Raw genomic sequence first — 57671 nt, 5'->3', positions numbered from 1 at the left:
CAGGAAGATATTCATTAATAATAGGCGAAAAAGTTAAAAATCCAACTGCACAAGGTAATACAAACCATAACGATACAAATGTTGTTCGACAAGCTTTATCCGTAATCGCTTTTTCACGTTCATCTTCTAGTGGAAATAATAATGGATACATCCAAAAAGATAAATTCTTATATTTTTTCTTTTGAATTCTATAAAAAATTGTAACTATAATAGCTCCAATAAATAATAAAATAAATGGTACTCCATTAACCGCTACTTCAAACGGGAATTTCTCGTTTTTAAATATATCTGCTAACTCTGTAATAACACTATAAAATTCAACAAATGTCCAGCATGCTAGTGCAGTATAGAGTACATTTATAATATAAGAAAAACCAATTCTATTCATCCTCTTCCCCCTCCTTATTTAAAACAAACACGTCTTCCATCTTTAACTGGAATACATCACAAATCGTCAATGCTAGTAACAATGAAGGAACGTAATCCCCTTTTTCAATTGCTGCAATTGTTTGTCTCGTTACTCCAACCTTTTCTGCTAATACGCTTTGCGTAAAGTTAAAACGAGCTCTTAATTCTTTTACTCTGTTTAAAATGGTCAAATTTACCACCTCTCACCATTATTGTATGCTATCCTTAACAAAATGTAAACTCAACTTAACATTATTATTATAAAAAAATCCAACTCTACGTATTGTAAAGTTGGATTACGTGTTAGTTTAAAATTGTAACTTTAACTGTTCTTCTGCCCCAACTACTTGATGAACCTTTATCTGGCATTAAAACATCAATTCTATGCCCCTTAATAGCTCCACCAGTATCGGCTGCAATTGCTACTCCATAACCTTCAACATTTACAGTCTTACCTAATGGAATAACATTTGGATCTACAGCAATTAATTTCATTCCTGGGTTTGCAGTTAAGTTATAGTGTCCCCATGCAGAAAATACTTGTTGACCTGGTGCATAACCATTTTCCGCTGGATCAGCTGTATAAGCTGTAGCTTCTACATAAATTTCTTTCCCACCAGCAGTTGGCTTAGAAGGTGGTTCAGGTTGTGCAGGTTTGGTAGGTTCTACCTTCGAATTATTATTAGCAACTGGTTCAGCTGGTTTATTAGCTTTTTCTTGTTTTTGCTTTTCAGCAATTTCTGCTTGTGCTTTCGCTAAAGCTTCTTGCTCTGCTTTTGCAGCCGCTTCTGCTTTTACACGCTCTTCCGCTGCGATTCTTGCTGCTTCTTGCTCACGAGCAATCGTTTCTTGTACTGTCTTCATATTTGATTCAATTTTAGCTTTTTCTTCCGCTGCTAAATTAAGTTGACTTGCAACTTCATTATATTTAGCTTGAACTGTTTGTAAGTTATCTTGACGTTTTTTCAAGTTATCTTGCAGTTCAGCTTGCGCTTTTGCTAATTTTTGTTTGTCTACTACTAAAGATGCTTCTTTTTCGTCAATTGTTTTCTTGTCCTCTTCAATTTGACGAAGATCTTGTTCTTGTAGACGTAAAATTTCTTTATCAGCTTCTAGAATAGTAGAAACTGCATTCATACGTTGTAAGAAGTCTGCAAAGTTTTTTGACTCTACTACAACTTCTACTACTAAACTTGTATTTGAACTGTTTTGAACAGAAACCATACGTTTTCTCATAATATCTTTACGAGCAAGGACTTTATCCTCCAAAACGACAATTTCTTGCTTTTTTTGCTCAATCTGCTTATGTGTTTCATCGATTTTACGTTGAATAGCAGCTTGATCCTCTTTATTTTTTGCAATTGTATTATTTAAATTATGTAGTTCGTTTTCGATACCTTTAATTTCTTTACTAACAGCTTGCTTCTCTTGCTCTTTCTTTTGCATTTCTGCATCGTTTTGTTGCAATTGCTGTTGCATGTTGTTAAGTTTCTCGTCGTTTGACTCTGCTTTAACAGCGACTGTACTAGAAAGACCGATAATTCCTGCTAATACTAGACAGCTGATTCGCTTAAAATAGTTCATAATCCGACTCCCTTCTTATACAGTTATACATGATTTATTTTACAGTTTGTTTACAAAACGATTAAATACAGTTTATTTTTCGTGACGAAAAAAAGAGAATTATGAATAAAATGTAATAGATTCTTAAATATTTAACAATTCCTATATTTAAAAAATACAAAAGATGCTAAAATCCAAATATAGAGAAAATATAACTTTCGAAGGCGGTTGAAATAAATACATGTTTACTCAAAAAAAATCACTCCAACATACAATTGCTCAATTAGAAGAGCGTATACAAGAATTAGAAGCAGAATTAAAACAAAAAGATATTGAAAAGCAAGAGACTATTTCTACTATCCACAATCGTGTACAAAGCGTTGTACAAGAGCATCAACTTGTAAATAACCAACACAATACACTTCAAAATTTAGTTCAACAGTTAAGTTCATGTTTCGAAAATGTTTCAACACGTACGATACATTCCAATGAGTTAAATAATGAAATGTTACAAAAGGAACAAAGCTTAATTCAGTCTATTGCAGAAATTATTGACTGCTCTAATGAAGGAAAAGAATCCGTTCACCGCTTACTTATTGTAATTAATAAATTAGGTGAACAATCTCAACGCACGTCTAATAGTATGAATCATCTAAGCGAACGCTCAAAGGAAATCGAGCAAATTGTAGAAGTCATTCAAAACATTGCAGCACAAACAAATTTACTTGCTTTAAATGCGAGTATTGAAGCCGCACGTGCTGGAGAACACGGTAAAGGATTCGCTGTCGTTGCCAATGAAGTAAGAAAACTAGCAGAAAGTACAGCAGAAAGTACAAAAAACATCGGCAACTTAACCAAAAAAATTCAAGAAGAAATTGAAAAAGCATACGATAACACAAAAGATAATTTACATTTAGTCGATGAAGGTGTAGAAATGAGCGCCGATACAAACGCTAGAATTGAAAATATTTTAGTTATGATTCAAACGTTACAAAATGGTGCTACAAATGTTATTAAGGCTATTGAAAACCAAAAATCTTGTAATGATGACATATTACGAGAATTCGCTAACACACAACAAATGTTCCAAAAATTAAATACTACTATTATGAATCATATTCATGATGCTGAAAAAGTCGATGTTCAATTGTCTAAAAGTCTTCAAGGAACAGTAAATTCTTAATTAAAAATAAAAATCCCTTATACTGCTATAAGGGATTTTTATTTTATTTCGAATATTTATTTCTTTTCAATATTCATCCATATCTTTGTTATAATGGAAAAGTTGTTTCTTTCAACTAATAAACAAGGAGGTTATTATGGAACAATTTTACTACGTTTTAAAATATTTAATTCTCGGTCTGTTCCAAGGACTAACAGAACCAATTCCGATTTCTTCAAGTGGTCATCTCGTTTTAGCACAACATTTGCTAGGACTAAAAATAGAAGGATTTAGCTTCGAACTACTTGTTAATTCAGCTTCATTATTAGCTGTATTACTTATTTATAGAAATGATTTAATTCGTCTAACGAAGAATGGTCTCTCTTATATATTTACAAGAGCAGAAGACGCAAAATCAGATTTCTTCTTTATTATTTATCTTGTTATTGCAACCATTCCAGCAGGTGTTATTGGTGTTTTATTTAAAGATTACATCGATCAGTACTTAAAAGGTGTGAAGATGGTTGGGATTTCCCTTCTTATTACTGCTGTCGGCCTTTGGATTATTAGAAATTTACGCGGTCGTAAAAATGATGGCGACCTTTCTATGAAAGATGCAATCATCGTCGGATTAGCACAAGCTTGCGCACTGATTCCCGGAATAAGCCGATCTGGTGCCACAATCGTAGCAGCAATGTTACTTGGTATGAAGCAAGAAACAGCTCTTCGCTTTTCATTCTTACTATACATTCCTGTTAGCTTAGGTGGCTTATTGTTAAGCATTACAGACATTGCAAATGATCCAAATCTAGACACATTATTCGTGCCATATGTTGTTGCATTCATCGCAACATTTATCATGACGTATATTTCACTAAAATGGTTTATGAACATTATGGCAAAAGGAAATTTAAAATATTTCTCTTTCTATTGTATTATCGTAGGTGTACTTACTCTTATTTTCTTATAAAATGAAACTTACAAATTGAAAGCGAGTCATTCTATTACACTAGATGACTCGCTTTTTTATACCTGTATTAAGTTAAAATCTATCATTTAATTTGAATTTTCTGAATAGTATGATATAATTTAAGTTCACTATTATAGTAAAGCTATCTTTCCTACTATTATCGTAAAAGAGGTGTTTATATGTTTATTGTTACTAAACTCATTCATATTAAGTACGGATATGAAAGTGAGCTTCTTTATGGGCTTAAACAATATTATCCTTCTCCCGGAACGAACGGTTGTATTAACATAGAGTTTTCACATGTTCATCGTACAAATAATAAGGCAGAATATATGATTCGTATGTTATGGAAAACACAACAAGATTACCATACATGGCTTTCTCAAAGAGAAAGAAATGTAACTTTGAAGCGCAAAATACAAAGCTATATCCTTTCTTCCAAATCAAATGCTAGCTATGTACATTAACCCTTCTCTTTTTATTCCTTACGAGGGGAAAAATGATAAAGTGGAACTTTAATCAGCTCTCATCAATCGGGCTGTTCACAAATAACGAGATAAGGCCCCTCTTACTTTTCATACTGTAAGAGGGCTTCTCTTATGCATACACTTTCTTCTCTTGACAATACAAACGAATAACATGTTTATTTTGTTGAAATACATCATGCGTCAGACGAATAATAATAAAGTTTCTTTTTGTTTGATCATCATGAACAAAAATCTGTTCTCCCTCCTGAAAACGCCATGCACTTTCAAAAGTCGTAATATGATCCCCACTTACAGAAAAAAGTTCATATCGCATCTCTTGTACCCTCTCTCAACTTATATAATCATAATATCCTCATATTAAATTTATTATAACTTAATTCCTATAAAATTAGTAATTATTTCTATTTCGAAAGATTTTAACTTTGTATTTAAATATTTTTAGCGCTATAATGATAAACGAATTTTCATTGAAAGGAGTTTTACTTTGACTGCATATTTATTTCCAGTAAAAACAGCATTTATTTTATTTCCCTTTTTAGCAATGTTTCTTTTAATCCCTTTTTTAATATTTAATTATCGAAAATACGGTTATTTAAATAAATGGCGCTCATTTATTTTATACTCATTATTACTTTACTTATTAAATGCCTATTTTCTTGTTATTTTGCCGTTACCACAAACGTTTGATACTTGTAGCCTACAACCAGCTAATACACAACACATGCAACTCTCACCATTTTATTTCATACAAGAGATTAGTAGTCATACATCGGCAGTTTTAACGAAACCAGCTACTTATTTCTACTTATTAAAAGAGTCTGCGTTTTTACAAGTTGCATTTAATGTTCTATTAACTGTTCCATTCGGTATTTACTTACGTTATTATTTCCGACGTAGTTTCTTACAAACAATTTGCATTTCCTTTTTCCTTTCACTATTTTTCGAGCTAACACAAGTGACTGGATTATACGGTATATACAATTGTGCATACCGATTATTTGATATCGATGATTTGTTTTTAAATACATTAGGTGGCGTAATTGGTTTTATCATTGCACCAATATTTACGTACTTCCTTCCGAAGACAAACGAGTTAGATAGTCATATTGATTTGGAAACGAAACCAGTCGGATTCATTCGTCGCCTTATCGCGATGCAAATTGATTGGATTTTCTTATCTATCGTCGTACCTGTCGTTAAAAACAAAGGAAATTCTTTCTTCGTTTCTAATATGCAATCTTACACGAATATGTATGAACTCATTTTCATTACGTGTTCAATCCTTATTTATTTTATTCTTATTCCATACTTTACAAATGGAAAAACAATTGGGAAAGCATTGCTCCGCATTCATCTGAAAGGAAAATCAGATCGTATTACATTAAAAGAACTATTTATTCGCTACGGTATATTTTATTTTGCGTTAGGCGGAATCAATTATATTCTTTCTAGTAGCTCTATGTTAAATCATACAGAACCTTTAGTATTACTCGTTACATTGTTATTCCTATTTATCATTAACGGCCTATTCATTATTCATGTTTTACTGCATGTATTTAGCCGTGATAAACTACTATTTTATGAACATATTAGTCATACAAGAAATGCAATTACACTAAAAAAAGCTGACAAATAATTATTTGTCAGCTTTTTTATATACATAATGTGAAACTTTAATCAGTGGGGGTCTTACTGCCCGGCAAATAGCGGGATAAATAACTTTTCTGCATAAGGATTAAAAAACATTCCAAGTTCATCTAGAGACTTCCTCGCCTGTAAAAACGAATGAAACTCTGGATATATATCTTGTAATTGCTCATACGATAATGTATGCATTTTCCCCCAATGCGGACGCCCTTCATACTTCAGAAAAATTTTTTCCACTTCGCCAAAGTAAGCAGCATATTTCATACCTTTATACATATGAACAGCGATATACGCTGAATCTCTTCCATAGGCTGGACTAAGCCATATATCATCACCTTTCACATAGCGGCATTCGATCGGGAAGTGCACCTTATACTTTTTCTTTTCAATAAGATTTGAGATTTCTTCTACCACAGTCCTCATATACTTTGAAGGAATGCTATACTCCATTTCATAAAATGGTACCGTACGTGATGTAGCAAATACTTCATAACTCGGGCCAATTATTTTTGTGTTTGGTACAGCCTTAGCTGATAATCGACTCACTCCTTTACTTATAGAAGGAAACCATTTACACCCTTTAGATAGCAAAGAGAACATCCTATTTTCAAGTAACTCCACCTTTAGTTTATGCCATTTCAAATCACTGCCTATATTCGTTGTTTCGTTCGTAAGTTTTACTTGTACTTCATCAGAATAAGGAAAAACGAAAAATTCAAAGTGACGATGCTTCTTATACTCTTCTATTTTGTTCATTACAGTAGATAATGACTGTTTTTCACTTTCATAAACGAGTGAATACGCTGGAATAACCTTCAATTTTATCTTTACAATGATACCTAACATTCCAAGTGACAACTGAAAGGCTCTCCAATATTCTACGTTCTCAGCTTCCGAACAAACTATACTCTCACCATTAGATAAAACGGCCGTAATCTCTATAACTTGTGTTGATAAACTCCCAAAGGTAATACCCGTTCCATGAGTCCCCGTACTAATCGCTCCCGCAATAGATTGCGAATCAATATCCCCTAAATTTTCTTGCGCATAACCTTTTTCCTCAAGTAACTTCCCTAAATCATATAACTTTGTTCCTGCCCACACTTCAGCGACCATCTTCTCTTCATCAATATTCACAATGCCCTTCAATTCATCTAAAGAAACTAAAACTTCTTCTGTTTGCACAAGGGGTGTAAACGAGTGTCCTGAACCAACAACACGAATTTTCTGCCCCTTTTTTCGTGCAAGCCCCACTACTTCTACTACATCTTGTATACTTTCTGGATACATCGTATAATGCGGCGTTCCTTCTACATTCCCTGTCCAATTCCTCCACTTTTGTCCCTTTATAGAAAGCATTGGCCATCCCCCCGATATGTTGAATACTCCCCAATAATCTCTCCTTGTTTAACACGATACAAAAAAGGAAAGCGCTCACATAATTCACCAGCCTTACTATGACGAAACAAAATGGACCCTCCTATGTCCACTCGTTCCTCGCCGTTATAGAAAATTGGCGTTTGTACCTCGCCAGCACCTTCTAAAGCTAATAGTTTTGCACCCTTTGGTCTCCAAACTTCAGGCTCTTTATCTTTTCCAACTGCTCCTGAAGCAATATATCCACCACCTAGGCAAGTGTAAATAAACGGGACTGGTTTACGCACAACTGGTAAGGCAAATCCGACCGCTGGATGAAATTTCACCTCTTTATAATAATCAAACAGCTTCGGAGAATAAAAAGCAGAACCTATTGTAATCTCTGAAACTGAATTATCTTTCTCAGTTGTTTTTATGCTTCCTGTTCCGCCTCCATTTACAAACCTTAGCTCAATACCAAGTTTTTGTATTGCTTTTACAATATATTCTCTTCTTTCTTTAACTTCTAGCACTGATTTCTGCTTTAAATACGAAATCACTTTACTTTTCAGCCATTGATTCGGTATATGGTCTCCCACCCCAGCAATTTGAGCTTCATAACCCATCACACCATCTAACATTAAATATGATGACCTTCTCACCTTTTCTACTACTTTCAACGCATCCTGCACATTTTTTACTGGGGATCTTTGTACACCAAAATGAAATTGAAAGAAACGACTACTCATATCAATATCCAAACAAACACGAAAACATCCTTTAGATTTCTCAGCAATTTTTTCTAAATACACAATATGCTCTTCACAATCCACCATACAAGTTATAATGAAACCTTTCTTTGTTAGCAAACTAATTTCACACAAAGCTCTTTCATCATAAGCAGGATATCCGAGCAATAAATCATTAAATCCTTGTTCTATTAAAAATAAAACCTCTCTAGGTGAAAAGCACATAATACCTTGAAATCGATCATTTGCAGCTAAAATCTTTTGCATAATTGGAACAGAACGTAACGATTTACTTGCTATACGAATCTTCTTATTTCCACTTAACTCTATAATCGATTGAATATTTCTATCTAAAGCCACTTCATCCAAAAATGCACACGGTAATGGAACTTCTTTAAAAATTCCTCGATCCACATTTTTCTCTCCTCTTTTCAATATGTCTTATACATATTGGAAAGAAAGTATGATTTTCCTGTTTGCAAATAAAAAAAGTTTCTTCTTTACGAAGAAACTTTTTGAAACTACTTCATAGAAATAGTCGCCTCTACTGGATAATGATCAGAGTAATCATTATACGTATATTTTTGGAACCACGATGTAACAGTCCATTGTGGAGATTTCGGCTGTAACACCTTATTCTCTATATACGATGGGTTCGCATGGTCTTTGCTTGCAATAATATAATCTAAATATTCGGCAGGACTATCAGGGAAATTATATTTTGCAATACTGTTTGTCGTTGCATCCCAAGTCGCTGTATGTCCAGTATAAGATGGTACAGAAGCGTTCAATGTTTTAAACATAGATGCATACTCTGAATCATTATTGTTCTCTGCATTTATCTTATTTACGTTCATATCACCACCAATTAACACATACTCATTATTTGGTATATTTTTATTTTTAATAAAATCTTGAATTTCTTTTAATTGGTTCGTACGTACAGATGCTGGTGAAGTTTTTCCGCACATACTATCTTCAGCCTGCAAATGCGTCCCAATCACGTGAACGAAACGATCATTTTTCTTAATTTTCGTGTATACAAATCCTTTATTCGATAAATTATCTGGCCCGCATCCTTTTGCAAATACATATTGAATCTTTTCAGCGATTGGCCATTTGCTCACAATCGCAACGCCACCATCTTCAGGAGTTGAAGATGAATAGTTTCCTAACGTTTTATCCCATTCACTTCCACTACTACGACCTAATACTGCTGTTTGATTTGGATATTCTTTCTTCAAATTTCCTAATAAACGATCTGAAGCACTATTATCAAACACTTCATTTAATATAACAACATCTTGATTCTTTATATATTCTGCCGCCCCGATTAAATCAGCACGCTCAGTTTGTCCCCAGTTCGGATATAAGTTTGTTGATAGCATATATACATTATGCGTCATCACTTTTAATGTATCATTTTGATTTGTAGATGCTTCTGCTTGAGCTGAAGTTCCGCTATATAAAGCTCCTAAACCAACCCCTAAGCTAAGTACACCTTTTAGCAATTTACCTTTCACGTTTCATACCTCCATGTATTGTATAGTAATAAAAAGGCCAAATACTCTATTCTGAGATTTGACCTTTTTCAAATACTTAACGATTTCCGTACGTATCAAACCAAAGCTGAATGTATCCAGCAGTAACACGTTGTGCATCCATTAAACGCTTACCTGTCATTGGTGTAACTTCAGCGCGCCATTTATCTGCATATTCTTGTGATACAGCTGCTCTTACGAACCAATCTTTCGTATTATCATTTACAATGCCAGCGTAATCTTGTTTCGCAACTACTGCCGCTCCATGAATCCAATCTTCTGGATTTGTACCTTTCCAGTTCCAATACCCATTTCCATCCGTTACTTTATAATTATCTTTTATCGTATCTACAAAGTTTTCATATTTAGAATGGAATCCTTGTGGATACGAAAGGTTCGTAAAGTTTGCCGCATGCATCGGTTGGTTTACATCCCCTAAATAATGAAGAGATAATCCTAAATAGAAGAATGCTTGTTTCATATCTTTATTTTTGTAAGACTCACCAGCTAATTTAAAATATTTAGCTCCAGTTTCCTTTGCCTGCTTTGCATACGGAATATAAGTTTTCCCATTGTCAGGGTCATAGAAATGTGAAGCAAATGTGCTATTATCATAATAAGGATTTTCATAGTCAGCAGCATAAATACCGTTCTCTAACTCAGTACGCCATTCATTTAATAGTGCAACTCGATCTTGTTTTACAAGTGTTGTATTACGAGACATAATATCAATTGCACGGTTTACAATCCATAAATGAGAATTCACGCCTTCTTTATGTTTATCTTCAGCAGACCAGCGCGGAATAACTCCAAATCTCTGTCCCCCATCATTTTCATGAGCAAATGCAACACTTTGTAATGGAGCAACTAATGTAATAGCTGCCGCTAAAGCAAGTACTTTCTTTTTCATATAAAATCCTCCATTTTATAATTGAATTATTGTAAACATTTTGTTAGGATCCTATGATGTCGTCCGGTTAACCTATGACTAGAATATCCCACCTTTCACGAAATTTCTATCACTAAATTAAAATATGCAAATGTTCATATCATTATAACTTTATACACAGTGAATATAATGAATGAATACACTTTCATTTTAATAAACTATTATTAAGGCTTGTCTAAACTAATGTAAAAAAAGAGTAAAGCATACACATGGCTTTACTCTTTTTTTCTATTCGATAATATACTTGGCAATTGTACATTAACTGCCAACTTATGTATAAATCCAAACACTAATCCGATCCCTATAAATATGTATAATATCGTAAATATCTTTCCGAAGTCAGTTTTGGGACTAAATTGTCCATCACCGACAGTAGTCAGCGTCATAACGCTAAAATATAAAGCATCCAGAGGACGTAACCCCTCCACTGTACTATAAAAGATTGTACCAGATATTAATGTCAAAATTGTTAATACGAATAACACTTGAAATTCTTTATCTTTCCATGCTCGCAAACAAGCTTTTAGCATCCGTTTCAATGTCAACATAAATGAAAGCATTAGACTTCCCCTTCCAAACAAAATACCTTTAGTTACAGGAAAGTCTATCACCTTTCTGTACAGAAAAAAAGTAGCCCTCTTCTATTTCTAGAAAAGGGCTACTCTTTTCGATTCTATCTTATTTAGGTGAAACAAGAATTTTCACTTGTGTTTTATCTTTTACAAGTGCTTCAAATCCTTCTTCAACAACTTGATCCACTGTAATTTTTTTCGTAATTAATTTCTCTGCTTGAATTTGACCAGAGCTAATCAATTTAATAACAGCTGGGAAGATGTGACGGTATCCTAAAATACCAATAACTTCTTTTTCTTTTAATACTAAGTTATTTGGAGTAATTGTTGCGTCTTTTTCCCATACACTAACAATTACAGTTTGTCCTTCGAAGCTTGTACTTTCAATCGCTTGGCGTAGTACAACTTCAACACCTGTTACTTCAAAGCTAACATTTACACCTAAACCATTTGTTAAGTTACGAATTTCAGCTAACACATCTTGAGTTGCTGGATTTAATACATAATCCGCACCTGCTAATTTCGCTAACTCTTGACGTTCTTTAGAAAGTTCAACTGCAATAACAGGAGTTGCTCCTGCTGCTTTAGCTGCTTGGATAACAAGAAGTCCAATTGGACCGCAACCAAATACCGCTACAGCTTCCCCTTCTTTTAATTTACTTTGACGTACTGCATGAACTGCTACTGCTGCTGGTTCTACAAGCGCACCTTGTTCATACGTCATTTCATCTGGAATGTGATGAACCATATCTTCTGGTACTACTGTATATTCAGAGAAACCGCCGCCTTCTCCGCCAAGACCGTGGAAAACAAGTTGTTCACAAACATTGTAATGTCCATGTTTACAAGCTTCACATTTACCACAAGAATAAATTGGCTCTACAACAACGCGGTCTCCCACTTTATGAGATGTAACTCCTTCACCAATCTCTATTACCTCACCACTAAACTCATGACCTAAAATAACAGGTGCTTTCACATGTGTTAATGGATGTTCTTCTGTTGGAATAAAAATAGGCCCTGCTAAATATTCATGCAAGTCTGTCCCACAAATACCACACCATTTAACTTTGATTTTCACTGTTCCTGGTTTTACTGTTGGTTCTGGTACTTCTTCTACTCGTACATCACGTTGATTATGCCAAAGTAGTGCTTTCATTTTATACATCCCTCTCTATGTATATACTTAACCTGGTGAAGTTTACAATTCTATTATAATACTTCTATCCATATATTTCAAAAAAACAATCACATTCCCACTAATTTTTTACAAATAACGTTCAATATTTTGTCACTTTGTACTTTTTTCCACATCTGTTAATTCAATTTCATTGCAGGTGAAATTAGCATTGTGCCATAATAGCATAGGAGAGGTGAATATCGCTTGAAATATTTTATTTACTTTATCGTTATCGTGGCATTTTTAGATACATTTTCACAATTACCTATTATGAGTACTTTCGCTCAAAGCCTTGGAGGAACTCCTCTTATTATCGGGCTAGTTGTCGGTATGTACTCATTCGCTAATATGATCGGTAATATTATTGCTGGAGCCGCTGTCGATAAATTTGGTGCAAAAAAAATCCTTTATATAAGCATGGGAATTACGAGTTTCATAGTCTTGTTATACACCGTTGTTCAAAGTGGTGAACAACTATTAGTTGTGCGCTTTATGCATGGATTTAGTGATGGCTTTTTAATTCCTGCTGCCTTTACATTTTTATCAAAACAAACAAATGCAAAAAGACAAGGAAAAGCAATGGCTCTATCTGGTGCTGCTGTTGGAACAGCCGCAATCGTAGGACCTGCTTTCAGCGGTATTATGAAAGCAACAGCTGGCGTAGAGTGGGTCTTCATTACTATTTCTATTTTAATGGCTCTTGGTACGATCGTATCTCTATTCTTCTTACCAAATAACGTATCAAGAAAAGATACATCAAGAACGCAAATGATGAACAAAGAAGATATGGTTGAACTTTTAAAATCAGAACCGTTATTACAAGCATATATTGGTGCTTTCACATTAATGTTTTCACAAGGGATTGTCACTTATATGTTACCAGTAAAAGTTGAGGCATTAGCGCTTAAAGCATCTACAACAGGCATGATGTTAAGTGTATTCGGTATTACTGCTATCCTCTTCTTCTTGCTTCCAACAAATCGTATTTACGATCGATTTAATCGTTCGAAACTAATGCTAATCGGAATTGCAGTTATGGCATTCGCATTATCTTTACTCGGATTATTTGCTACAAAAGGTATGCTCTTTATCGTAATGATGATTTATGGAATTGGATTCGCAATCCTCTTTCCGTCTATTAACGCTTTACTCGTTGAAAATACTACAGACGATAATCGCGGAAAGGCATTCGGATTATTTTATGCCTTCTTCTCATTAGGAGTTGTTGCTGGCTCCTTTACAGTCGGCGCAATCGGAGCATCGCCTAGCATCAGCTTCATTATCGGGACAGCATTTTTATTAACATTTGCTGGGATGATTTATGTAAGAAGCAAAGTAAAAAAGACAATGATGGGATAATCCATCGTTGTCTTTTTTAAAATGCATATTTATATAATCCATAATATAATGGAAGCGTTGGAATAATGCCAATTAATTTAAATATAAAAGGTAATGGCTCATCTCGCTCTTCATATAAACGAAAAACAAAAACTGCAGTTAAAGTCCAAATGACGCTAAACAAGAAGATACATTTCCAAACAATCGAGGTTAATATTTGTATATCAAATACAAAACCAAAGAGCCCTATCCACGTAATAATAGAAACTACAAAGTCAAACTTTTGAATTGGCGTTTGAAACATACCCCTTACTAACGAAATAATAGCTAACATTGCTACAATAACTAAATATATTTTCCAAAGCATAATAATAATCTCCTATTCAATTCAACTTTTAACTTTCAATAAGCCGTATTTAATAAACAATATAGCATTATATTTTTCATAGAAATAATACAATGGATAACAAAATAAAAAGAAAATAAGTACAGTTGGTACATTGTCTACAATAGAAAAATATTTTACTAGTAATTCCTTAATACTCTCTCCAATAATAATAAACAATGGAATTATACAAATCATCGCTAATATTAAACATGGCGTTACCCTGATTTCTTTCAACTTCACCTTACAATGTGGACACCTTAATGAAAAAGGATGCGGGAGATCAATAATATGCTGTACAGTAATATCCCCTTCACACTGTGGACATTCAATAACTTCTTTCATTTATCGCTTACTCCTTTCTATCTATAAAAAGAGCCCTATTGAATAGAACTCTTTTTTGCCCAATATATTACTTTTATGTATAACCAAATAACACTGTAAATAAATTGAGCCGTAAAGGCAATAATACATCGCTTCTTTTAAAAAGAAAGTTTATAAATACCGACGATACTTCGACAATTTCCTCGGAAATATTTCCTTTCCCCACATAATTTGATACACTACACATGAATAAACACTTGTATTACATAAACTAAAATAATAACTTACTGTACAAATTAAAAAGCACATTCTTCATATGAAGAATGTGCTTTTATGTTATTAACGTTTAATCCAAACAGCGCCTGCCGATTTATCTTCTGCCTGTCCAACAACTTGGAATTTAAGTCCAAGGTTTGGAACTTTTCTTCCTGCGTCTGCAATTTGCTTGTTACTATATACTTTTGAATCATCAAAAGTTGTAACACCTTGTAATCCAGAATAGTTAAACTGACCACGTGTTAATGAATTTACACTCCATGCTGGTGTTTTATCAAATGAAAATGCAGCATCTGCAATTTGCATGCCCGTATTACCGTATGCTGCTTTTCCGTTTAAATTACCAACTAGCGCTTCTGGATGAGAATCTACAACACCAAGGAATCCTTCACCTGGATGCACCCCAACCCAGTTATCTTTAAAACTATCATCTGCATACCAAACGACAAGACCTGTATTATACACTGGACCTTTTCCTGCTTTTAAACCATTATCTGATCCCGCATAGTTTCTCCACTCTAAGTAGTAATAATGAGCTTTCTTCTCTGTCCCATCAGAAACAACAAAACCATTTAAATTCATTTTAGACTGTCCTTCTGCATCATCAGAAAATACAACTTGTCCATCAACAGTTACATTTACATTGTCCATCGCAAAACCTTTATATGTTACAGCCGGATCTGTAATATAGTCTAATTGTAGTTTCACTTTTTTGCCTTTAAATTGACTTAAATCATATGATTTATCAATCCATTTCCCATCTGTTGTATCTTTATCTCCTTGGACTACTTTTTCTCCAAGTCTATCAATTAACGTCTTCGTTCCATCTTCTGTTACTGCATGTACTTCGACGAAATCGCACTCTGCTTCTAACTCATAATTTGCTTTATAATCGAATTTTGCATTTGTTCCTTTTGTTAAATCAAAGAATGGTGTCTCTAACGTTGTATGCATATCATCGCCTCTTGTACTATAATATGCATGCTTTCCAAACTCCGGTTTAATCGTTTCAACACTTTTACCTGGTAAGTTAACACGTACAACGCCTGGACGATTTGATTTCGTAACACTTTGATCAATATAGGTAGGAACTCCCACACCACTCTTAATTTTATCGTAATCTACTTCTAATATTTTTGCCCAGTTGCCACCCATATTCTTTTGTAAGAAGTCTTTATTTTGTGGTGAAAAACTTGTCGGCTCCGTTCCTGCGATTTTTCCTGTCCAACTACCTCCACTCATTAATGACCAAGCTTCGACAGGTGAACCATTTCCAGTATATTTCGTGTCATATTCATCTGGTAATCCAAGATCATGTCCAAATTCATGTGCAAACACACCTACAGCTCCATCTTCTGGTTCAATTGTGTAATCATGTGCTGCTACTTTACCACCAAAGTAATCTACCTTTGATTTTGTACCTTCAATCGCTACTGGATCTACTGCTAATTTTGAACGATGTGACCAGATCGCATCATCACCTAATTTACCACCACCTGCTTCTTGACCAACACCAGCATGGATTACCATTAAATGATCAATTACACCGTCAGGTTCGTTTTGATTCCCATCCCCGTTTGTATCATATCTATCAAACTGATCAAACTGAGATAAATCTAGTCCTTTCTCAGCAGCTGCATGCAAAGCTTCTTTCACTAAATCACGTGCACCTTTCGGACCTTTATTATCGTGACCACTGCTACCATCAGCTCCATAATCAGATGCTTTTCCTGGAACTGTTAGCCACTCCGTTACATATCCGTCTGTCGTATAACTACCACCAGACTGCTCTTCATAGTATTGTTTAAACGTTTTTACTTTTGAACCATCAAATAATGTATAAGGCTCCTTACCGAACAACATCTTTTGATAATGTTCTCTACTAAAGTCTTTCGAATACATATAACCTGGTGTTTGATCAATATTATTATGTTTATAATCACTAAATTCAACGAGTAGCACTAATACTTTATCCGATCGAACAGATCCTTTATATGGAGCTTGCTTTGCTTTTGAAGTTGGAACTTGCCCATTTAATTGCTTTTTATTTGGTTCTGGCTTTTGCTCAAGATTAATATTTTTTTCAGTCTTTTTTACATTTTCCTTTTCTTCCATCTTTTTCTCTTTTACTTTTTTTGTGAAATCAGACGTTTCTTGTGAGTGAGCATCTGGAAGAATTTCTTTGTTCGCCTGATCTCCTTGTTTCTTTTCAATATATTGCTCGACAGCCTTTTTCGTCTCTTCTTTAGAAGATGCTGGATTAATTGTTCCTCTTTCTTTCAAAGCTTCCGCTAAACGATCTTCTTGAATTAAATTGTAATCAATTGGCGTTGTAGACACATTCTCTTTCTCTTTTGCTGGCGTTTCTGCATATGCTAACGGCGCACTCATTACAGATGTGCATCCGATAATTGCTGCAATTGCTAATGATGACAACACTTTAAATGGGGCTTTTCTTCTCATTCCATTTCTCTCCTTTTATAAAACTTAAAATTCAGATAAATTGGTGCGTTTTTGTCGAAATCTCTGTTTACTACCCTCCCTATATAAAAAGACATAATTCTATAAACATTAAACTTTCTGTTATAGAATCATGCCCTCCAGTTTTCTGGTCAGACCCTCTATCTGTTTATCCCTTGGTTCAACTAATAATCAGTGTGCTGATGAACAAAGCCCCCACTGATTAAAGTTTCACTTTATATCGAAATATGAAAAATAAAGAGTTATGTGATATATATTAAATATCTTATATAACAAATTTAAAAGACAATATGCAAAATTGCATGAAAATTCTTTTAAATAAAAAAGAATCCTAGTCAATTAAACTAGGATTCTTGATTTTCTATTATTTCTCTTGTGTTTTTTCCCAATCAGCTAAGAATTTCTCAATTCCTTGATCTGTTAATGGGTGCTTCACTAATGAAGCAATTACGTTTGCTGGGATTGTTGCAATATGTGCACCGTTTAATGCTGCATCAGTTACGTGAACGCTGTGACGTACAGATGCTGCAATGATTTCTGTTTCGATGCCATGAATTGCAAAGATTTCTGCGATTTGACGAATTAAATCCATACCGTTATGACCGATATCATCTAAACGACCTAAGAATGGTGAAACATATGTTGCACCAGCGCGAGCTGCAAGTAATGCTTGAACTGCTGAGAATACTAATGTAACGTTTGTACGAATTCCTAAATCTGAGAATGCTTTTACTGCTTTTAAACCTTCTGTTGTCATTGGAACTTTTACAACAACGTTTGGAGCAATCTTCGCTAATTCTTTTCCTTCTTCAATCATTTTATCAGCTTCTAAGCTAATTACTTCTGCACTTACAGGTCCTTCTATAAAGCTGCAAATTTCACGAATACGCTCATGGAAATCTACGCCTTCTTTTGCTACAAGTGATGGGTTTGTCGTTACTCCAGCTACTACGCCTAATGCATTTGCCTCTTTAATTTCGTTAATATTTGCTGTATCAATAAAGAATTTCATTTGTTATTCTTCCTTCCTAATTTTCATTTTATATTTATTTATTTTTCTTAATAAGCTCTAATTCAATCGGAATAGATTTGTCCACTTTTTTACCTTGTGTTATCTCTTTTGCTGTTTGCATCGCCTTCTCTCCGATTAATTCCGGTTTTTGAGCGACTGTTGCAGCCATACGCCCATCGTTAACCGCTTTCACAGCATCTTCTGTTGCATCAAATCCAACAACTACCACATCTGTTTTTCCAGCAGACTTCAATGCTTCAAGTGCACCTAATGCCATCTCGTCGTTATGCGCAAACACGGCTTTAATATCACCATTTGCTTGCAAAATGTTTTCCATAACAGATAATCCTTTCGCTCTATCAAAATCAGCCGCTTGTTTGGCAACTACTTTTAAAGACTTATCGGCTACGTTATGGAATCCTTTCCCACGTTCACGAGCAGCAGACGATCCAGGGATTCCTTCTAACTCAGCAACGTTTGCTCCTTCGCCGACTAATTCACGAATGTAATCACTAGCCATTTGACCACCTTCGATATTGTTAGAAGCAATGTGAGAAACAACCTTACCTGAATTCGCAACGCGGTCTACTGTAATAACAGGAACATTTGCTGCATTTGCCGCACTTACCGCTGAAGCAACAGCATCTGAATCGGTCGGATTAATAACAACTACATCGACACCCTTTTGAATTAAATCTTCAACATCGTTCGTTTGCTTCGCTGCATCATTTTGCGCATCAACAGCAATCAATTCGATACCGCTATCTTTTGCTTTCTTTTCTGCACCCTTTTTCAAAGTTACAAAGAAGGGATTATTTAAAGTTGAAACAGAGAATCCAACTTTAATAGTTTTATTTCGACCTTTATCGCTAGAATCCTTTGCCCATTCTGGTGGTTCCATTGAACAACCAGCAGTAATGACCATAATACATGCAACGAGTATAAGTAACCATTTCTTCATGAACTGTCCCTCCATTACGCTTCTTTTCGGCGATCAATTAATACAGCTAGTAAGATTACAAGTCCTTTTACAACTTGTTGGAAGAAAGAAGATACACCTAATAAATTTAAACCGTTATTTAGTACACCGATAATTAGTACACCGATGAATGTACCAACAATCCATCCTCTTCCCCCAGAAAGACTTGTTCCACCTAATACAACTGCTGCAATTGCATCTAATTCGTAAGAAGTACCTGCAGTCGGCTGTGCAGAATCTAGTCGTGATGTTAAGACAATACCTGCAAGCGCTGCCAAAATTCCGGAAAGACCGTAAATCATTACTTTAATTCTCGTAACATTAATACCCGATAGTGCTGCTGCTTCTTCATTTCCACCAATTGCAAATGTACGACGGCCAAATGTCGTTTTCTTCAAAATGAAGTACAGTACTGCGAAAGCGATCATCATTGTAACAGCCGGTACCGGAATACCAAGAAAATAACCGCGGCCAAACATTTGGAACATTAAATGATCACCAAGACCAGTGATCGGACGTCCGTCCATATAAACAAGCGTCAACCCACGAAAAATAGTCATTGTTGCTAAAGTTGCAATAAATGGAGCTACTTTTCCTTTCGCAATGATGATACCGTTTACAATTCCCATTACAAGACCTGCTAATAGTCCAACTGCCATTGCAAGGAACGGATCCATGCCACTTGCCATCATTCCAGCAACAAGTGCACTTGATAATGCTAAAATAGAACCTACCGATAAGTCAATACCCCCTGTTAAAATTACAAAGGTCATTCCGAATGCAATAAGCGCATTAATCGATACTTGACGCAGTATATTAAATAAATTTGGAATTTCAATGAACGCTGGATTTAAAGCTGTAATTACGACGATAATTAATACTAAACCGATTAAAGAACCGAGTTGTTGTAATACATTCCCCTTCTTAGCCATCCTTACTCTCCCCCTGTAGCTAGTGCCATAATAGACTCTTGTGATGCCTCATCTTTCCCTAAAATGCCGCCGACTTTTCCTTCATGAATAACAAGAACTCGATCACTCATCCCTAAAACTTCCGGAAGCTCAGATGATACCATAATAACGGCATCGCCTTGCTCAGTAAGCTTATTCATGATAGAGTAAATTTCTTTTTTCGCTCCAACATCGACACCTCTTGTTGGCTCATCTAAAATGAGTAATTGCGGATGAATGCCTAGCCATTTTGCGATTACAATCTTTTGCTGATTTCCACCAGAAAGAGATTTCACTGCCTGCTCTCCGCTAGATGCTTTCACATTAAGAAGCTTCATCATATCCTCTGTAAACTGTTGTTCTAGCTCGTTGCTTAGAACACTTCCCTTTGAAAGACTTTCTAAATTCGGTAAAGCTAAATTTTCTCGAATTGAAAAATCTAACACTAATCCTTCAGACTTTCTATCTTCTGTAATGAAAGCAATTCTTTGTCTAATTGCATCTATCGGACTATCAATCTTTACTTCTTGTCCATTTATAAAAATTTGTCCAGAATCTAAAGGTTCATAACCAAATATCGCTTTCATAATATCAGTGCGACCAGCCCCCATCAAACCAGCTACACCAAGGATTTCACCTTTCCTCACTTGAAACGAAACATTTTCAAATTTCCCTTTCTTCGTTCCGTTACGCATTTCAAAAATGACATCACCAATTTGACTATTTCGCTCTGGGTAACGTTCACCAATGCTGCGCCCCACCATCATACTCACTACTTCATCAAATGATGTTTCTGGAATTAATCTCTTTCCGACGTATTCTCCATCACGCAAAATCGTAATGGCATCACATATTGAAAAAATCTCTTCCATACGATGCGAAATGTACACGAATGAAACACCTTCTTTACGTAACTTATTGATTACTGTAAAGAGCGTTTCGATTTCACGATCCGTCAGTGCCGCAGTAGGTTCATCCATAATAATAACGCTCGCGTTTGTCATTAACGCTTTCGCAATTTCGATAATTTGCTGTTGTCCAACCGATAGTTCCTCTGCTAACATAGCACCTCTTACATGCAATCCTAGCTCTGCTAGTTGCTGCTGCGCAATCGCGTTCATTTGTCGAGTGCGTAAAATACCTGTTTTCCCATACATTAACTCTTTACCAAGAAACATATTTTCAGCTACTGTTAAATTCGGCAATATGTTTAGTTCTTGATGTATAAATGCGATGCCGTACTCTTCAGCTTCTTTCGCATTTTTAAAGGTGCGCTCTTGCCCATCAATCGTGATTGTCCCACCATCTTTTTTGTATACACCTGTTAAAATCTTCATGAGCGTTGATTTACCCGCTCCATTTTCCCCCATCAATGCATGGACTTCTCCTGTTTCAATCATAAACTGTGCATTCTTCAAAACAGGATTGCCATTGAACGCCTTTGAAATGTTTTTCATTTCAATATGCATTCCCATCACTTCCCTTTATTAAAAAATCACGCCTGCATGTAAAATTACATTTGCATAAGGCGTAGCCTCGCCTGTACGAATAATCGCCTTCGCTTTCTTTGTATGCTCTTTAAATTGTTCATGAGATACATACTCAAATGCTGGCTCTATTAATTTTTGCTCAATCTCTTTATTTACTTCCGCATTATTTATAATGACTTCTTCTGCTAACGTCACTTTTTCGATTGCCATATCATCAGCTACAACTTGTAACACCTCTAAAAAACTCGGTTTTCCAATCTCAACAGCTAAATCAATTCGTTTTACTCCATCCGGAATCGGTAACCCGCAATCAGCAATTACAACCGTATCTGTATGCCCAAGTGAAGCAAGGACTGCCGCGATTTCACTGTTTAATACACCATGCTTTTTCATCCAACAATCACCTGCACTTCACGTACTCGATCTCTCGTTGGCATACCGCCCTGTGCTCCAAGTTTCGTTACAGAAAGACCACCGGCAATATTCGCGAAACGAATTGCTTTTTGAAGTGTCTCTCCTTCAGAAAGTGCAACTGCTAACGCACCATTAAATGTATCACCAGCTCCAGTTGTATCCACTACATCAACAGCAATGCTAGGAACATGTACAATCTCCGTGCCATTATGGAAACGAACACCGTTAGAACCTTCTGTCATCAATAATTTATTTGGATACTTCGCCAATAAATCTTCAATTGTTGATGTAAAATCATCTAATACAATGCGGCACTCATGTTCATTTGGCGTAATATAAGTTGCTTTTTCTAAAATTTCTTCTGATAAAACTTGTGCTGGCGCTGGATTCAACATAACAGGAATATTATGTTCCTCACAAATAGCCAATACATATTTTACTGTTTCAAGTGGAATTTCTAGTTGAAGAACAACCATATCCGCTTTTACAAGAAGGTCTTTGGAGCGATCTACAACTGACTTATTTACAAGAGCATTTGCCCCTTTTACGACAACAATACTGTTATCTTCTTCTGCTAAAACGATATGAGCAATTCCTGTCGTTCTATCTGTAACCGGTACCACATAATCGATAAAAATGCGTTCGTTCTCTAAATTTTTTCTAACTACTGTTCCATAATCATCATTTCCTACCGCTCCAACTATTGCTACATTTGCTCCTAACCTAGCTGCAGCAACTGCTTGGTTTGCCCCTTTCCCTCCTGGGATTGTATGAAACGCTTCACCAATTACTGTTTCTCCTGCTTTCGGCCGTTTTTTTGAAACAGCCACTAAGTCCATTGAAATGCTTCCTACTACTGCAATATTTGGCATCTGTTTCATCTCCTTACTTCGTTGTATTTCGTTCTATAATTTCAATCGGCAAACGATAGTGTTTCTCTTCTAATGTATTTCCTTCCATTTGCTCTAACAACAACTCTGTTGCAATTTTCCCCATTTCATATATCGGTTGTGCAACTGTTGTAATAGATGGATACATCATTTCTGTTAAAGAAATTCCATCAAATCCGATAATTTGTAAATCATCTGGAATGGCAATCCCCTTTTGAAGTGCAGCCTTTACAATACCAATCGCAATTAAATCATTCCCAGCAACAATACCATCAATATGCGGGTATTCTTCTAATAATTCCATCGCTACACGCTCACTATTTGCTGGCTCAAACGTACTCTCCGCAATCATATACGAAAGGTTATTTTGCGTAATAACGTCTACAAAACCTTCAAAACGTTCATTTGCAGTACTCACATCACGTGGACCGCGAATATGTGCAATATGTTTACATCCTTTATCTAGTAACAACTTTGTCGCAGCCTGACTTCCTGCATAGTTATCTGCATATACAGTAGGAATACGCTCATTAAACATACGGTCAATCGCAACAACCGGGACAGATAAATTCATGTAATTAACACTATTTTGTGGATTTGTTGCTACAATAAATCCATCTACATTATTTTGTCTAAGTACATCAATGTATTGTTTCTCTTTTTCTAAACTTTCATCAGAGTTACAAAGGACAACTGTGTAACCTTGTTTATGTGCTACATCTTCTACGGCACGTGCAACTTCTGGAAAGAACGGATTCACGATATTTGGAACAACTAAGCCAATTAAACGAGACTTTTTATTATACAGTGAACGCGCTACTGTACTAGGCTTATAATCTAACATCTCAATTGCACGCTCTACCTTTTTTAATGTATCTTCGTGAACATATCCATTTTTATTTAAAACTCTGGAAACGGTCGCAACAGATACTCCCGCTAATTTCGCAACGTCTTTAATCGTACTCATTCTCTTTTCTCCTCATTTCATGTAACCGTTTACAGAAAATAATATAACGTATTTCTAAAAATACGTCAATCATTTCTCACTAAAAAGCTTTTAAGGTTATACTCAAAAAAGCACCGCCATAAGGCGATGCTTCTTCATTACGAGTATGATACAGTTTTTTCTTTTTCTTCTACAGCAGGCTCTTCAGCATCTTTTTTACGATCTGATAGTTTAATTTTTTGTAAGAAAATCGTAAAGATGGCACCTACTACGATAAATACTAATCCTGTTAAGAATACAGTATGAAGCGAGTCTACTAAAGAGTTTTTCAAAATAGGTACAATGCTGTTAGCAAACGCTTCTGGCATTTGTTTTAATGCCTCTGGGCTAAATAGCATCGAATATAAACCTTGTGGATCTGTGTGAATCATATCTTTAAATTTCGTTACCATTTGTCCCGCTTCTTTCGGGAATGTATCTAATACAGGTACTAATTTATTTGTTAACGTTGTACCTGAAGTGTTATTCATAATTGATCCTAAAATTGTAATACCAAATGTTCCACCAATTTGACGGAAGAACTGACTTGATGACGTTACGACACCAAGGTCTTTTTTCGGGAAGCTTTCTTGTAACGCTAATGTTAATGTCGGCATTACAAGACCCATTCCTAAACCGATAACCATCATATAAGAAGTAGCTGTAAGCTTCGTTGTGTGCATATCCATCGTTGTTAATAACCAGAAACCACCGGCCATAATAAGCATACCTGCGATAATTTGTGGTTTTACACCAACTTTTAATACAAGTTGCCCACCGATAATACTCATTACAATCATTGTAATCATCATTGGAGTCATAATTGTTCCTGATTCAGCAGCACTTACTCCTACAATACCTTGCATGAAGAATGGTACGAACATAATCGCGCCGAACATTCCAATACTCATAAAGAATCCAATCGCATTCAGTATTGTAAATGTGCGATTTTTAAAGAAATGCATTGGTAAAATCGGCTCTTCAGCTTTCGTTTCAACAATAACAAAGCTAACGATACCAATTACAGCTAGTGCGAATAAACCGATAATTTGCCAAGAATCCCATGCATAATCTTTTCCGCCAAACGTTAGCGCAAGTAATAAACTTACAACACCTAGAATCATCGTAAAGATTCCAGCGATATCAATTTTAATTGGTCCTGTTTGTTTATGTGATTTTAATCCCATTGCAATAAAGATTGTTGCTAAAATACCAACCGGTAAGTTAATGTAGAATACCCATCTCCAGTTCACTGCATCTACAATCCAACCACCAACTTGTGGTCCAATTACAGAAGCAAGACCGTATAACGCACCAAAAATACCTTGCCATTTCGCACGTTCTTTTCCCGTGAACATATCTCCAATAATAATCATAGCCATTGGCATCATAATACCGCCACCAAGACCTTGAATACCACGGAAAATAATTAATTCTGTCATACCATTCGCCATACCACATAACGCCGAACCAATCATGAAAATAACTAGCCCTGTTATATATACGTTACGACGACCAAGTAAATCCGCTAATTTACCTGCAATTGGTACAACTGTCGTTGATGTTAACATATAAGCTGTCGTTAACCATGTCATTAAACTTAATCCGCCTAGGTCACCGACGATACGTGGCATTGCTGTACCAACAATTGTTCCATCTAATGCAGCAAATAGCATCGCGATTACTAAACCGATTAACAACAACTTTCTATTTTGATTTTCTTGTTGCTCCATGTAATCTCCTCAATTCCTCTTAGTTATTCTCTTTTTTCTCTTGTGTCCCGCAAATAATGGTTTCTAACTTCTCAAAGAGACGTAATAAATCTTCTCTTTCTTGCAACTCTAAATGTGAAAAGTATTTTGCAATATGCTCGTTGCGAGCTGTCATTGCCTCTTCTACTCTAGCTTTCCCCTTTTTCGTTAACTCGATGATGACAACACGACGGTCATCTTTGTCGTGATAGCGTTCTACAAGTTCTTGATCGATTAGACGATCAATCATCACTGTAATCGCGCTAGGCTTCACATACATCTTTTTTGCTAATGTTGTCGCTCTTGAAGCCCCATAATGATCTAAAATCTTTAAAATATAAAACTGCGGTGGTGTAAGTCCTGTTGCTTGCATTTGTTCTAATAACTCCGTCTGCATTTTCTTTCCAATCGAAAAGGCAAGAGCTTGAATTTTATCGATATGCGTCATATCATTTGGCATGTTATCCACCTCTTATTTAAACAATAAAATATTTAACGTATTTAAATATTAATCCCACGAACAAAATCCGTCAATACTTTTATTCATAAAAACGTTTACATTTTTGTCACAAAGTTGTATAATTTTCGACGAAGTTAATATTGACAGTCACGGAGAAACGGAGTACACGGCTATGAATCATAAAAAAGGAAACTTTTTTATATTTCATGGCCTTTTTATATTCTCTGTCTTAAAACGCTTCGAATTAATTAGGGGAGGATTTTCATTTTATGTTTTTCACACAATTATTTAAACCTGCGCCCCACGCGGAACGCTTACCAGCTGATCGCGTTGATAGCGAATACCGTAAATTACGTTTACAAGTATTCTTAGGTATCTTCATCGGTTATGCAGGTTACTACTTTGTTCGAAAAAACTTTTCACTAGCAATGCCATACTTAATCGAACAAGGCTTTAGTAAAGGGGAACTTGGGGTTATCCTTTCAGCAGTATCTATCGCTTACGGATTAAGTAAATTCTTGATGGGTATCGTATCCGATCGTTGTAATCCTCGCTACTTTTTAGCAGCTGGGCTATTTTTATCAGGTATCATTAATATTATTTTCGGCTCATTTTCTTTCATTACAACGAGCATTATACTTATGTTTGTACTTCAGTTTTTAAATGGATGGGTACAAGGTATGGGATGGCCTCCTTGTGGTCGTACGATGGTTCACTGGTTCTCTATTAGCGAACGTGGTACAAAAATGTCTATTTGGAACGTCGCTCATAATGTCGGCGGCGCGCTTATGCCTTCTCTTGTAACATTAGGCTTATACTTCTTCGCAGATGACTGGAAAAGTATTTTTTACTTCCCAGGTATTCTTTCAATTTTAGTTGGTATTTATGTATTAATTACGATGAAAGATACGCCTCAATCTTGTGGACTACCTTCTATTGAAGAGCATACTGGAGAATATCCACCAGATGAGAAAATAAAAGATCGCGAACGCGAACTTTCGGCAAAAGAAATTTTATTTAAATACGTACTAAACAATAAGTTTTTATGGTACATCGCTATTGCGAACGTTTTCGTATATTTCGTACGTTACGGCGTTGTAGACTGGGCTCCTACTTATTTAGTAGAAGAAAAAAGCTTTACTCATAGTAGCTCACGTACTGCTTACGCTCTATATGAATGGGCTGGTATTCCAGGTACACTTCTTTGCGGATGGATGAGTGATAAACTATTTAAAGGACGTCGTGCACCTGCTGGTATTTTATTTATGGTTGGTGTATTTATCGCAGTTCTTGTTTACTGGTTAAACCCTCCTGGTAATCCAATGGTTGATAGTATCGCACTTGTCGCAATTGGATTTTTAATTTACGGACCGGTTATGCTAATTGGTCTACACGCTCTAGATTTAGCACCAAAGAAAGCTGCTGGAACTGCAGCAGGCTTAACTGGATTCTTCGGTTACTTAGGCGGAGCTGCTTTCGCTAGTGCCGCTATGGGCTTTATCGTAGATGCATTCGGATGGGATGGCGGATTTATCTTATTACTTGCATCTTGCATACTTGCAATGTTCTTCCTTGCCCTTACTTTAAATACAGGATCAACAAAACAAAAGCAAGCTTAAGTACAAATATTATACTTATCAAAAAAAGAGAGACCATTCTTTCCAGAATGCCTCTCTTTTTTCTACATATAAATCTTTTTTCTTACAAAAGATTTATTTTCCTCTCATATATATGTTAGCGCTTCCAAACAACTTCAACACCTAATACAACTGCATTCAAATTTTATATAAAAAGATTTTTGAATATTTTTTCAACTTACCCTTGTCAAACATTGTCAATTTATATTAAAATAACAACAACATACAAAATATTTAGTTTTTTCAGAAAAGATGGAGGGATAGCCATGAAGAATCCACTTCTTCGTATTGAAAACTTGCAAACTTCCTTTCGTATACAAGATCAGTATCATGCAGCAGTTGATGATGTATCCTTAACTGTTCATGAAAATGAAATTGTTGCTATCGTTGGTGAGTCAGGATGCGGAAAAAGTGCACTTGCCCTTTCCATTATGCGATTGCATAATGAAGCAAATACAAAATTACAAGGGCAGCTTTACTATAGAGATAAGGACTTACTGACTATGTCAGCCTCAGAGATGAATAAAGTGCGCGGATCAAATATGGGAATGATTTTCCAAGAACCCCTTACAGCACTCAACCCTCTTATGACGGTCGGCAAACAAATCGAAGAAAATTTAAATTACCACACAAACCTTTCAAAAACAGAAAAAAAAGAACGCACCATAGAACTACTCCATCAAGTTGGTATTCCAAAACCAGAACTTACATATAAACAATACCCACACGAATTATCTGGCGGAATGAGACAAAGAATTGTTATCGCAATTGCAATTGCTTGTAAGCCAGGGCTCATTATTGCAGATGAGCCAACAACTGCACTTGACGTAACCATTCAAGCGCAAATTTTAGATTTATTACGTTCCATTCAAGAACAAACGAAAATGGGCATCATCTTAATTACACACGATTTAAGCGTCGTGGCCGAAACCGCTGATCGTATCGTCGTTATGTATGCAGGACAAGTTGTAGAAACAGGAACAGTCGAAGAGATTTTTAATAACCCTCTTCATCCATATACTCGTTCCTTATTAAATTCAATCCCGTCTGCATCTGCTGAAAAAGAAAAATTACATGTTATTCAAGGCGTTGTACCGACATTAGCTAAGTTACCTCGCACAGGTTGTCGATTCCAAGCACGGATTCCATGGATTAGACCTGATCAACATGAAGAAAATCCCGTTTTACATGAAGTAAAACAAGACCATTGGGTACGTTGCACTTGCTACAAACATTTCAATTTCCAACATAAGAAAGGAGATGACGTAACTCATGGCACTGCTTAAAGTAGAAGATTTAAAAGTACACTTTCCAATTAAAGGTGGTGTTTTCGGCCGTACATTAGATTACGTTCGTGCTGTTGATGGCGTAAGCTTCGAACTACAACCTGGCGAAACATACGGAATCGTTGGGGAATCTGGGAGCGGCAAATCAACAACTGGAAAAGCAATTATGCACTTAACAAAAGCGACAGGCGGTAGCATCCATTTTAATAATAGAGATTTAACAAAATTAAGTCGCTCAGAACTAAGAGAACAACGAAAAGATATTCAGATGATTTTTCAAGATCCTTATTCATCCTTAAACCCGAAGAAACGTGTTATGGATATTATCGCTGAACCACTTCGAAATTTTGAGAAACTCTCACCTGATGAAGAGCGTAGAGCTGTTCAAGATTATCTTGATAAAGTTGGATTAAATCCTGAGTCTATGTATAAATACCCACATGAATTTTCCGGTGGACAAAGACAGCGGATTGGTATTGCACGCGCACTTACACTAAAACCGAAGCTTATTATCGCAGATGAACCTGTATCCGCGCTTGACGTGTCGGTACAAGCTCAAGTTTTAAACTTCTTGCAAGATTTACAATCTGAACTCGGACTAACATACCTATTTATTAGTCATGATTTAGGTGTAGTTCGCCATATGTGTGACCGTATCGGTGTTATGTATCGCGGACGCATTGTGGAAGAAGCAACTAGTGCTGAAATTTATAATAATCCACAGCACATCTATACGAAGCGCCTAATATCAGCTATTCCTGATATTCGTCCAGAAAACCGCGAGCAACAACGTAAATTGCGTCGTGAGGTAAGCGTTGAGTATGAGAAATCATACGAAAGTTATTTCAATGAAAATGGTCGTGCTTACGATTTAAAACCAATCTCGCCAACACACCGGGTGGCATTACCTTAAGGGAGTGATAAAATATGTGGAAATTTATATTACGCCGGGTTTTAGTTATGATACCGCAATTATTCATATTAAGCGTACTCGTCTTTACACTGGCTAAGGCAATGCCAGGTGATGCATTAAGTGGCGCTGAACTAGCAAACCCAAAAGCCGATCCAAAAGTGCTCGAAGAACAACGTGAAAAACTAGGTTTAAACGATCCTATTCCCACTCAATATGTAAGGTGGATTTCAAATGCTGTACAAGGGGATTTCGGTATTTCTTACGCACATAAAATAAAAGTAACAGATATTATCGGGGAACGTCTTGGCAATACCATACTGTTAGCTCTTCTTATTCTTATTCTTACTTACTTAATTGCTATTCCACTTGGAGTTATAAGTGGACGTTGGAATGATACGTGGGCTGATCGACTCATTACGCTCTATAACTTTTTAGGATTCGGTACACCACTATTTATTTTCGGGTTAGTAATGTTATTCTTATTCGGCTTTTTATATCCAATTTTCCCTACGAGTGGTAGCGTTGATCCACAAGTTGCAACAGGATCATTTGATTACTATTTAAGTAAATTCAATCATATGATTTTACCAGCTTTATCTGGGGCATTAATTGGGACTGTAGGAACTGTACAATATTTACGAAGTGAAATTATCGATACGAAACATAAAGATTTTGTACGCACAGTAAAAGCAAAAGGTGTACCAGAATCTAAAGTATATTCCAGACATATTTTAAGAAATTCATTTTTACCAATTGCAGCATTTTTAGGATATGAAATTACAGGTTTAGTTGGAGGCTCTATTATTCTAGAAAATATTTTCGGCTATCCAGGAATTGGACAACTATTTTTCCAATCTATCACTCAACGTGATTTCAGTGTCGTAACTGCTCTTGTATTATTTACTGGATTCGCAACGCTACTCGGGACTCTTCTTTCCGATATTATTCTAAGCATCGTTGATCCACGTATTCGTATTGATTAATGGAGGTGAAGAAACGTTATGTTAGCAAATCCTGAAAAACAAACTGAAGTCATTCATTACGAAAAGAGCCCCTCTGGTTTCTCCATTATGTGGCGAGAATTTCGTAAAGATAAACTAGCAATGTTTTCTCTATTCTTTTTAGCTTTAATATTAATAGCCGTTTACGCAACTTCATTTATTATGAAGCAAGAAGATATCGTCCGAGTCGATTTGTTCGCTATTTATGACCCTCCTTCTGCTGAACATTGGTTAGGAACTGATTATGGAGGCCGTGATATTTTCGGACAATTAATTATTGGTACACGTAACTCCTTTACAGTTGGTTTAGCCATCACTCTTTTAGCAACCCTTATCGGTCTTACGACGGGACTAATTGCTGGCTATTTTGGCGGAGTTGTCGATAACATCATTATGCGTTTTATCGACTTCATGATGATTTTACCATTCTTAATGATTGTTATCGTGTTTATCTCACTCATTCCAACTTTCAATATTACAACTTTTATTCTCATAATGACGGCTTTCTTATGGGTCGGAAAAGCAAGGCTTATACGCTCTAAAGTATTGACTGAGAAAGAACTTGATTACGTATCTGCATCAAAAACGTTAGGAACACCAAATTGGAAAATAATCTTCCAGCAAATATTACCTAATCTAAGTTCTATTATCATCGTAAATATTACATTAAATCTTGCTGGTAACATCGGGATCGAATCTAGTTTAACTTACTTAGGCTTCGGTCTACCAGAAAGCACACCGAGTCTTGGTACACTTGTAAGTTACGCAACAAATCCAGATGTATTGCAAGAAAAGTGGTGGATTTGGTTACCCGCATCAATCATGATTTTAGTGCTGATGCTGTGTATAAATTTTATTGGTCAAGCGTTAAAGCGTGCGGCTGATGCGAGACAAAGAAAAGGATAAGGGGTGGAGAAGTTATGAACAAACCAAAACTGTACAAAGTATTAAGTACACTTGCTGCTTCAACATTATTACTATCTGCATGTGGGGGTGCTGATAGCGGTAGTAAAAAGGCAAACACAAAAAAAGTAGAAACAAATAAATTTAGTGCTACTGTAAAAAATGACAGTAAAGAAATTAAAGACGGATCATTAACTTATGGACTCGTTTCAAATTCACCTTTCGCTGGTGTTTTAAGTAGAGTATTGTATGAAGTTGCTCCAGATTCAGAAATTATGGATTTCTTTGATGAAGGTTTATTAGCTACAGATAAAAACTGGGAAATTACAAATGACGGTGCTGCAACTTATACAATTTCTGAAGATAAAAAAACAATTACTATTAAGATTAAAGATAATGTAAAATGGCACGATGGTAATCCTGTAACAGCCGAGGATTTAGAATATTCTTACTTAATTATTGGTAATAGTAAATATACAGGTATCCGTTACGACACACAAATGCAAATGATTGAAGGTATGGAAGAATATCACACTGGAAAAGCTGACAAAATTTCCGGTATTAAAGTAGTCGATCCAAAAACAATTTCCATTACTTATAAAGAAGTAAACCCTTCATTGAAAACTGGTATTTGGACATATCCTACACCTAAAAAATATTTAGGCGATGTACCAATTGAAAAACTAGCTGAATCTGATAAAATCCGTCAAAATCCAATCGGGTTCGGTCCATTTAAAGTGAAGAAAATCGTTCCTGGTGAATCAGTTGAGTATGAGCGCTTTGATGATTACTGGGGTGGCAAACCTAAGCTGAAAAATGTAACATTAAAAGTTGTAAATCCATCTATTGTTAGTGCATCTCTGAAAAAAGGTGATATTGATATTGCATCAATTACTGCTGACCAATATCCGAACGTAAGTAAATTAAAAAACACACAACTAATTGGTAAAACTGACCTTGCTTACACTTATATCGGATTTAAGTTCGGACATATGGACAAAGCAAAGAATGAAGCTGTAATGGATAACGATAAATTCAAAGACGTTCGTTTACGTCAAGCGATGGCATATGCAATTGATAGAGAAAAATTAGGAGAAAAAGTATATCACGGACTTCGTGTTCCAGCTAACTCTCCAATTCCACCATCTATGCCAAAGTACCATAATAACAATGTTGGCGCATATAACTTAGATATAGATAAAGCAAAAAAACTATTAGATGAAGCTGGCTATAAAGACAAGAATGGTGATGGATTCCGTGAGGATCCAAAAGGTAATGAACTTAAAATTAACTTCCTAGCTAGTAACGGTAGTGAAACAAGTGAACCACTTGCAAAATTCTATATTCAATCTTGGAAAGATATCGGCTTAAAAGTAGAACTTGTTGATGGACGCTTACACGAATTTAATGCTATGCGTGATATGATTAAAAAAGATGATCCGAAGGTTGATATTTTCTCTGGTGCTTGGAATACTGGCTCTGACCCTGACCTTTCTGGCCTATGGGGCAAAAATGCCGGATTCAACTACCAACGCTGGGTAAATGATGAAAATACGAAGTTATTAGACGCAGGATTATCAGAAAAAGCTACTGATGAAAAATATCGTAAAGAAGTATACGATAAATGGCAAAAATTAATTCATGACGAAGCACCGATGATTCCAATTCATTACACATTCGATTTAACAGGTGTTAATAAGCGCGTGAAAGATTTTAATGTCAACACTGAAGTGAATCAAATTACTTCAAAATGGAAAGACGTTACTGTAACAAGCGAAAAGCCAGAAGTAGAAAAATAATCATAAAAATAGCTCTTAGCATCCACATACATGCTAAGAGCTATTTTTTATTTACAATCCTTTTCTTACTATTTATAACAACCAATTCCTTCCCTACTCTAATATTAAAAGATTTGATGAAATACCTTTATTAAAACAGCTAACGTAACAGATGCAGCAAATCCTCCTAGACAAATTAAGCTTACCCCTTGACTATATGACAAATTTTGAAATGATTTCATTGCTTCCATCCTCCCTATCTCCCCTTTGATACTTTTATTTTACCAATGGGAAAAATTTCATAACATCGATTTCTCTAACAACTAACTTACAAATTTGTAAGTTAACATCTTCTCAACTTATATATCTAGTATTTCCACAAATAAGAGTCATTTATACATAAAAAAGACCTCAGTTATACTAAGGTCTTTAGTTACATTCTATTTCATTTTATAATCATCACCGGACATTTCACTCGTTTTGCTATTTTATGACTGACACTACCAAGCACCATTTCTTGCAGTGTGTTTAGCCCTCTGCTTCCAGCGATAACAAGATCTATATCTCCTGTATTTACATATTGAACAATTGTATCTCCAGGATCACCATGTAATATCGTAATTGTATAAGATATGTTCTCTTTCTTTAATAAAACTTCAATCTCTTTTAATTTATCTTTTCGACTAGCCGATATTGTTTCTAAATCTGTTTGACCTTGTATAATATCTGATTTTGCCGTTCTATTATCTACTACGTACACAACTTCAACATTTGTTTCTTCGCTACATTTCGCAATATATGTTGCATGTTCCGCTGCTCGAAGTGCATGTTCAGAACCGTCACATGCTAATATAATTTGTTTGTACATATGCTGAATCCCCTTTTCGTTATCCTACTCGTATTATATAATAAAGCCCCCTAAAAAGGAGGCTTTTAACTAGCAATTCTGTTATTATAAGTAGCTAAATTTGCAACAAGTTTTGAGCTACGTTCATTTAATCCTGTTATACTTACTTTCACACCACTTTGCTCATACTTTATGATAACTTTATCAATTGATGCCACCGCTGAATCATCCCATACGTGCGCATGAGTAAAATTCATTTCAATTTCTTTTACATCTTCATTAAATGAAAAATTATTTATGAAATCGGCTGTGGATGCAAAGAAAAGTTGACCGTGAATTTCGTATATTTTCTTATTTTCAATATATAAATGTTTCACGTGAATCTTTGCCATATTGAATGCAAATAACACCGCACTAATTACTGTTCCGATAATTACACCTACTGCTAAGTTATGTGTAATTAGGACAATCACAACTGTTACGATCATAACAAATGCGTTTCCTTTTGGTACTTTATGAATCGTTGTTACAGAGTTCCAATCAAACGTTCCGATTGAAACCATAATCATAACCGCAACTAAAGCTGCCGTCGGAATATGAACGACATAATCTCCTAAAACGAATAGTAATACGATTAAAAATCCGCCCGCTACAAATGTTGATAGGCGACCTCGTCCACCTGATTTAATATTAATAACAGATTGACCGATCATTGCACATCCTGCCATTCCTCCGAAAAATCCAGCAACGATGTTTGCGATCCCTTGTCCGCGTGCCTCTTTATGCTTATTACTTTCTGTATGCGTCATATCATCTAAAACTGAAGCTGTTAATAAAGACTCTAGTAAACCAATGATTGCAAGCATAACTGCATAAGGTAAAATAATCCCTAATGTTTCTAATGTAAATGGCACATCAGGAATACTAAAGAACGGTAATTCTTTCGGCAGGCTTCCCATATCCCCTACTGTTTTCAACTGTAATCCGCTCATAAGTGCAATGCTCGTCACAATAATAATTGAAATAAGCGTAGAAGGTACAACCGTTGTAATACGTGGAAATAAATATATAATTGCAAGTCCTAATACAACGAGTGCATACATTTGCCAAGTTGCATTTTTAAAATGCTGTAATTGCGCTGTAAAAACTAAAATTCCAAGTGAATTTAAAAAACCACTCATAACAGATTTCGGCACAAACTTCATAAATGAGCTCAGTTTGAACACGCCAAAAATAATTTGGACGATACCTGTTAATATTGTTGTAGCAAATAAATATTGCAAACCATGATCTTTAACAAGCGTTACCATTAATAATGCCATTGCACCTGTTGCAGCTGAAATCATTCCAGTCCTTCCGCCAACAAATGAAATGGTAACCGCAATACAAAAGGCTGCGTATAGTCCAACTGTCGGATCCACGCCTGCAATAACAGAGAAGGCTATCGCTTCAGGGATTAATGCTAAAGCAACGACAATTCCTGATAACACGTCCCCTCTCACATTAGAAAACCAATCATTTTTTATCGTTTGAAACAAAATACCACTCCTCTACTCCTTTATAATTTGATTTTCTCCATAAGAAAATCTAGCCGACTGCACGAAAGCAATTATATAACGAGTAGAAGATTTTTTGCTATGTAAAAGTTTCCTAAAGAAAAAGACGCTACCTTAGTAGCATCTTTTCTCATTTCATTAATGTCCACCGTGTCCTTGACCACTTTCCTGAACAATTTCTAACCTCTCATCTAGTATTCCTTGTGTTTCAAATGAAATATCACTCGTACTTCCTAATAAGAAACCGTGATTATATGGTCCAAGTGTTGGATCATCTTTAAACTTCGGCTGAATGCTTGCAAGGAAGTCATACACTGGTTGTGAAGCTTTACCTTCTTCTAATAATACAACAGGTGCGTGTTTACCCATATGTGAAAAAGGTGCCCCAGCAACTGCTAAATCTGGTGTTTTGCTTGAAACAAATGACACACCGTGACCAGGTTTTGTGAATCCCCAGCCAAATTTTGTTTTTTCATCTTTAAATTTAGCGAACGCAATCGAGTTTTCTGTAGGGGTCTCTCCACTAATACGCGTTACTTTCCCGTATTTGCTTAACTCTTTTTCTACTTCTTTTGAAACAATTTTTTCTGGCCCTAATACATATATATTTGCTTTATCTTTTCTCATTTTTAATGCCTCTATTGTCGCTTCTGGCACTTTATCCTTTTCTGTATAGAGTAGTGGTTCCGGCATATGAGAAATCCAGTTTACAGCGGGTGTTGTATATAAGCGTCCTTCTTCTGCAGATGAACCGATAATAACACTATTTGGGTAGCTTCCTGTTATATCGGCATACTCCTTATCAACATCTTTCGCAAATATAGCTGGGTCCGTTTCTTTTATTTGTTTTACTTTATAACCTTTTAATTGTTCAAGCGCGCTAGTACCTACATCCCCCATCACCATAATTTGTGTTCCATCTTTCGTTCCGATTGGATTTAATCGTTTTATTTCTTTTAACGTCATTTCCGGTATCTTTTCTTTTTCTATAAATAAAATCGGCCCGTTATTCGGATGATGAATAAGGTCTGCACTCGCAATACCTAATTGCCACTCGCTTGCTGGTACTAAAATAACAGCACCCGGCTGGTTCTCTTTATGGGTTGCTGGCCATATCGTTTGCGAAGTTAACACTGCCATTTGCAGGGGATCATTTGTATTTAACCTTGTTACATTTTTTAAACTTGTCGTTAATAAATCATTCGATGCCCCTTCGTTCATTTCTTTTGGCGCCGTTACCTCCTGATTCATTTTCATTTCCTTTTGCTCTGTTTTCTTCTCTTTTGTAGATTCATGGTTTTTATGGTCTGTATTCGTTTGTCCACATGCAGCAAGACCAACTGCTGTAATTATTGTTATCCCAAAAATTCGGGTCATTTTTTTCATTATACCGCCTCCGTATTAATCATTTTTGAGCCAATATGATTACCTAAAATGTAATTTCAACTCCACAATAACAAGCAATTCTGAAGAAATTATGCAGACACATCATAATCTGCACCATTTCTTCATGATTTTGCATTACACTTTAAGTAACGATTATAAATATGGAGGGCTCTCTATGATTGATATACTGCTCGTAGACGATGAACCGAGAATGCTTGAATTATTAACGCTTTATCTTACCCCAATTGGATATAACTGCGTATGTGCGACTTCAGGAGAAGAAGCTATTTTACATATAGAAAATCGAAACTTTAAATTTGTTTTACTCGATATTATGATGCCAAAGATGGACGGATGGGAAACGTGCAAAAAAATCCGATCTTTTAGTAACATTCCTATTATTATGGTTACAGCTCGTGATCAAACAGTAGATGTCGTTCAAGGATTAAAACTTGGAGCCGATGATTACGTAACGAAACCTTTCCATGAAGAAGAACTTTTCGCAAGAATTGAAGCCGTTTTAAGACGTACAAATGAACATAAACAAATCCAATATCACGGTATTGTATGGGATGAAACAAAACACTTCGTTTCTGTCCATAATGAAGAACTCCTTCTCACACCAATTGAATTTTCTTTACTCGGATTATTTTTACGCCATGTGAACTACGTATTAAGCCGTGATCAGCTCATCGAACGAATTTGGGGGTTAAACACAAATACAGAAGATCGCACAGTCGATTCACATATTCGTAATTTACGTGATAAATTGCGAAAAGCACATTTCCCTATTGATCATCATTTAAAAACCGTGTATGGAGTAGGTTATCGATGGATTGATACTGAACAGTAAGGGGCAAAACGATGAAACGAATTTCAATTCAATTCGGATTTTATTTTTTAATTGTTACACTTTTAATTGAAAGTGTTCTCTTTATTTTGCTCTATTATAGTCTTGTAAATACTAGAGTAAATGAAGAAATGACAGCTTTATTAAAGCGAGGGAATAGTCATCGAGATGTACTTGAAAAATATTACGATAAGCAAACCATCTCTCACGTAGCATTAATGGAATCTGAAGCTGAAACAACTGTCGTTATTACAAATGCAAATAAAGAAATATTAGCTAAATCTAACGAAATAAACACGACTATAAACGATCATATTAGTAAAATGCAAACCCGAACAGACCATAATGGAGCGATTATAGAAAACCATTGGAAAACATCTAATTATATATGTACAGTTAGCCCCATTGTAGTAGATGGAAAACATAAAGGCTATGTGTACATGTTTCTTGGAACAGAATCAATTGAAAAGTTAGTTAATGGATTAACGAAACAATTCATTATTGCTGGTGCTATCACGTTTCTACTCACAGTCATCACAATTTTCCTATTATCACGTTTATTAACAAAACCATTGTTACACATGAAACATGCCACTGAAAAAATGAGTAAAGGCGATTTGTCCGTTTCGTTAACGACTACTCGAAATGATGAAATTGGCGAACTAGCATCATCTATTCAAACGCTCGCAAATGATTTACATTATATGAAAACAGAGCGAAGTGAATTTCTAGCAAGTGTTGCTCACGAATTACGAACACCGTTAACATACGTAAGAGGTTATGCTGACATTGCTTTAAAAGAAAGCACCTCTCCTGAACAACGTTTGCGATATTTATCAATTATAAAAGATGAGTCTGATTACATTACAAACTTAGTTCAAGATTTATTTTCACTTGCACAAATGGAACAACATAACTTTTCTATTCAAGTAAAGGAAGTGCATTTACACACCTTCCTTACTCGCATAGCTGAAAAAGTAAACGCCATGTATAAAGAAAGATACATTAAAGTTTCTTTCTCTTGTTCTCCTACATTGCTAGTAAACTTAGATGAACAGCGATTTGAACAAGTTATAGTAAACATTTTAAATAACGCTTATAGACATTCAAAAGAACATTCTCATATAAACATTTCTATTACAGAAGAACATAAACGTATCTCCATTACAATTGAAGATGAAGGCGAAGGTATTCCTCCTGAAGACCTCCCTCACATTTTCGACCGCTTTTATCGTGTTGATAAAGCTAGATCACGAGCTACAGGTGGAACTGGTTTAGGACTCTCTATCGTGAAGGAAATTGTAGAGCTACACGGCGGGAATATTACAGTAACGAGTGAAGTCAATCACGGGTCTTGCTTTATAATTTCATTACCATCTATAAAGAAACACGACTATCATCAGTAGTCGTGTTTCTTTATCCCGCATTAACGGGCAGTAAGACCCCTACATCAAAATTCAGCGGAAGCAAAGAAGTTAGGTGGGGGATCAACTGCCCGTAAAAGCCCGATTGGTTCAACTAATAATCAGTGGGAGATGAACAAAACCCCCACTGATTAAAGTTTCACTTTATCATTTTACTTTATAATATAAATTTACAAATTGCCCAAAACGTTTCGTATCCGTTAAAGTTAAATTAATTTCTGGATTCTTGTCTTGAAATAACGGAACTCCAGAACCTAATATGTGAGGGGTAATCGTGACAACATATTCATCAATTAGATTATTCTTAAAGAATTCTCTCAGTAGCTCTCCTCCACCAACCATCCATATTTTAGATCCTTCTTGTGCTTTTAACCTTTTTGTAAACTCCACTACATCTTCATTTACAAATTCCACGTTTCCGTCTGAACCTTTTTCTGAACGAGAAAAAACATAACATGCTTTATCTAAGTACGGGAATGTTTCCGTATGCTCTACTACATAATCGTACGTTTTCTTTCCCATAATTATTGTATCAATCGTTTCGTACATTTCTGTATAACCGTTATCTCCATCTCCTTCCGTTTCCATTAACCACTCTAAATCATCATTTTCTTTCGCAATATATCCATCTAAGCTCGCCGCTATAAATAAAACTATTTCACGTGACATATCTTTTCCTCCTTGCATCTCATCTTGATAACATATGATGTAAACAATATACTAACAATAAAACATGACAATTTATGTCATGTTAAAAAGAAAAGGTGATACATTTGTCAAAAGCTAAACGCTTATTAGATATTCTTATATTTGCTTCTGCGAAAAAAACATTTACAGCTCAAGAAATAGCTGATGAATTTAACATTTCCGTTCGTACGGTTCATAGATACATTTTAGATTTAAGTGATATGGGATTACCCATTTATGCTGAACAAGGTCGTAATGGAGGATATAAAGTATTAACAACTAGGGTCATTCCACCTATCTTATTTACGGAAGAAGAAGCGGTCTCCATCTTTTTTGCCTTTCAATCTTTAAGCTACTACAGAGACTTGCCTTTTAATACAGAAATCAATTCTGTCACTCATAAACTATATAGCTCTCTACAACATGAGGCGAAAGCGAAAGTTGATAAAATACGTTCTTATATCTCCTTTTGGAATCCGAAGAGAACAATTGAGACCCCACTTTTAAACAAAGTGTTAACAGCGGCTATTGAAAATAAAAATTTACACTTTCAATACGAATCTAAATCAGGGATAAAAACAAAACATGTTCATCCGATTGGTGTATATGCTCACGACGGGTTATGGTACTTACCGTCCTATGACTTCGGTAGAAAAAAAGTATTACTGTATCGCGTTGATCGTATTCTCTCAATATTATCGATGGAAGAAAATACAGATACATTCATGAATTTAGAAGAGTGGTTTGCCTCTAACTCTAACGTAGTACACAGTCCTACTCAGTTACATGTTTTACTGACAACAGAAGGCGTACGCCAATGTAAAAGCGTTCCTTACCTTGAGGAATTCGTTATAGTAAACGAGGATGGGACAGGATATATACATTCAACAATTGATAAAGGTGAGATTAACTTTATTACTCCTTTATTTTATAGACTTGGAAAAGATGCAAAAGTGCTAGAACCGAAAGAATTGATAGATGGTTTACGTATACGTGCAAAAGAAGTTTTACATATGTATGAAGACGAAAAAAGCTGCTAAATATAAGCAGCTTTTTGTGTATTTGTTCCTATTGTTTTGACTGTTGACGAATATCAAACCACCAACGATGTTTCGCATTCATATTTTCAGTGTCGCCAGTCCCTCTGTAATTGAAAGCATCCAAAAAGATTGAATCTAGTTTATCCTCATCTACAAAATAACCTAAGTTAACTTTTACCGTTTCTCCTGGTCGGATACTGCCAATATTGTAGAAGCTTTTCCCATCTCCGTGAGGCTCTAAATAATCAACTTCTCCCGTCATAATACGCGTTGCATCCATTCCCTCTTCTTTAGCGTATTTCCATGCATTCCCTTCAAATTTAAGCTGCTTTATGGATGGATGCATATAGATTTCTTCTGTCGCCTGTTTACCAATATTTCTCACTGTTGTTGTCAAGTAGACAAATTTAACATTAACTAATTGCGAATCTACTAATGTATCAATTGAATCTTTACCATTCCCTAATTTATATACATCCCGTCTGTACGATAGCAGTTTTCCCGTCTGATCTAAAGCCTTCTTCTTGCTTAATATCCCTAGGCCAAGTTCATTAAAGTTCTCTTGTTTAAAATCTTTAATCGAATCAAAAACTTCAACTTTTTCTATCACATATTCAATTTGGCTGTTATCCATAGATATCGTTACTGGAACCTTTTGCCCTATATGAAATAGTCGTTTGCTATCTTTTTTCAAAGGAATCACTTTAGGTTTTTTAGGTTCATCTGCTTGGCTAAAATACTTTTTATCATAATTTGATATATGTGATGCCTTTTCTTTTGACGTGGGCTCAAGTGAAATATTCCCTAAGACATCTATCATTTGTTCTTCATTTATATCTGATCCAATAAAACTTTCTAACATAATCCCTTCTTTCTCAAAAAAGAGAAAGACCTTCCTATCAAACATTACATTGTTGTTTCCAGTTTCTTTATGAACAATTACTGCTTTCTTGCCACCTATCTCTTTTTCTTCGTAGCTTTTTGAATATAAAGTTTGAAAGTCCGCATTTTCCCCTACTCTCCAAAGACTAAATGAAAAGCCTCCATTTGCGTCGTTATCTTTAAATGAATATTTCATAGCAGAGTCATCAATTGCTTCCATATTTTCTGGCAATTTACCAATCTTCAACTTATACCACTTATCACTCTTTTTCGAGTCCTTGTTTGTTACTGAAACATTTACTTCGTAATTTTGTTTTTGGACAATCATATTATAGACTTTCACTGCACCAAAAACGGTTGTCGGTATACCAATCAATAAGCAGGCAGCAGCGATTAACATACGATGTCTTTTACGCTTTTTCTGTGGTTGTCCATCTTTCAGCTTCATTTCCTCCATAAACAATTTCTTTTTGCGCGTATATGTATGTGAAAATTCATGTTGTTCTTCGGATTTATCAAAATCATCTAAAGCAATTTTTTCAGCAAGTTCATATATTTCTTTGGAGTTCTTTGAATTCGTCATGTTGTATACCTCCTAGCATATTTTGGACTCGTTTTCGAGCGCGTTCAAACTGCTTGCGGACATTAGCCTCCGTAATCCCCATTACACTTGAAATTTCTTGATACGTTAAGTTATAGAAGACTTTGTACTTAAACACCTGTCTGTTAGATTCATTTAACTCTTTTAGCAATGTATCAATTTGAACCTCAGACATTTTACGTTTTTCCCACTCTTCAATATTTTCATCTACTGCTTCTATTGATTCTCTTTCATATTCTTCTAAAAATGTTTCATGTCGTTTATTTTTCCGGTAACTATCAATCGCCTTGTTTTTCGCGACCCTCAAAATATAGCGTTTAAGCTCTTGAGTAGCCAAGCTATGGAGCTTTTCCAAGTTCTTATAAAGAGTAATAAACGTCTCTTGAACCGCATCTTCAGCCTGTTGAATATTATTTAAAATAGAATAAGCTACATAATAAATTTTTTGTTCATACAACTCATATAGCTCTTCCATCTTTTCATAATCGTTGTTTGTAACTTTCATATAATTCCTCCTCTCACTCTATATAACGAATGAGCACTGTAACTTTGTGACACTGCAAAATCTTTTTATAGATAAAATTTAATAATAGAATAAGCAAAAGCCCAATTTCTCTATTGTAACTAAGAAATTGGGCTTTTTAATATTAGAATTTTCCTGACTGTATCTCTAAGAAAAATTCTTTTACACCTTTTCAATATGCAGTATTTGCTCTATCGCTTCTTTTAACAAATTCTTTGTCTCTTCAAAGTTATGATTCTTCTTTTCCTCCGGTTGCACCGTATAAAACTCAGCAAACGAGCGCTCTTTATATCTTGGTACGACATGCATATGGTAATGTGTTAACTCGTTAAATACTCCACCATTTTGACAAACTGTAACTCCATCTGGTTTGTATAATGCCTTAATCGCTTTTGCAATCAGCTTAGAAGCATCCATAATGGATTTTGCTACAACATCATCTAATTCGTCTACTTCTACAACATGTTGCTTTGGCACAATTAAAGTATGTCCTGTATAGAAAGGTTCATGATCTAAAAAACATGTTACATAGTCATCTTCATATATTTTATATATTTTTTCCTCTCCGCCTGCTAATTTACACCCTAAACATTCCATCATATTTCCCCCTTTATTAAAAACATAAAAACGTGAGAGCCGTATTCTCACGTTTTTATGTTTCATTTTATTAGTTCAATTGTTTCCGTAACCTTTATACTATCTTTTACAGATTGAACAATCGTACAATTTTTCACTGCAAGCTGCAATGCTTTGTCCAACTGCTCTTCTGTAATGTTTTCCGCTTTAATTTTATAGTTCAAATGAACACTTTCAACTGGTTTTGATAAAGCTTCACTTCTACCAATTTCAGTTTCAATTGTAAACGTATCGTATGTAATACGTTTCTTTTCTAAAATTGTTCGAAAGACAATTGCACTACATCCTGCGATAGAAGAAACGAGTAATTGTAACGGTGAATACCCGTTTTCTTTTCCAATCGCTAATTGAGCGTACGATAAATCTGCCTTTATATCATCGTGTTTGATTGTTAGTTTCATTTGTTTTGTCCATCTCCACTTTCATCGGTTTCTGCTGTTTCTTACTCATATAATAATAATATATATAGCAGAAAATGATAAATGGAATACCGCAGTATAACGCCATTCTTTGTTCAGGAATAAACGCTAAACTAATAACAACGATGCTATTTGTAATTAAAGCTAAAATTGGAACAATCGGATATAGTGGTGTTCTATACTTTAAGTCCTCTAACTTTCCTCCGCCTTTTATATACTGACTTCTAAAGCGAAGTTGCGATAGAGCAATAATGATCCAACTTGAAACAGCCGATAAACCAGCTATCGATAATAAGTACATGTATACTGTATCTTCTGCAAGGAAACTTGTGAATAGGGATAATCCAGCTACCGCAATCGTTACGACTAGCGCTGTAATTGGAATACCACGTTTATTTACTTTCTTGAAAGAAGTTGGTGCCATTCCTTCATTTGCAAGTGACCATAATATACGTGTCGCTGCATATAATCCAGAGTTCGCTACAGATAATAACGCAGTAATAATAACGAAGTTCATAATATCAGCTGCGTATGGAATACCAATTTTATCAAATACGACTACAAATGGGCTTTCAATTACACCTGCTTCTTTCCAAGAAATTAATCCTACTAAAATCGTCATTGTTAAAATGAAGAATAACATAATGCGCCATACTGTATTACGGATCGCACGTGGAATTGTTTTTTCTGGATTTTCACTTTCTCCCGCTGCAATTCCGATTAACTCTGTTCCTTGGAACGAGAAGTTAACTGTAATCATTGTAAGTAATACGGCAGCTAGTCCATTCGGGAAAAGTCCACCATCGCTTACAAAGTTAGAGAAAAGAGGTGCTGCTTCTTTTCCGTCATATGATATAAATCCTAATAATGCACTACCACCAAGAACAACAAATGCAAGGATTGTAATTACTTTAATACTAGAAAACCAAAATTCTAATTCAGCGTAGCTTTTCGCTGAGATAGCATTTGACGCATATAGAATAACGCCGAATACAAGGCACCATACCCAAACATCAACATTTGGAAACCATCTTTTCATCATTAAACCGATTGACGTTAATTCTAGTCCTACTGTTACTGCCCAGCCAAGCCAGTATAGCCAGCCGATCATAAAGCCCGTTCCTGGTCCAATAAACTTCGTCGCATACTTTTGGAAAGAACCTGAAACTGGCATTGCTACCGTTAACTCTCCAAGACAAAGCATTGTTAAATACATAATAAATCCGCCTACTAAATATGAAAGGATGGCCCCCCCTGGTCCAGCCTGATTAATAGTGTAACCTGAACCTAGGAAAAAACCAGTTCCGATTACACCACCAAGTGCGATCATAAATAAATGTCTACTCTTCATCGTACGATGTAATTTCTCATTCGTTGGTTGCTGCATCTAAATCCTCCCCCTACCATACCCCTATGTCTTGTTAAAATTTTCTGATAATAAAAATATACACGAAAGCGATTACATTTTCTATATAAAATTAAAACTTTTCTGATAAAATAATATAAAAAATCTAATTATCGCAAGATTTAGATTCTATTTAGAGGAAAATAAGGATAAACAAGGAAAAAACTCTTACATATATTGTAAGAGTCAACGAAGTTCTAACCTTCTCGATAAAATTGATAAACTATAATTTACGATAAAATACATACAAGCAACTACTATAAACGTCGGAATCATATAATTTACATTTTGCCCGCTAATAATTTGAGCATTATGAATAAGCTCTGGTAGTGATATAACGACTGCTAGCGCTGTATCTTTCAGCAATGAAATAAACTGACTGACAAGTGGCGGGACCATTCTTCTTAATGCTTGTGGCAAAATAATATGCCACAGCGCTTGCACATACGTTAATCCGGAAGACCTCGCTGCTTCGATTTGCCCTTTTTCGATAGATAATAGACCACTTCGAACAATTTCAGATATCATTGCAGCTTCAAATATTGTTAAAGCAACAATTGTAGCTGTTATAATTTCTAATTTCAAGCCTGCTTCTGGAAGTGCAAAATACGTGAAAAATATAATTAACAGTAGTGGTAAGTTTCGAATCACTTCAACGATAATTCCTAATATTTGTGAGACGACAGGTATTTTCGTGTAGCGCAATATTCCTATTACACTACCGATAATAAAGCTAAGTACAATTGCTACGAGCGCTACCTCTAACGTTATAAGTAATCCTTTTAATAAAAATAGAATATGATCCCCTGTAATTGCCCCCTTAAAATCCATTTACACCGCCTCCTTTGCCAAGCGTTTTTCTAAATAACGCACTAGCATACTGAGCGGAATTGTTAATATTAAATAAAACATCCCGACAAATATATAAACATCAAACGTAACAAACGTCTTCGTTGAAATTAAATCTCCTTGATACATTAAATCAGTACCAGCGATAATTCCGAGTATGGAAGAGTTTTTTACTAAATTGAGAAATTGATTTCCTAGAGGAGGAATTACGATTTTCATCGCTTGAGGTAAGACAACATAATACATCGCCTGTACATACGTTAACCCTGAAGACCTTGCTGCTTCCATCTGACCTTTCGCGACTGATAGAATACCAGCGCGAATGACTTCCGCAATAAAAGCTGCCGTATATACCGTAAGCGTAACTGTTCCTGCTACAAAACCATTTAAAGTAATTCCTATTACAGGTAAAGCGAAATAAAATATAAATGCAATTAATACGAGTGGAATATTTCTTACAAACTCTACAAAAGCTGATCCTACCCAATTTAAAATACGAATCGGTGCAATACGCATTACCGCCAAAATTACTCCTAAAATAAAGCTTCCTATTAATGCAATTACACTAGACATAACTGTATACTTAAAGCCTTCTAAATACATATCAATGTTATTCGTTAGTATAGAAAAATCAGGCACATATTCTCCCCTCTTTCTTTACAAGAAGAGGATGAGCATCCCTCATCCTCTCACTCTTATTATTTATTCCAATTAAGTGTCACTTTATTTTTCTTGTTTTTGACCAATCCATTTCTCATACAATTTATCGTATTCTCCATTCGCTTTCATATCTTTTAGCAAGCTATTAATCTCTTTCGTTAAATCATCTGCACCTTTTTGCACTGCAATTCCGTACGGTTCATCCGTGAAAATTTCCCCTACAACTTCATAATTTGAATCTTGTTTTGCCATGCCGTAAAGAATTGCATTATCTGTTGTTAAAACATCACCTTTTCCTGCTTTTAACGCCGTAAACGCCTCACTGTAATTTTCAAATTCTAATACAGTCGCTTCTGGTGACTTTTGACGAATGTTATTTGTAGATGTTGAGCCTTTTACAGCTAATACTTTCACACCTTGTTTTATATCATCAATACTCTTAATATTGCTTCCTTTTTTCACAAGTAACGATTGCCCTGCTTTAAAATATACATCTGAAAAATCAACTTCTTTTTTACGTTCTTCCGTAATTGTCATTGTTGCGATAATTGCATCAATGTCACCGTTTTTCAGTAGTGGAATACGCGTTTTAGACGTTACTTCTTTTAATTCTAGTTTCTTTTCATCTCCAAGGATTTTTTTCGCAAGCGCCTTTGCGATATCAACATCAAATCCTTCTACCTGCCCTGTTGAAGGATTTTTCAAGCCAAATAAGTTCGTATCATTCTTCACTCCAACTACTAGTTTCCCCCGCTTCTTAATTTGTTCAACAGCCCCGCCTTGCTTCGTATTCGTTTCTTTCGCCTCATCTTTTTTACTTCCGCACCCAGCAACGACAAGTACGAATAAACATGAAAATACGATTAACGTAAACAACTTTTTCATTTTAAGCATGAAATTCCTCCTTTAATGATTTAACACTCTTCTTAAAAATAGACGCGCTCTTTCTTGTTCAGGACTTGCAAAGAATTGCACTGGTGTTGTATCCTCAATGATTTGGCCATCATCCATAAATAAAATTCGATCTGCTACTTCTCTTGCAAATCCCATCTCATGCGTGACGACGACCATCGTCATCCCTTCTTTAGCTAGCGTTTTCATAACATCAAGTACTTCCCCAATCATCTCCGGATCAAGAGCAGACGTAGGCTCATCGAATAGCATAATTTCCGGCTGCATCGCAAGTCCTCTAGCAATTGCTACCCTTTGCTGTTGTCCTCCGGATAGTTGATGCGGATATACATTAGCCTTCTCCGGGATTCCTACTTTCTCTAAATAAAACATTGCTGTTTTTTCTGCTTCTTCTTTGGAAACTTTATTTACTTTAATAGGTGCTAGTGTAATATTTTGAAGAACCGTTTTATGCGGGTATAAATAAAAATGCTGAAAAACCATCCCGATATTTCGGCGTAATTCATTCATATCTGTTTTTGCATTGTGTACCTCCGTATTTTGTACGATTAATTCTCCGTCGGTAATTGTCTCTAGCTGATTTATACACCGAAGCAACGTGCTTTTTCCTGATCCTGAAGGACCAACTACTACTACCACTTCGCCTTTTTTCACTTGCACATTAATATTTTTCAAAACTTGAAAGTTGCCATAATATTTATTTACGTTACGAAACTCTATCAACATACTCACCCCTTCCCCTAACAAAGCATGTACATTCTTTTTATATTCAAAAACAGTCCCAAAAATAACTTTTAGCTTCAATTTGTCCATAAAAAAAAGCAAAGAGTTTCCCCTTTACTTCTTCATTTCTATTCTGTTAAGATACTTCTTCTTTCTTATCTTTCCCGTATTCATGCTCCCAGAAATCAGCATTTTTAATTCCTAATTCCTGCGGATCAAATACTGGATCTTTACCTTCTTTTTTCTGCTTTTCATAGTCTTTTAATGCGATCAATGCTGGTTTTTGTAGTAGTAAAATCGCGATAATGTTAACCCATGCCATAATCCCTACACCAATGTCACCTAAAGCCCATGCTGTTGCAGCTGTTTTTACACAACCATAGAATACGACTCCTAAGAATACAAATTTTAGTACGATGGACATCCAAGGACGGTCTTTATCACGATTTAAGTATGCAATATTCGTTTCTGCAATGTAGTAATACGCCATAATTGTTGTAAACGCGAAGAATAGTAAAGAGATTGCAACGAAACCATTTCCAAATCCAGGGAAAACAGATTCTACCGCTGCCTGTGTATAACCAGGACCCGGCTGTGCACCATTTAATTTATTGACGATAAAGTTTTTTCCGCTTGCATCAAATACGTTATACATGCCTGTAATAATCATCATAAATGCTGTTGCTGAACAGACGAATAATGTATCAATGTAAACGGAAAATGCTTGTACTAACCCTTGTTTAGCTGGATGTGATACTTCAGCAGCTGCCGCCGCATGGGCCCCAGTTCCTTGCCCTGCTTCATTGGAATAAATACCACGTTTTACTCCCCAAGAGATTGCTAAACCAATAATTCCACCAAAAGCTGCTTCTAATGCAAATGCACTTTTTAAAATTAACATGAAAGCATCTGGTAATTTTTCAATATTCATAGCAACAATGACGCAAGCTACTAAAATATAACCAAGCGCCATAAATGGCACTACAACTTGCGCTACGTTAACAATTCGCTTAACTCCACCAAAAATAATAAGCGCTAATGCCGCTACTAATACCGCTCCAGATACAGAAGTATTAATACCGAAAGCTGTTTCCAAACTTACAGCAATACTATTTGCCTGAACACCCGGTAACAGCATCCCCGTTGCAAGAATTGTTGCTGCAACGAATACTAATGCATACCATTTAACCCCTAACCCTTTTTCAATGTAATAAGCTGGACCACCACGGAATTGGCCTTGATGCTTCGTCTTATATATTTGTGCAAGTGTCGATTCTACATAAGCAGAACCTGCTCCTAGAAAAGCTACCACCCACATCCAAAAGACAGCTCCTGGACCACCAAATGCAACAGCCGTTGCAACACCCGCAATATTTCCTGTTCCAACGCGCCCTGATAAAGAAAGTGCTAACGCCTGGAACGAAGAAACACCAGCATCCGATTTTTCTCCTTGAAATGTAAGCTTCACCATTTCTCCTACATGCCTTACTTGTAAAAACCTCGTTCGAATGGAAAAATATAAACCTGCTCCTAAACATAAATAAACAAGTGCTGGACTCCAAACAATATTATTGATCCAACTTACGATAGCTTCCAACATTCCCCCTCCTCTTTTTATAAAGAATATTCAGAATATATATAAAATTATAAGTGTATACCGAATCTAGGACAATATTATTTTAATAAAGTAAACATATTTTTGTATAAAAAAACAAAGTATATATTTGTTTTATATACTTTGTTTTGAACTAAATGTATTATATATTCACAATTGCTTCTTTTTTGATAATTCTTCCGTATAGCTCTTCCGATAATTTCAAGAAATTATCAGGCATATCTTTCCCTTTAAACTTCTTTTGAAGCGTTCCATATAAACCTATATCACGTAAGCGTAAAAATAGTGGTAACGATTCATACCAACTATCCGCCAGCCTGTGCTCATATTCGTATCCTTTTCTTAACACTTGTAACTGTTTACGAGCGAATGTCGTCTTCTCCTCCACTGTCCACGGTGTAAAAAGGACCGAGTAATAAAGAACCATTGCCAAATCATGAATGAAGTAATTATAGGCCGCATCATCAAAATCAAAGATTGTAAGCTCTTTCCCATCATAATGGAAATTACCTGGATGAATATCGCCATGCATAAGGCCGAATGTTTCTCTTCCAATTGGAAGAGTCTTTATTTCCCCCATTAATACAGCAGCAACCTCTTTCACTTTCTCATCTTCTAATTCATTAACAATTCCACTTTCGTCTTCTTCCCACGTATCACGGTAGTCTGTTTTAGGATAATCCATTGTAAGGCGATGCAGTTGTCCAATCGCTTTTCCCCACGCTTCAAAATAAGCATTTCCCCAATAAGGCGATTCTTCTCCTTTTACTTGCTCACCTTTTGCATATATAAATAAAGAAGCGAAAAAGAAAGTCCCATCCTCTGCTACGATTTCTTCTACGAGATTTCGAGACGTTGAATAAAGAGGTCCTGCTACCTTTGCCCCATTCTCCGCAACATATCGTAAAAAATCTAGTTCAGCCTCTACCTCTTGTTTAGAACGATGAGAAGAATGTGTTAAACGTAATACATAATCTTCATCATTATCACCCTTCGCCTTAAAAATATAATTCTCAAAATCTCCAAGTGGCTTTTCTTCTACTGTTACATGAAACAAACCCGCTGCTCTTTTTAAAATCTCTTTCGTAAAAACACGTTCTACAGCTATTTCCATATATATCCCTCCTATATATCTTCTTAATTCGACACAAATGTTAGAAGTACTGCTATGAAATTGAATAATGCGTGGGCAATCATAGCTGATAAAATAGAATTTGTTTTCTCATATAACCATGCAAATACTACCCCACTCAAAAAATTCACCAGTAATGTGTTATATGTAGGGATATGGACAACGGTAAATATTATGGAACTAATAAACATACCGCCCCACATGCCATATCTATCACGAAAAAATGTATAAAAAACACCTCGATATAAAATCTCTTCATAGATTGGTGATATAATTGCTGCTCCAATTACCGCGATACAGAATGAATAGATTGATTTATCATTTTGGACCGTCTCCGTCTTACTATTCTCAAAGGAAATACCCATTTTCTCCATTATCACTAATACAGCAATACTAGCTACAATTAAGAAAATAACCGCTCCAACTGTCCATAAAAGATCTTTCCATGAAAGCTTCCGAATTCCAATATCTTTCCACGAGAGTTTATATCTTTTGATACAAAAAAGATAAACTACAGTAGTAAATATCACTGCCATTATAAAGCCCATTAATACTCCAGCATATAGTGAGTTACCTATTATTTCTAAAATATATTTATAAAAAAGAGATTCAACAGTTACTGGAACAATAACAAATACAAACATAAATAAATATAAAATTTCTTTCCATCCCCACATATCCCTCAAAGTCATTTATATCATCCCCTATACCCTATTTTCTATAGCATAAAAGATGACGTAACGTAACTTTCAAGCTACTTTGTCAAAAATAATCCAAGCATAAATTTCTCACAAAAAGCAAAAATTAACAGAAGTAACTTTATCTAAAAGAGGTGGAAATTATGACAGAGAAAAAAGAACAACAAGAGAGTACGGGCCAAAAGCATATGTTTCCATCACTTCCGGAGAACATTAATTACATTGAAAATAAACTTTCTCATTCTGATGATATAAAAAAATTAGATCTCCCTTTTCAAAACGGAAAAGGAATAATCTTATATATCGAATCTTTAGCAGATCCAAATCTAATTCATCAGTTAGCTCTTGAGCCTTTATTAACACGGTCAGACTTAGCTATAGATAAAGCTTTTTCTACATTAAATATGAAAAAAGAAACGAATTTAAATTATGGTGTGCAGCTTTTATTACAAGGTAAATCCTTATATTTTCATGAACACGTCGACAGTTTTTTTATTTTCGAAACAGCTTTATCTTTAAAGCGAGATATAGCAGAGCCTGATAATGAAGGGATTGTGCGCGGTCCACATACTGGTTTTGTAGAGGATCTAGCAACTAATTTAGCTTCGATTCGTAAGCTCATAAAAAGTCCAAATATCGTCGTTAAATATTTCACACTTGGTGAAGAAATGCATACGAAAGTGGCAATTGCTTATATGCAAAACATAGCGAATGACGATTTAGTTACAGAAGTAAAAAGAAGGTTAGAAACGATTAAGACAGATGCACTTATGCCTCCAGGATATATACAAGAATTTATAGAGGATACGTCTTTCTCACCATTTCCGCAGCAATTAAATACAGAGCGTCCAGATAGGACCGCTGCAAATTTAATGGAAGGACGAGTTGCTATTTTATCTGATGGAGATCCCACAGCGCTTATCGTTCCTGTTACGTTATTTGCTTTCTATCAATCACCAGACGATTATAATAACCGCTGGATTGTCGGTTCTTTCGTCCGAATGATTCGCTTAGTGAGTTTCTTGATTGCTTTTCTCTTACCAGCTATATATATCGCAACCGTAGCCTTTCATCCTGATGTATTGCCGCTCGAACTTGTGTATACAATTAAAGCTTCATTAGAGAAAGTACCACTTCCTCCTATTTTTGAAGCTCTCTTAATGGAATTAATCTTTGAATTATTACGGGAAGCTGGTATTCGCTTACCAAGCCGAGTTGGACAAACAATCGGTATTGTAGGTGGTTTAGTAATTGGTGATGCAATTGTAAAAGCTGGACTTGTTTCTTATACGATGATCATTGTTGTAGCTTTAACTGCCATCTCATCTTTTCTCGTTCCATCAAACGATATGAGTTCAGCAGTTCGAATTCTTCGTTTTCCATTAATGATTCTTGCTGCTATATTCGGATACGTCGGAATATCATTCGGTCTAATTATAACTTTCGTTCATTTATGTCAATTACATTCATTTCATACGCCATATCTTTCTCCTGTTGCCCCGATGCGGATAAAAGATATGAAAGATTCTTTTGTAAGACTTCCAATTTGGTCGTTTTGGGAACGACCACATGATCCAAAACCGAAAAAAATGCAACGACAACATGTAACGAGAGAGGATGAGGACGGTGACAAACACGCAAAGTAAAATTTCGCTCGTTCAATTTACCTTTTTCGTTATTCAATGCCAAATCGGAGTTGGTATCCTTTCTCTACCTAACCGTCTTCACCCAATAGCACAAGGTGGTGGATGGATTTCCGCGCTCATCGCCGGGCTTGCGATTCAGCTTATTATTTTACTAATGTGGCTTTTCTTAAAACGATTCCCTGATGCAGATATGTATGAAAGTGTTTGTATGCTATTTGGTAATAAGTTTGGAAAACTATTAGGCTTTGCTTATGTTTTTTATTTTACGCTTATCGGTATGACAGTTATGTTGAATGCTTGTAATGTCATTAAAGTATGGATATTACAAGCTACTCCTTGGTCTGCCATTCTCATGCTATTTACGATAGCTTGCTGCTATATAGCCTATAATACATTTAAAGTCATCGTACGATTTTATGTCATGGCCTCTATCCTCATTATTCCAATGGCCCTTTTAATTGCCCTAGGGCTTTCCCGAGCTGATTTCTCTTATATTTTTCCAATTACAGAAGCCGGCTGGTGGAATATAATTCAAGCATCCAAGGAAACAATTACAGCCATGTATGGTTTTGAAATCATTCTTATCGCTTTTCCAAAAGTAAATGGCAGTTCTGTCGCAAAACTGAAGGCCATTTCTATCGCTAATGGATTTGTAACACTTTTTTATACTTTTACTGTTTGGATTTGCTTTATCGTATTTAGTCCAAAACAAATTGAGCTTATTCCAGAACCAGTTGCTTACTTATTACGTTCCTTACATATTGGGATTATAGACCGGACGGATTTACTATTCATTCCCATATGGATGATAACAGTTGCAGCTTCTATCGCTAGTTATTATTGCGCTGCTTCAATCGGAGTGGGACATATATTCAATCTTGCTAATCATAAAAAAGCTGTTCCAATCATTGGTATTATTGCTTTTAGTGTAGCCTTATTTATAGATACACCTGAAGAATTAAAAGTAATCTCAACTTTCACTGATAAGTTCACGTATATTTTTATTGTTGTCCTCCCTCTTTTATTTCTACTTTATTCTGTGATACGAAATAAGAAAGGAGAACAGTATGTTCACAAGAAAAGTTAAATTACTTTCTATATTATGTGCTAGTTCCCTCCTTTCTGGCTGTTGGGATCAAGAACCATTAAGGGAAGCAAGGTTAGCTTATAGTATTGGATCTGATATTACGGAAGAGAATAAACTCCAGCAAACAATCGAGCTCGTAAAAAGTTCAAGCGGAGAGCAATCTTCATTCGAAAATGAAATACATTCAGCAACAGGGCATAACATAAGGGATACAAGCGATGCCCTAAAAAAAAATGTGACTGGGAATATTCGTTATTTTAAATATGGTGTTCAATTACTAGGAACCAAAATTCTAAAAAAAGGTATATTACCTTATTTAGATGTCAGCTTTCGGGACCCAACAAACCCAACTGCTTTAGTAAAACTTATTGCAGTAGATGGTGAAACATCCGAGATACTAGAAAAAAAGAAAGTAGGAAATTTACTAATTGGAGATTTTCTAAAGAAAAAAGTGAAAAGCTTAGAAGATATGAGTGTATTTCCAAAAGAAACTTTAGAGACAGCTGCTACAAAAATGTTAGATCCCGGTAAAGACTTTACCCTCCCTTCTATAAAAATAAAAGGAAAAGAAGTGATTACAAACGGTCTAGCTTTATTTAATAATGATAAATTAACTGGGCATTTACCTTTGAAACAATCTGTTTTATTCGTATTATTAACTGGAAAAATGGGAACAAGTGCCCGTATAACCCAAAAGCTTACTAGCGATGAATCAGAGAAAACATCTGATTATTTAACAATGGAAATTAGCAATCGAAAGTTAAAACGCGACTTAAAAATAACAACAGATAAAAAAGGAAATGTTTATGCTCACATTAAGCTCCAACTAAAAGTTATAGCGCTTGAAGCTCCGAGAGATAATCTTTACAAAATGGATGAAAGAAAAAAACTAAATAAAGAATTGTCTAAACAACTTACGAAAGAAGCTAAAAAGATAACGAAAAAGTTACAAAAAGCAAACTGTGATGCTTTCGGTATCGGCAGACACCTTATCGCCTATCACCCTGACTTATGGAAGAAGAAAAATTGGAATAAAGATTATGCAAAAGTAAAATTCAAACCTGAGGTAGAGGTAAACATTTTGTACAGTGGCGTCCTAAAATAAAAGGTTGTATGCCCATGCGGCATACAACCTTTTATTTCGTATATCGATACACTATTGATTCATATGGTCTTAAGTTAAGTTTTGCAATATCCTTGCTGGCATCTTTATAATTCGACAGTAGTACTTCTTGTTTCATTCCATCTAATTGAACGTGCGCTGGTACAGAGTACGTTATTTCTTCTCCATAGAAGTTATTTATAACAAGTAATACTTCACTTTCTGTAGTACGAGTATATGCCCAAATTTTAGAATCATTTTTATCCAAAATAGCATATTCTCCTTCTGTAATTACATCATATGTTTTTCTTAGTTCAATTAGTTTTTGATAATGATAAAATACAGACTCATTATCTTCTAATGCCTTCTCTACGTTTATTTCTTTAAAGTTTTCAGCCACTGAAATCCAAGGTGTACTTGTTGTAAAGCCACTGTTCACCTCTTCATTCCACTGCATTGGAGTACGGGAGTTGTCACGAGATTTTTGTTTTAAAATCCCGATAATCTCTTCTTTTGATAATCCTTCCTTCAGCTTTATATCATATATATTTAACGATTCCACATCACGATATTGCTCGATGGACTCAAATTTAGGATTCGTCATACCGATTTCTTCCCCTTGATAAATATAAGGCGTTCCTTGCAGCATGTGCATGGCTGTCGCTAACATTTTTGCAGATTCGTTTCGGTACTTTCCATCATCACCAAAGCGTGACACGATGCGAGGCTGGTCATGATTACACCAAAATAAAGCATTCCATCCTCCGCCCTTTTGCATTTCAATTTGCCAGTTAGACATAATCTCTTTTAATTTAATAAAATCAAACTCTGCTTTCGTCCACTTATCACCATTCGGATAATCTACTTTTAAATGATGGAAACTAAACGTCATGCTTAGTTCATTGCGCCCAGGGTTAGAATATTTAATACAATTATCAATTGTCGTAGATGACATTTCTCCAACTGTAATTACATCTTTTCCTGCAAAAACATTTCGGTTCATCTCTTGTAAATATTCATGAACACGCGGACCATCTGTATAATACTTACGTCCATCACTTGTCGCAGTACTACCTTCATCGTTTAAGAAGCATTGGTCTTTTGAAATTAAGTTAATGACATCTAATCGGAATCCTGTTACTCCTTTATCCAG

At 35.5% G+C, this 57671-nt stretch carries 56 protein-coding genes and 1 pseudogene (2 of these 57 cut by a window edge); 17 read left to right on the top strand and 40 right to left on the bottom strand.

All coding sequences use genetic code 11. From position 1 onward, the window contains the following. The 3 genes from ACW0JX_RS03610 to ACW0JX_RS03600 form a co-directional block, all read right to left on the bottom strand. Positions 1–388: the 5' portion of a DUF2178 domain-containing protein gene (locus ACW0JX_RS03610; protein ID WP_098392228.1), read on the bottom strand. The gene continues 86 nt to the left of window position 1, outside the view; the window shows 388 of its 474 coding nt (coding positions 1–388); the start codon lies at positions 386–388; its stop codon lies off the left edge, out of view. Then, positions 381–599: a helix-turn-helix transcriptional regulator gene (locus ACW0JX_RS03605; protein ID WP_000154019.1), complete on the bottom strand. Its 219-nt coding sequence runs from the start codon at positions 597–599 to the stop codon at positions 381–383. The genes ACW0JX_RS03610 and ACW0JX_RS03605 overlap by 8 nt, the downstream gene beginning before the upstream one ends. Before the next feature lie 112 nt (positions 600–711). Beyond that, positions 712–1992 (bottom strand): 3D domain-containing protein, encoded by a 1281-nt coding sequence (locus ACW0JX_RS03600; RefSeq protein WP_459245370.1) that lies wholly within the window; start codon positions 1990–1992, stop codon positions 712–714. A gap of 661 nt (positions 1993–2653) precedes the next feature. Between ACW0JX_RS03600 and ACW0JX_RS03595 the strand changes: the two are divergent. The 3 genes and pseudogenes from ACW0JX_RS03595 to ACW0JX_RS03585 form a co-directional block, all read left to right on the top strand. Continuing rightward, positions 2654–3154 (top strand): annotated as a pseudogene (locus ACW0JX_RS03595) (methyl-accepting chemotaxis protein); the annotation flags it as partial. 136 nt (positions 3155–3290) lie between these two features. Then, entirely contained in the window at positions 3291–4103 is an 813-nt protein-coding gene (locus ACW0JX_RS03590) for an undecaprenyl-diphosphate phosphatase (RefSeq protein WP_000434794.1), read from the top strand. A gap of 179 nt (positions 4104–4282) precedes the next feature. Then, entirely contained in the window at positions 4283–4570 is a 288-nt protein-coding gene (locus ACW0JX_RS03585; RefSeq protein WP_089170423.1) for an antibiotic biosynthesis monooxygenase, read from the top strand. A 130-nt stretch (positions 4571–4700) separates the two neighbouring features. On the opposite strand, the gene ACW0JX_RS03580 is transcribed toward ACW0JX_RS03585, so the two are convergent. Then, positions 4701–4904 (bottom strand): hypothetical protein, encoded by a 204-nt coding sequence (locus ACW0JX_RS03580; RefSeq protein ID WP_001268332.1) that lies wholly within the window; start codon positions 4902–4904, stop codon positions 4701–4703. A gap of 171 nt (positions 4905–5075) precedes the next feature. On the opposite strand from ACW0JX_RS03580, the gene ACW0JX_RS03575 reads away from it, so the two are divergent. Continuing rightward, entirely contained in the window at positions 5076–6227 is a 1152-nt protein-coding gene (locus ACW0JX_RS03575) for a VanZ family protein (protein WP_000128025.1), read from the top strand. A gap of 53 nt (positions 6228–6280) precedes the next feature. Here ACW0JX_RS03575 and ACW0JX_RS03570 read toward each other — a convergent pair whose 3' ends face one another. The 6 genes from ACW0JX_RS03570 to bdhA all read right to left on the bottom strand — a co-directional run bounded on the left by ACW0JX_RS03570 (position 6281) and on the right by bdhA (position 12564). Beyond that, positions 6281–7597, bottom strand: coding sequence for a D-arabinono-1,4-lactone oxidase (locus ACW0JX_RS03570; protein WP_459245369.1), 1317 nt, complete (start codon positions 7595–7597; stop codon positions 6281–6283). Continuing rightward, complete coding sequence (locus tag ACW0JX_RS03565) at positions 7585–8757, bottom strand: amino acid deaminase/aldolase (RefSeq protein WP_459245368.1); 1173 nt, start codon at positions 8755–8757, stop codon at positions 7585–7587. Before ACW0JX_RS03565 ends, ACW0JX_RS03570 begins: the two co-directional genes overlap by 13 nt. Positions 8758–8864: 107 nt before the next feature. Beyond that, positions 8865–9866, bottom strand: a complete 1002-nt coding sequence (gene sph / locus ACW0JX_RS03560; RefSeq protein ID WP_089170421.1) for a sphingomyelinase C — start codon at positions 9864–9866, stop codon at positions 8865–8867. Positions 9867–9942: 76 nt separating this feature from the next. Next, positions 9943–10794 (bottom strand): phospholipase CerA, encoded by an 852-nt coding sequence (gene cerA / locus ACW0JX_RS03555; protein ID WP_000730997.1) that lies wholly within the window; start codon positions 10792–10794, stop codon positions 9943–9945. A gap of 254 nt (positions 10795–11048) precedes the next feature. After that, positions 11049–11393 (bottom strand): potassium channel family protein, encoded by a 345-nt coding sequence (locus ACW0JX_RS03550; protein WP_000948241.1) that lies wholly within the window; start codon positions 11391–11393, stop codon positions 11049–11051. A gap of 118 nt (positions 11394–11511) precedes the next feature. Then, on the bottom strand, positions 11512–12564 hold the full coding sequence (gene bdhA / locus ACW0JX_RS03545; protein ID WP_000645827.1) for a (R,R)-butanediol dehydrogenase: 1053 nt from the start codon (positions 12562–12564) through the stop codon (positions 11512–11514). A gap of 225 nt (positions 12565–12789) precedes the next feature. Here bdhA and ACW0JX_RS03540 point away from each other — a divergent pair, with 225 nt between their 5' ends. Continuing rightward, positions 12790–13944, top strand: a complete 1155-nt coding sequence (locus ACW0JX_RS03540; protein ID WP_000873271.1) for an MFS transporter — start codon at positions 12790–12792, stop codon at positions 13942–13944. A gap of 16 nt (positions 13945–13960) precedes the next feature. Here the strand turns inward: ACW0JX_RS03540 and ACW0JX_RS03535 are convergent, their stop codons facing one another. The 12 genes from ACW0JX_RS03535 to ACW0JX_RS03480 all read right to left on the bottom strand — a co-directional run bounded on the left by ACW0JX_RS03535 (position 13961) and on the right by ACW0JX_RS03480 (position 26320). Continuing rightward, positions 13961–14290, bottom strand: a complete 330-nt coding sequence (locus ACW0JX_RS03535) for a hypothetical protein (RefSeq protein ID WP_098126226.1) — start codon at positions 14288–14290, stop codon at positions 13961–13963. A 21-nt stretch (positions 14291–14311) separates the two neighbouring features. Continuing rightward, positions 14312–14653 (bottom strand): hypothetical protein, encoded by a 342-nt coding sequence (locus tag ACW0JX_RS03530; protein WP_000665754.1) that lies wholly within the window; start codon positions 14651–14653, stop codon positions 14312–14314. Between the two features lie 318 nt (positions 14654–14971). Then, the gene (inhA2, locus tag ACW0JX_RS03525) at positions 14972–17371 is read right to left on the bottom strand and encodes a M6 family metalloprotease immune inhibitor InhA2 (protein ID WP_098519197.1); all 2400 of its coding nucleotides are present in this window, start codon (positions 17369–17371) and stop codon (positions 14972–14974) included. Between the two features lie 382 nt (positions 17372–17753). After that, on the bottom strand, positions 17754–18401 hold the full coding sequence (gene fsa / locus ACW0JX_RS03520) for a fructose-6-phosphate aldolase (RefSeq protein ID WP_000667666.1): 648 nt from the start codon (positions 18399–18401) through the stop codon (positions 17754–17756). 34 nt (positions 18402–18435) lie between these two features. Continuing rightward, positions 18436–19362 (bottom strand): ribose ABC transporter substrate-binding protein RbsB, encoded by a 927-nt coding sequence (gene rbsB / locus ACW0JX_RS03515; RefSeq protein ID WP_000758975.1) that lies wholly within the window; start codon positions 19360–19362, stop codon positions 18436–18438. Positions 19363–19376: 14 nt separating this feature from the next. Next, complete coding sequence (locus tag ACW0JX_RS03510; protein ID WP_001074641.1) at positions 19377–20312, bottom strand: ABC transporter permease subunit; 936 nt, start codon at positions 20310–20312, stop codon at positions 19377–19379. A 2-nt stretch (positions 20313–20314) separates the two neighbouring features. Continuing rightward, entirely contained in the window at positions 20315–21799 is a 1485-nt protein-coding gene (gene rbsA / locus ACW0JX_RS03505) for a ribose ABC transporter ATP-binding protein RbsA (RefSeq protein ID WP_002163845.1), read from the bottom strand. A gap of 18 nt (positions 21800–21817) precedes the next feature. Next, positions 21818–22213 carry a D-ribose pyranase gene (gene rbsD, locus ACW0JX_RS03500; protein ID WP_000716151.1) on the bottom strand — a complete coding sequence of 132 codons (396 nt, stop codon included), beginning with the start codon at positions 22211–22213 and terminating at the stop codon, positions 21818–21820. Beyond that, on the bottom strand, positions 22210–23106 hold the full coding sequence (rbsK, locus tag ACW0JX_RS03495; RefSeq protein ID WP_459245367.1) for a ribokinase: 897 nt from the start codon (positions 23104–23106) through the stop codon (positions 22210–22212). The genes rbsD and rbsK overlap by 4 nt, the downstream gene beginning before the upstream one ends. A gap of 13 nt (positions 23107–23119) precedes the next feature. After that, positions 23120–24091, bottom strand: coding sequence for a ribose operon transcriptional repressor RbsR (gene rbsR, locus ACW0JX_RS03490; protein ID WP_000104051.1), 972 nt, complete (start codon positions 24089–24091; stop codon positions 23120–23122). A 137-nt stretch (positions 24092–24228) separates the two neighbouring features. Continuing rightward, entirely contained in the window at positions 24229–25842 is a 1614-nt protein-coding gene (locus ACW0JX_RS03485) for an MDR family MFS transporter (protein ID WP_000437647.1), read from the bottom strand. A gap of 19 nt (positions 25843–25861) precedes the next feature. Next, a complete protein-coding gene (locus tag ACW0JX_RS03480; protein WP_001132365.1) occupies positions 25862–26320 on the bottom strand; it encodes a MarR family winged helix-turn-helix transcriptional regulator in 459 nt (152 codons plus the stop codon). Positions 26321–26589: 269 nt separating this feature from the next. Between ACW0JX_RS03480 and glpT the strand changes: the two genes are divergently transcribed. The 6 genes from glpT to opp4A all read left to right on the top strand — a co-directional run bounded on the left by glpT (position 26590) and on the right by opp4A (position 33859). Next, a complete protein-coding gene (gene glpT / locus ACW0JX_RS03475) occupies positions 26590–27939 on the top strand; it encodes a glycerol-3-phosphate transporter (RefSeq protein ID WP_000466382.1) in 1350 nt (449 codons plus the stop codon). Positions 27940–28223: 284 nt separating this feature from the next. Beyond that, the gene (locus ACW0JX_RS03470; protein WP_459245366.1) at positions 28224–29243 is read left to right on the top strand and encodes an ABC transporter ATP-binding protein; all 1020 of its coding nucleotides are present in this window, start codon (positions 28224–28226) and stop codon (positions 29241–29243) included. Beyond that, positions 29230–30156, top strand: a complete 927-nt coding sequence (locus ACW0JX_RS03465; RefSeq protein ID WP_001196381.1) for an ABC transporter ATP-binding protein — start codon at positions 29230–29232, stop codon at positions 30154–30156. Before ACW0JX_RS03470 ends, ACW0JX_RS03465 begins: the two co-directional genes overlap by 14 nt. 14 nt (positions 30157–30170) lie before the next feature. Further along, on the top strand, positions 30171–31139 hold the full coding sequence (gene opp4B / locus ACW0JX_RS03460; protein ID WP_000265452.1) for an oligopeptide ABC transporter permease: 969 nt from the start codon (positions 30171–30173) through the stop codon (positions 31137–31139). 18 nt (positions 31140–31157) lie between these two features. Then, positions 31158–32063: an ABC transporter permease gene (locus tag ACW0JX_RS03455; protein ID WP_459245365.1), complete on the top strand. Its 906-nt coding sequence runs from the start codon at positions 31158–31160 to the stop codon at positions 32061–32063. Positions 32064–32077: 14 nt separating this feature from the next. Beyond that, on the top strand, positions 32078–33859 hold the full coding sequence (gene opp4A / locus ACW0JX_RS03450; RefSeq protein ID WP_459245364.1) for an oligopeptide ABC transporter substrate-binding protein: 1782 nt from the start codon (positions 32078–32080) through the stop codon (positions 33857–33859). A 104-nt stretch (positions 33860–33963) separates the two neighbouring features. Here opp4A and ACW0JX_RS03445 read toward each other — a convergent pair whose 3' ends face one another. The 4 genes from ACW0JX_RS03445 to ACW0JX_RS03430 all read right to left on the bottom strand — a co-directional run bounded on the left by ACW0JX_RS03445 (position 33964) and on the right by ACW0JX_RS03430 (position 37627). Then, on the bottom strand, positions 33964–34080 hold the full coding sequence (locus ACW0JX_RS03445; RefSeq protein WP_000834733.1) for a DUF4027 family protein: 117 nt from the start codon (positions 34078–34080) through the stop codon (positions 33964–33966). A 203-nt stretch (positions 34081–34283) separates the two neighbouring features. Then, on the bottom strand, positions 34284–34706 hold the full coding sequence (locus ACW0JX_RS03440; RefSeq protein WP_000278001.1) for a universal stress protein: 423 nt from the start codon (positions 34704–34706) through the stop codon (positions 34284–34286). Positions 34707–34771: 65 nt separating this feature from the next. Further along, positions 34772–36223, bottom strand: coding sequence for a SulP family inorganic anion transporter (locus ACW0JX_RS03435; protein WP_459245363.1), 1452 nt, complete (start codon positions 36221–36223; stop codon positions 34772–34774). 156 nt (positions 36224–36379) lie between these two features. Then, positions 36380–37627, bottom strand: a complete 1248-nt coding sequence (locus ACW0JX_RS03430; RefSeq protein ID WP_088022976.1) for an ArsR family transcriptional regulator — start codon at positions 37625–37627, stop codon at positions 36380–36382. A 175-nt stretch (positions 37628–37802) separates the two neighbouring features. Here ACW0JX_RS03430 and ACW0JX_RS03425 point away from each other — a divergent pair, with 175 nt between their 5' ends. Further along, on the top strand, positions 37803–38480 hold the full coding sequence (locus tag ACW0JX_RS03425; protein ID WP_459245362.1) for a response regulator transcription factor: 678 nt from the start codon (positions 37803–37805) through the stop codon (positions 38478–38480). Positions 38481–38491: 11 nt separating this feature from the next. Beyond that, positions 38492–39883, top strand: coding sequence for a sensor histidine kinase (locus ACW0JX_RS03420; RefSeq protein WP_454433651.1), 1392 nt, complete (start codon positions 38492–38494; stop codon positions 39881–39883). 165 nt (positions 39884–40048) lie between these two features. On the opposite strand, the gene ACW0JX_RS03415 is transcribed toward ACW0JX_RS03420, so the two are convergent. After that, complete coding sequence (locus tag ACW0JX_RS03415; protein WP_459245361.1) at positions 40049–40570, bottom strand: dihydrofolate reductase family protein; 522 nt, start codon at positions 40568–40570, stop codon at positions 40049–40051. 95 nt (positions 40571–40665) lie between these two features. Between ACW0JX_RS03415 and ACW0JX_RS03410 the strand changes: the two genes are divergently transcribed. Further along, on the top strand, positions 40666–41628 hold the full coding sequence (locus ACW0JX_RS03410; RefSeq protein WP_459245360.1) for a helix-turn-helix transcriptional regulator: 963 nt from the start codon (positions 40666–40668) through the stop codon (positions 41626–41628). Between the two features lie 28 nt (positions 41629–41656). On the opposite strand, the gene ACW0JX_RS03405 is transcribed toward ACW0JX_RS03410, so the two are convergent. The 12 genes from ACW0JX_RS03405 to ACW0JX_RS03350 all read right to left on the bottom strand — a co-directional run bounded on the left by ACW0JX_RS03405 (position 41657) and on the right by ACW0JX_RS03350 (position 52677). Continuing rightward, on the bottom strand, positions 41657–43093 hold the full coding sequence (locus tag ACW0JX_RS03405) for a DUF4367 domain-containing protein (protein WP_459245359.1): 1437 nt from the start codon (positions 43091–43093) through the stop codon (positions 41657–41659). Further along, positions 43059–43616: an RNA polymerase sigma factor gene (locus ACW0JX_RS03400; RefSeq protein WP_459245358.1), complete on the bottom strand. Its 558-nt coding sequence runs from the start codon at positions 43614–43616 to the stop codon at positions 43059–43061. The genes ACW0JX_RS03405 and ACW0JX_RS03400 overlap by 35 nt, the downstream gene beginning before the upstream one ends. A 180-nt stretch (positions 43617–43796) precedes the next feature. Next, a complete protein-coding gene (locus ACW0JX_RS03395; RefSeq protein ID WP_459245357.1) occupies positions 43797–44231 on the bottom strand; it encodes an HIT family protein in 435 nt (144 codons plus the stop codon). Between the two features lie 62 nt (positions 44232–44293). Then, complete coding sequence (locus ACW0JX_RS03390; protein ID WP_459245356.1) at positions 44294–44671, bottom strand: OsmC family protein; 378 nt, start codon at positions 44669–44671, stop codon at positions 44294–44296. Next, a complete protein-coding gene (locus ACW0JX_RS03385) occupies positions 44646–46076 on the bottom strand; it encodes an amino acid permease (protein ID WP_001187093.1) in 1431 nt (476 codons plus the stop codon). Before ACW0JX_RS03385 ends, ACW0JX_RS03390 begins: the two co-directional genes overlap by 26 nt. Positions 46077–46280: 204 nt before the next feature. Beyond that, complete coding sequence (locus ACW0JX_RS03380) at positions 46281–46925, bottom strand: amino acid ABC transporter permease (RefSeq protein ID WP_000345978.1); 645 nt, start codon at positions 46923–46925, stop codon at positions 46281–46283. Further along, the gene (locus tag ACW0JX_RS03375; protein WP_001112682.1) at positions 46926–47582 is read right to left on the bottom strand and encodes an amino acid ABC transporter permease; all 657 of its coding nucleotides are present in this window, start codon (positions 47580–47582) and stop codon (positions 46926–46928) included. It abuts the gene before it with no gap. Positions 47583–47666: 84 nt separating this feature from the next. Beyond that, the gene (gene glnH, locus ACW0JX_RS03370; protein WP_459245355.1) at positions 47667–48497 is read right to left on the bottom strand and encodes a glutamine ABC transporter substrate-binding protein GlnH; all 831 of its coding nucleotides are present in this window, start codon (positions 48495–48497) and stop codon (positions 47667–47669) included. 12 nt (positions 48498–48509) lie between these two features. Then, positions 48510–49328 (bottom strand): amino acid ABC transporter ATP-binding protein, encoded by an 819-nt coding sequence (locus ACW0JX_RS03365; RefSeq protein ID WP_103574428.1) that lies wholly within the window; start codon positions 49326–49328, stop codon positions 48510–48512. 46 nt (positions 49329–49374) lie between these two features. After that, positions 49375–50835 carry an alanine/glycine:cation symporter family protein gene (locus ACW0JX_RS03360; protein ID WP_023521044.1) on the bottom strand — a complete coding sequence of 487 codons (1461 nt, stop codon included), beginning with the start codon at positions 50833–50835 and terminating at the stop codon, positions 49375–49377. Positions 50836–50995: 160 nt separating this feature from the next. Continuing rightward, positions 50996–51967 carry a phosphotransferase enzyme family protein gene (locus ACW0JX_RS03355; RefSeq protein ID WP_459245354.1) on the bottom strand — a complete coding sequence of 324 codons (972 nt, stop codon included), beginning with the start codon at positions 51965–51967 and terminating at the stop codon, positions 50996–50998. A 23-nt stretch (positions 51968–51990) separates the two neighbouring features. Then, complete coding sequence (locus tag ACW0JX_RS03350) at positions 51991–52677, bottom strand: CPBP family intramembrane glutamic endopeptidase (RefSeq protein WP_063220871.1); 687 nt, start codon at positions 52675–52677, stop codon at positions 51991–51993. A gap of 149 nt (positions 52678–52826) precedes the next feature. Here ACW0JX_RS03350 and gerKA point away from each other — a divergent pair, with 149 nt between their 5' ends. The 3 genes from gerKA to gerKC are packed head-to-tail and all read left to right on the top strand — an operon-like array spanning position 52827 to position 56521. Then, on the top strand, positions 52827–54329 hold the full coding sequence (gerKA, locus tag ACW0JX_RS03345; RefSeq protein ID WP_088115043.1) for a spore germination protein GerKA: 1503 nt from the start codon (positions 52827–52829) through the stop codon (positions 54327–54329). Further along, complete coding sequence (locus ACW0JX_RS03340) at positions 54310–55416, top strand: GerAB/ArcD/ProY family transporter (RefSeq protein WP_459245353.1); 1107 nt, start codon at positions 54310–54312, stop codon at positions 55414–55416. The genes gerKA and ACW0JX_RS03340 overlap by 20 nt, the downstream gene beginning before the upstream one ends. Next, the gene (gene gerKC / locus ACW0JX_RS03335) at positions 55397–56521 is read left to right on the top strand and encodes a spore germination protein GerKC (protein ID WP_071732232.1); all 1125 of its coding nucleotides are present in this window, start codon (positions 55397–55399) and stop codon (positions 56519–56521) included. The genes ACW0JX_RS03340 and gerKC overlap by 20 nt, the downstream gene beginning before the upstream one ends. 31 nt (positions 56522–56552) lie before the next feature. Here the strand turns inward: gerKC and treC are convergent, their stop codons facing one another. Beyond that, positions 56553–57671, bottom strand: partial view of an alpha,alpha-phosphotrehalase gene (gene treC / locus ACW0JX_RS03330; protein WP_459245352.1) — the 3' portion only. Its footprint extends 543 nt past the window's final position; 1119 of the gene's 1662 nt are visible here — the last part of the coding sequence; the start codon falls outside the window, past its right edge; it ends in the stop codon at positions 56553–56555.

Source organism: Bacillus sp. C-3-6 (assembly GCF_054509685.1).
This window is presented reverse-complemented; position numbering and strand designations above follow the sequence as displayed.

What these genes read in the sequence shown, in the direction of transcription:
- ACW0JX_RS03385 (WP_001187093.1), bottom strand. Translation starts at nt 46,076, where the DNA reads ATGCAGCAACCAACGAATGAGAAATTACATCGTACGATGAAGAGTAGA.
- rbsB (WP_000758975.1), bottom strand. Translation starts at nt 19,362, where the DNA reads ATGAAGAAATGGTTACTTATACTCGTTGCATGTATTATGGTCATTACT.
- ACW0JX_RS03440 (WP_000278001.1), bottom strand. Translation starts at nt 34,706, where the DNA reads ATGTACAAACAAATTATATTAGCATGTGACGGTTCTGAACATGCACTT.
- ACW0JX_RS03465 (WP_001196381.1), top strand. Translation starts at nt 29,230, where the DNA reads ATGGCACTGCTTAAAGTAGAAGATTTAAAAGTACACTTTCCAATTAAA.
- ACW0JX_RS03585 (WP_089170423.1), top strand. Translation starts at nt 4,283, where the DNA reads ATGTTTATTGTTACTAAACTCATTCATATTAAGTACGGATATGAAAGT.
- rbsR (WP_000104051.1), bottom strand. Translation starts at nt 24,091, where the DNA reads ATGAGTACGATTAAAGACGTTGCGAAATTAGCGGGAGTATCTGTTGCG.
- ACW0JX_RS03395 (WP_459245357.1), bottom strand. Translation starts at nt 44,231, where the DNA reads ATGGAATGTTTAGGGTGTAAATTAGCAGGCGGAGAGGAAAAAATATAT.
- cerA (WP_000730997.1), bottom strand. Translation starts at nt 10,794, where the DNA reads ATGAAAAAGAAAGTACTTGCTTTAGCGGCAGCTATTACATTAGTTGCT.
- ACW0JX_RS03535 (WP_098126226.1), bottom strand. Translation starts at nt 14,290, where the DNA reads ATGCTTTGGAAAATATATTTAGTTATTGTAGCAATGTTAGCTATTATT.
- gerKA (WP_088115043.1), top strand. Translation starts at nt 52,827, where the DNA reads ATGACAGAGAAAAAAGAACAACAAGAGAGTACGGGCCAAAAGCATATG.
- fsa (WP_000667666.1), bottom strand. Translation starts at nt 18,401, where the DNA reads ATGAAATTCTTTATTGATACAGCAAATATTAACGAAATTAAAGAGGCA.
- ACW0JX_RS03365 (WP_103574428.1), bottom strand. Translation starts at nt 49,328, where the DNA reads ATGGACAAATTGAAGCTAAAAGTTATTTTTGGGACTGTTTTTGAATAT.
- ACW0JX_RS03600 (WP_459245370.1), bottom strand. Translation starts at nt 1,992, where the DNA reads ATGAACTATTTTAAGCGAATCAGCTGTCTAGTATTAGCAGGAATTATC.
- opp4B (WP_000265452.1), top strand. Translation starts at nt 30,171, where the DNA reads ATGTGGAAATTTATATTACGCCGGGTTTTAGTTATGATACCGCAATTA.
- ACW0JX_RS03530 (WP_000665754.1), bottom strand. Translation starts at nt 14,653, where the DNA reads ATGAAAGAAGTTATTGAATGTCCACAGTGTGAAGGGGATATTACTGTA.
- glpT (WP_000466382.1), top strand. Translation starts at nt 26,590, where the DNA reads ATGTTTTTCACACAATTATTTAAACCTGCGCCCCACGCGGAACGCTTA.
- ACW0JX_RS03570 (WP_459245369.1), bottom strand. Translation starts at nt 7,597, where the DNA reads ATGCTTTCTATAAAGGGACAAAAGTGGAGGAATTGGACAGGGAATGTA.
- ACW0JX_RS03420 (WP_454433651.1), top strand. Translation starts at nt 38,492, where the DNA reads ATGAAACGAATTTCAATTCAATTCGGATTTTATTTTTTAATTGTTACA.
- ACW0JX_RS03390 (WP_459245356.1), bottom strand. Translation starts at nt 44,671, where the DNA reads ATGAAACTAACAATCAAACACGATGATATAAAGGCAGATTTATCGTAC.
- ACW0JX_RS03590 (WP_000434794.1), top strand. Translation starts at nt 3,291, where the DNA reads ATGGAACAATTTTACTACGTTTTAAAATATTTAATTCTCGGTCTGTTC.
- bdhA (WP_000645827.1), bottom strand. Translation starts at nt 12,564, where the DNA reads ATGAAAGCACTACTTTGGCATAATCAACGTGATGTACGAGTAGAAGAA.
- rbsA (WP_002163845.1), bottom strand. Translation starts at nt 21,799, where the DNA reads ATGCATATTGAAATGAAAAACATTTCAAAGGCGTTCAATGGCAATCCT.
- ACW0JX_RS03455 (WP_459245365.1), top strand. Translation starts at nt 31,158, where the DNA reads ATGTTAGCAAATCCTGAAAAACAAACTGAAGTCATTCATTACGAAAAG.
- ACW0JX_RS03415 (WP_459245361.1), bottom strand. Translation starts at nt 40,570, where the DNA reads ATGTCACGTGAAATAGTTTTATTTATAGCGGCGAGCTTAGATGGATAT.
- ACW0JX_RS03485 (WP_000437647.1), bottom strand. Translation starts at nt 25,842, where the DNA reads ATGGAGCAACAAGAAAATCAAAATAGAAAGTTGTTGTTAATCGGTTTA.
- ACW0JX_RS03380 (WP_000345978.1), bottom strand. Translation starts at nt 46,925, where the DNA reads ATGGATTTTAAGGGGGCAATTACAGGGGATCATATTCTATTTTTATTA.
- ACW0JX_RS03580 (WP_001268332.1), bottom strand. Translation starts at nt 4,904, where the DNA reads ATGCGATATGAACTTTTTTCTGTAAGTGGGGATCATATTACGACTTTT.
- rbsD (WP_000716151.1), bottom strand. Translation starts at nt 22,213, where the DNA reads ATGAAAAAGCATGGTGTATTAAACAGTGAAATCGCGGCAGTCCTTGCT.
- ACW0JX_RS03480 (WP_001132365.1), bottom strand. Translation starts at nt 26,320, where the DNA reads ATGCCAAATGATATGACGCATATCGATAAAATTCAAGCTCTTGCCTTT.
- ACW0JX_RS03350 (WP_063220871.1), bottom strand. Translation starts at nt 52,677, where the DNA reads ATGACTTTGAGGGATATGTGGGGATGGAAAGAAATTTTATATTTATTT.
- glnH (WP_459245355.1), bottom strand. Translation starts at nt 48,497, where the DNA reads ATGCTTAAAATGAAAAAGTTGTTTACGTTAATCGTATTTTCATGTTTA.
- opp4A (WP_459245364.1), top strand. Translation starts at nt 32,078, where the DNA reads ATGAACAAACCAAAACTGTACAAAGTATTAAGTACACTTGCTGCTTCA.
- ACW0JX_RS03355 (WP_459245354.1), bottom strand. Translation starts at nt 51,967, where the DNA reads ATGGAAATAGCTGTAGAACGTGTTTTTACGAAAGAGATTTTAAAAAGA.
- ACW0JX_RS03445 (WP_000834733.1), bottom strand. Translation starts at nt 34,080, where the DNA reads ATGAAATCATTTCAAAATTTGTCATATAGTCAAGGGGTAAGCTTAATT.
- ACW0JX_RS03510 (WP_001074641.1), bottom strand. Translation starts at nt 20,312, where the DNA reads ATGGCTAAGAAGGGGAATGTATTACAACAACTCGGTTCTTTAATCGGT.
- gerKC (WP_071732232.1), top strand. Translation starts at nt 55,397, where the DNA reads ATGTTCACAAGAAAAGTTAAATTACTTTCTATATTATGTGCTAGTTCC.
- ACW0JX_RS03405 (WP_459245359.1), bottom strand. Translation starts at nt 43,093, where the DNA reads ATGACGAATTCAAAGAACTCCAAAGAAATATATGAACTTGCTGAAAAA.
- ACW0JX_RS03400 (WP_459245358.1), bottom strand. Translation starts at nt 43,616, where the DNA reads ATGAAAGTTACAAACAACGATTATGAAAAGATGGAAGAGCTATATGAG.
- ACW0JX_RS03550 (WP_000948241.1), bottom strand. Translation starts at nt 11,393, where the DNA reads ATGCTTTCATTTATGTTGACATTGAAACGGATGCTAAAAGCTTGTTTG.
- rbsK (WP_459245367.1), bottom strand. Translation starts at nt 23,106, where the DNA reads ATGCCAAATATTGCAGTAGTAGGAAGCATTTCAATGGACTTAGTGGCT.
- ACW0JX_RS03425 (WP_459245362.1), top strand. Translation starts at nt 37,803, where the DNA reads ATGATTGATATACTGCTCGTAGACGATGAACCGAGAATGCTTGAATTA.
- ACW0JX_RS03430 (WP_088022976.1), bottom strand. Translation starts at nt 37,627, where the DNA reads ATGAAAAAAATGACCCGAATTTTTGGGATAACAATAATTACAGCAGTT.
- ACW0JX_RS03470 (WP_459245366.1), top strand. Translation starts at nt 28,224, where the DNA reads ATGAAGAATCCACTTCTTCGTATTGAAAACTTGCAAACTTCCTTTCGT.
- inhA2 (WP_098519197.1), bottom strand. Translation starts at nt 17,371, where the DNA reads ATGAGAAGAAAAGCCCCATTTAAAGTGTTGTCATCATTAGCAATTGCA.